The sequence below is a fragment of the Paranoxybacillus vitaminiphilus genome (assembly GCF_003259935.1).
GTDB lineage: Bacteria > Bacillota > Bacilli > Bacillales > Anoxybacillaceae > Paranoxybacillus > Paranoxybacillus vitaminiphilus.
On sequence record NZ_QLMH01000008.1, the window covers coordinates 57,672 to 115,342 of the forward strand.

The 57,671-nt window shown below is 39.8% G+C and carries 63 protein-coding genes and 1 pseudogene (1 of these 64 only partly in view); 13 read left to right on the forward strand and 51 right to left on the reverse strand.

Annotation, left to right across the window (positions count from 1 at the left end; translation table 11 throughout):
* The first annotated feature begins 449 nt into the window (after window positions 1-449).
* The gene (locus B0I26_RS10585) at window positions 450-1,067 is read left to right on the forward strand and encodes a DUF2238 domain-containing protein (RefSeq protein WP_111645411.1); all 618 of its coding nucleotides are present in this window, start codon (window positions 450-452) and stop codon (window positions 1,065-1,067) included.
* Window positions 1,068-1,306: 239 nt separating this feature from the next.
* Here the strand turns inward: B0I26_RS10585 and B0I26_RS10590 are convergent, their stop codons facing one another.
* Window positions 1,307-2,344 (reverse strand): LLM class flavin-dependent oxidoreductase, encoded by a 1,038-nt coding sequence (locus B0I26_RS10590; protein WP_111645412.1) that lies wholly within the window; start codon window positions 2,342-2,344, stop codon window positions 1,307-1,309.
* Window positions 2,345-2,611: 267 nt separating this feature from the next.
* On the opposite strand from B0I26_RS10590, the gene B0I26_RS10595 reads away from it, so the two are divergent.
* Window positions 2,612-3,229 (forward strand): molybdopterin-dependent oxidoreductase, encoded by a 618-nt coding sequence (locus B0I26_RS10595; protein ID WP_111645413.1) that lies wholly within the window; start codon window positions 2,612-2,614, stop codon window positions 3,227-3,229.
* A gap of 373 nt (window positions 3,230-3,602) precedes the next feature.
* On the opposite strand, the gene B0I26_RS10600 is transcribed toward B0I26_RS10595, so the two are convergent.
* Entirely contained in the window at window positions 3,603-4,028 is a 426-nt protein-coding gene (locus B0I26_RS10600; protein WP_111645414.1) for an OsmC family protein, read from the reverse strand.
* Between the two features lie 334 nt (window positions 4,029-4,362).
* On the opposite strand from B0I26_RS10600, the gene plsY reads away from it, so the two are divergent.
* Both plsY and B0I26_RS10610 read left to right on the forward strand, forming a co-directional pair.
* Complete coding sequence (gene plsY, locus B0I26_RS10605) at window positions 4,363-4,947, forward strand: glycerol-3-phosphate 1-O-acyltransferase PlsY (protein ID WP_111645415.1); 585 nt, start codon at window positions 4,363-4,365, stop codon at window positions 4,945-4,947.
* A gap of 42 nt (window positions 4,948-4,989) precedes the next feature.
* Entirely contained in the window at window positions 4,990-6,360 is a 1,371-nt protein-coding gene (locus B0I26_RS10610) for an RsmF rRNA methyltransferase first C-terminal domain-containing protein (RefSeq protein WP_111645416.1), read from the forward strand.
* Window positions 6,361-6,570: 210 nt separating this feature from the next.
* Here B0I26_RS10610 and B0I26_RS10615 read toward each other — a convergent pair whose 3' ends face one another.
* The 5 genes from B0I26_RS10615 to B0I26_RS10635 all read right to left on the reverse strand — a co-directional run bounded on the left by B0I26_RS10615 (window position 6,571) and on the right by B0I26_RS10635 (window position 10,154).
* Entirely contained in the window at window positions 6,571-7,161 is a 591-nt protein-coding gene (locus B0I26_RS10615) for a YpmS family protein (RefSeq protein ID WP_111645417.1), read from the reverse strand.
* On the reverse strand, window positions 7,143-7,937 hold the full coding sequence (locus B0I26_RS10620; RefSeq protein ID WP_111645418.1) for an SGNH/GDSL hydrolase family protein: 795 nt from the start codon (window positions 7,935-7,937) through the stop codon (window positions 7,143-7,145). The genes B0I26_RS10615 and B0I26_RS10620 overlap by 19 nt, the downstream gene beginning before the upstream one ends.
* 222 nt (window positions 7,938-8,159) lie before the next feature.
* Entirely contained in the window at window positions 8,160-8,729 is a 570-nt protein-coding gene (locus tag B0I26_RS10625) for an SCO family protein (protein ID WP_111645419.1), read from the reverse strand.
* 135 nt (window positions 8,730-8,864) lie between these two features.
* On the reverse strand, window positions 8,865-9,707 hold the full coding sequence (locus B0I26_RS10630) for a DegV family protein (protein ID WP_111645420.1): 843 nt from the start codon (window positions 9,705-9,707) through the stop codon (window positions 8,865-8,867).
* A gap of 195 nt (window positions 9,708-9,902) precedes the next feature.
* The gene (locus B0I26_RS10635) at window positions 9,903-10,154 is read right to left on the reverse strand and encodes a DUF2535 family protein (protein ID WP_111645421.1); all 252 of its coding nucleotides are present in this window, start codon (window positions 10,152-10,154) and stop codon (window positions 9,903-9,905) included.
* A gap of 243 nt (window positions 10,155-10,397) precedes the next feature.
* Here B0I26_RS10635 and B0I26_RS18275 point away from each other — a divergent pair, with 243 nt between their 5' ends.
* Entirely contained in the window at window positions 10,398-10,559 is a 162-nt protein-coding gene (locus B0I26_RS18275) for a hypothetical protein (protein WP_181502841.1), read from the forward strand.
* 62 nt (window positions 10,560-10,621) lie between these two features.
* On the opposite strand, the gene ilvA is transcribed toward B0I26_RS18275, so the two are convergent.
* The 13 genes and pseudogenes from ilvA to B0I26_RS10695 form a co-directional block, all read right to left on the reverse strand.
* On the reverse strand, window positions 10,622-11,893 hold the full coding sequence (gene ilvA, locus B0I26_RS10640) for a threonine ammonia-lyase IlvA (protein ID WP_111645422.1): 1,272 nt from the start codon (window positions 11,891-11,893) through the stop codon (window positions 10,622-10,624).
* A gap of 245 nt (window positions 11,894-12,138) precedes the next feature.
* Window positions 12,139-12,624 (reverse strand): dihydrofolate reductase, encoded by a 486-nt coding sequence (locus B0I26_RS10645; RefSeq protein WP_111645423.1) that lies wholly within the window; start codon window positions 12,622-12,624, stop codon window positions 12,139-12,141.
* Window positions 12,625-12,839: 215 nt separating this feature from the next.
* Window positions 12,840-13,634 carry a thymidylate synthase gene (gene thyA / locus B0I26_RS10650; RefSeq protein WP_111645424.1) on the reverse strand — a complete coding sequence of 265 codons (795 nt, stop codon included), beginning with the start codon at window positions 13,632-13,634 and terminating at the stop codon, window positions 12,840-12,842.
* Window positions 13,635-13,713: 79 nt separating this feature from the next.
* On the reverse strand, window positions 13,714-14,406 hold the full coding sequence (locus tag B0I26_RS10655) for an anthrax toxin lethal factor-related metalloendopeptidase (RefSeq protein ID WP_409991427.1): 693 nt from the start codon (window positions 14,404-14,406) through the stop codon (window positions 13,714-13,716).
* Window positions 14,407-14,664: 258 nt separating this feature from the next.
* Window positions 14,665-15,935: pseudogene (locus B0I26_RS10660) on the reverse strand (cation:dicarboxylate symporter family transporter).
* Between the two features lie 550 nt (window positions 15,936-16,485).
* On the reverse strand, window positions 16,486-17,070 hold the full coding sequence (locus B0I26_RS10665; protein WP_111645426.1) for a YpjP family protein: 585 nt from the start codon (window positions 17,068-17,070) through the stop codon (window positions 16,486-16,488).
* 25 nt (window positions 17,071-17,095) lie between these two features.
* On the reverse strand, window positions 17,096-18,268 hold the full coding sequence (locus tag B0I26_RS10670; protein WP_111645427.1) for an LL-diaminopimelate aminotransferase: 1,173 nt from the start codon (window positions 18,266-18,268) through the stop codon (window positions 17,096-17,098).
* A gap of 378 nt (window positions 18,269-18,646) precedes the next feature.
* Window positions 18,647-18,778 (reverse strand): YuzL family protein, encoded by a 132-nt coding sequence (locus B0I26_RS10675; RefSeq protein ID WP_111645428.1) that lies wholly within the window; start codon window positions 18,776-18,778, stop codon window positions 18,647-18,649.
* Between the two features lie 47 nt (window positions 18,779-18,825).
* Window positions 18,826-18,966, reverse strand: a complete 141-nt coding sequence (locus B0I26_RS18280; protein ID WP_181502843.1) for a hypothetical protein — start codon at window positions 18,964-18,966, stop codon at window positions 18,826-18,828.
* Window positions 18,959-19,750: a class I SAM-dependent methyltransferase gene (locus B0I26_RS10680; protein ID WP_111645487.1), complete on the reverse strand. Its 792-nt coding sequence runs from the start codon at window positions 19,748-19,750 to the stop codon at window positions 18,959-18,961. Before B0I26_RS10680 ends, B0I26_RS18280 begins: the two co-directional genes overlap by 8 nt.
* Window positions 19,751-19,810: 60 nt before the next feature.
* Entirely contained in the window at window positions 19,811-20,245 is a 435-nt protein-coding gene (locus tag B0I26_RS10685; protein WP_111645429.1) for a BrxA/BrxB family bacilliredoxin, read from the reverse strand.
* A gap of 204 nt (window positions 20,246-20,449) precedes the next feature.
* Window positions 20,450-22,159, reverse strand: coding sequence for a dihydroxy-acid dehydratase (gene ilvD, locus B0I26_RS10690; RefSeq protein WP_111645430.1), 1,710 nt, complete (start codon window positions 22,157-22,159; stop codon window positions 20,450-20,452).
* A 232-nt stretch (window positions 22,160-22,391) separates the two neighbouring features.
* Window positions 22,392-22,775, reverse strand: a complete 384-nt coding sequence (locus B0I26_RS10695) for a DUF4183 domain-containing protein (protein ID WP_111645431.1) — start codon at window positions 22,773-22,775, stop codon at window positions 22,392-22,394.
* Between the two features lie 591 nt (window positions 22,776-23,366).
* Here B0I26_RS10695 and B0I26_RS10700 point away from each other — a divergent pair.
* Window positions 23,367-23,750 (forward strand): DUF4183 domain-containing protein, encoded by a 384-nt coding sequence (locus B0I26_RS10700; protein WP_111645432.1) that lies wholly within the window; start codon window positions 23,367-23,369, stop codon window positions 23,748-23,750.
* Window positions 23,751-23,856: 106 nt separating this feature from the next.
* On the opposite strand, the gene B0I26_RS10705 is transcribed toward B0I26_RS10700, so the two are convergent.
* From B0I26_RS10705 to B0I26_RS10745, 9 genes are all read right to left on the reverse strand, one after another.
* Complete coding sequence (locus B0I26_RS10705) at window positions 23,857-24,117, reverse strand: DUF1450 domain-containing protein (RefSeq protein ID WP_111645433.1); 261 nt, start codon at window positions 24,115-24,117, stop codon at window positions 23,857-23,859.
* 184 nt (window positions 24,118-24,301) lie between these two features.
* On the reverse strand, window positions 24,302-24,505 hold the full coding sequence (locus B0I26_RS10710; protein ID WP_111645434.1) for a hypothetical protein: 204 nt from the start codon (window positions 24,503-24,505) through the stop codon (window positions 24,302-24,304).
* A complete protein-coding gene (locus tag B0I26_RS10715) occupies window positions 24,498-25,637 on the reverse strand; it encodes a conserved virulence factor C family protein (protein WP_111645435.1) in 1,140 nt (379 codons plus the stop codon). Before B0I26_RS10715 ends, B0I26_RS10710 begins: the two co-directional genes overlap by 8 nt.
* 17 nt (window positions 25,638-25,654) lie before the next feature.
* Window positions 25,655-27,553, reverse strand: a complete 1,899-nt coding sequence (locus B0I26_RS10720) for an ABC-F family ATP-binding cassette domain-containing protein (protein ID WP_111645436.1) — start codon at window positions 27,551-27,553, stop codon at window positions 25,655-25,657.
* On the reverse strand, window positions 27,534-28,196 hold the full coding sequence (locus tag B0I26_RS10725; protein WP_111645437.1) for an HD domain-containing protein: 663 nt from the start codon (window positions 28,194-28,196) through the stop codon (window positions 27,534-27,536). The genes B0I26_RS10720 and B0I26_RS10725 overlap by 20 nt, the downstream gene beginning before the upstream one ends.
* A 107-nt stretch (window positions 28,197-28,303) precedes the next feature.
* Complete coding sequence (locus tag B0I26_RS10730; protein ID WP_111645438.1) at window positions 28,304-28,786, reverse strand: glutathione peroxidase; 483 nt, start codon at window positions 28,784-28,786, stop codon at window positions 28,304-28,306.
* A 137-nt stretch (window positions 28,787-28,923) separates the two neighbouring features.
* Entirely contained in the window at window positions 28,924-30,159 is a 1,236-nt protein-coding gene (locus tag B0I26_RS10735) for an HAD-IIA family hydrolase (RefSeq protein ID WP_111645439.1), read from the reverse strand.
* Between the two features lie 431 nt (window positions 30,160-30,590).
* Window positions 30,591-31,118, reverse strand: a complete 528-nt coding sequence (locus B0I26_RS10740; RefSeq protein ID WP_111645440.1) for a hypothetical protein — start codon at window positions 31,116-31,118, stop codon at window positions 30,591-30,593.
* 15 nt (window positions 31,119-31,133) lie between these two features.
* Window positions 31,134-32,822 carry a formate--tetrahydrofolate ligase gene (locus B0I26_RS10745; protein ID WP_111645441.1) on the reverse strand — a complete coding sequence of 563 codons (1,689 nt, stop codon included), beginning with the start codon at window positions 32,820-32,822 and terminating at the stop codon, window positions 31,134-31,136.
* A 179-nt stretch (window positions 32,823-33,001) separates the two neighbouring features.
* Here B0I26_RS10745 and metA point away from each other — a divergent pair, with 179 nt between their 5' ends.
* Entirely contained in the window at window positions 33,002-33,910 is a 909-nt protein-coding gene (metA, locus tag B0I26_RS10750; RefSeq protein ID WP_111645442.1) for a homoserine O-acetyltransferase MetA, read from the forward strand.
* 73 nt (window positions 33,911-33,983) lie between these two features.
* Here metA and B0I26_RS10755 read toward each other — a convergent pair whose 3' ends face one another.
* Window positions 33,984-34,229, reverse strand: a complete 246-nt coding sequence (locus tag B0I26_RS10755; protein ID WP_111645443.1) for a transporter suffix domain-containing protein — start codon at window positions 34,227-34,229, stop codon at window positions 33,984-33,986.
* A 236-nt stretch (window positions 34,230-34,465) separates the two neighbouring features.
* Between B0I26_RS10755 and B0I26_RS18860 the strand changes: the two genes are divergently transcribed.
* On the forward strand, window positions 34,466-34,594 hold the full coding sequence (locus tag B0I26_RS18860; RefSeq protein ID WP_281268702.1) for a hypothetical protein: 129 nt from the start codon (window positions 34,466-34,468) through the stop codon (window positions 34,592-34,594).
* A 293-nt stretch (window positions 34,595-34,887) separates the two neighbouring features.
* On the opposite strand, the gene B0I26_RS10760 is transcribed toward B0I26_RS18860, so the two are convergent.
* Complete coding sequence (locus B0I26_RS10760; RefSeq protein WP_111645444.1) at window positions 34,888-35,568, reverse strand: class I SAM-dependent methyltransferase; 681 nt, start codon at window positions 35,566-35,568, stop codon at window positions 34,888-34,890.
* A gap of 75 nt (window positions 35,569-35,643) precedes the next feature.
* Here B0I26_RS10760 and B0I26_RS18285 point away from each other — a divergent pair, with 75 nt between their 5' ends.
* On the forward strand, window positions 35,644-35,793 hold the full coding sequence (locus B0I26_RS18285) for a hypothetical protein (RefSeq protein ID WP_181502845.1): 150 nt from the start codon (window positions 35,644-35,646) through the stop codon (window positions 35,791-35,793).
* A 44-nt stretch (window positions 35,794-35,837) separates the two neighbouring features.
* On the opposite strand, the gene B0I26_RS18290 is transcribed toward B0I26_RS18285, so the two are convergent.
* Both B0I26_RS18290 and rraA read right to left on the reverse strand, forming a co-directional pair.
* Complete coding sequence (locus B0I26_RS18290) at window positions 35,838-36,005, reverse strand: hypothetical protein (RefSeq protein ID WP_181502847.1); 168 nt, start codon at window positions 36,003-36,005, stop codon at window positions 35,838-35,840.
* 59 nt (window positions 36,006-36,064) lie between these two features.
* A complete protein-coding gene (rraA, locus tag B0I26_RS10765; protein WP_111645445.1) occupies window positions 36,065-36,535 on the reverse strand; it encodes a ribonuclease E activity regulator RraA in 471 nt (156 codons plus the stop codon).
* A 297-nt stretch (window positions 36,536-36,832) separates the two neighbouring features.
* Between rraA and B0I26_RS10770 the strand changes: the two genes are divergently transcribed.
* A complete protein-coding gene (locus B0I26_RS10770) occupies window positions 36,833-38,035 on the forward strand; it encodes a M20 family metallopeptidase (RefSeq protein ID WP_111645446.1) in 1,203 nt (400 codons plus the stop codon).
* Between the two features lie 564 nt (window positions 38,036-38,599).
* A complete protein-coding gene (locus B0I26_RS10775) occupies window positions 38,600-39,025 on the forward strand; it encodes a GNAT family N-acetyltransferase (protein ID WP_111645488.1) in 426 nt (141 codons plus the stop codon).
* A gap of 377 nt (window positions 39,026-39,402) precedes the next feature.
* Here B0I26_RS10775 and B0I26_RS10785 read toward each other — a convergent pair whose 3' ends face one another.
* The 4 genes from B0I26_RS10785 to B0I26_RS10800 form a co-directional block, all read right to left on the reverse strand.
* The gene (locus B0I26_RS10785) at window positions 39,403-41,559 is read right to left on the reverse strand and encodes a DNA topoisomerase III (protein ID WP_111645448.1); all 2,157 of its coding nucleotides are present in this window, start codon (window positions 41,557-41,559) and stop codon (window positions 39,403-39,405) included.
* 77 nt (window positions 41,560-41,636) lie between these two features.
* Window positions 41,637-42,425: an SDR family NAD(P)-dependent oxidoreductase gene (locus tag B0I26_RS10790; RefSeq protein ID WP_111645449.1), complete on the reverse strand. Its 789-nt coding sequence runs from the start codon at window positions 42,423-42,425 to the stop codon at window positions 41,637-41,639.
* Window positions 42,426-42,493: 68 nt separating this feature from the next.
* A complete protein-coding gene (locus B0I26_RS10795) occupies window positions 42,494-42,796 on the reverse strand; it encodes an ArsR/SmtB family transcription factor (protein ID WP_111645450.1) in 303 nt (100 codons plus the stop codon).
* Between the two features lie 258 nt (window positions 42,797-43,054).
* The gene (locus B0I26_RS10800) at window positions 43,055-43,957 is read right to left on the reverse strand and encodes an aldo/keto reductase (RefSeq protein WP_111645451.1); all 903 of its coding nucleotides are present in this window, start codon (window positions 43,955-43,957) and stop codon (window positions 43,055-43,057) included.
* Between the two features lie 394 nt (window positions 43,958-44,351).
* On the opposite strand from B0I26_RS10800, the gene pepF reads away from it, so the two are divergent.
* Window positions 44,352-46,259: an oligoendopeptidase F gene (gene pepF / locus B0I26_RS10805; RefSeq protein WP_245934761.1), complete on the forward strand. Its 1,908-nt coding sequence runs from the start codon at window positions 44,352-44,354 to the stop codon at window positions 46,257-46,259.
* Between the two features lie 76 nt (window positions 46,260-46,335).
* On the opposite strand, the gene yidC is transcribed toward pepF, so the two are convergent.
* The 5 genes from yidC to B0I26_RS10830 all read right to left on the reverse strand — a co-directional run bounded on the left by yidC (window position 46,336) and on the right by B0I26_RS10830 (window position 49,371).
* On the reverse strand, window positions 46,336-47,097 hold the full coding sequence (yidC, locus tag B0I26_RS10810; RefSeq protein ID WP_111645452.1) for a membrane protein insertase YidC: 762 nt from the start codon (window positions 47,095-47,097) through the stop codon (window positions 46,336-46,338).
* A gap of 27 nt (window positions 47,098-47,124) precedes the next feature.
* Window positions 47,125-47,391: a hypothetical protein gene (locus tag B0I26_RS10815; protein WP_111645453.1), complete on the reverse strand. Its 267-nt coding sequence runs from the start codon at window positions 47,389-47,391 to the stop codon at window positions 47,125-47,127.
* A gap of 154 nt (window positions 47,392-47,545) precedes the next feature.
* Window positions 47,546-48,067, reverse strand: a complete 522-nt coding sequence (locus B0I26_RS10820; protein WP_111645454.1) for a metal-dependent hydrolase — start codon at window positions 48,065-48,067, stop codon at window positions 47,546-47,548.
* A 151-nt stretch (window positions 48,068-48,218) separates the two neighbouring features.
* Window positions 48,219-49,037, reverse strand: a complete 819-nt coding sequence (locus B0I26_RS10825) for a uroporphyrinogen-III synthase (protein ID WP_111645455.1) — start codon at window positions 49,035-49,037, stop codon at window positions 48,219-48,221.
* Between the two features lie 88 nt (window positions 49,038-49,125).
* Window positions 49,126-49,371 (reverse strand): hypothetical protein, encoded by a 246-nt coding sequence (locus B0I26_RS10830; protein ID WP_111645490.1) that lies wholly within the window; start codon window positions 49,369-49,371, stop codon window positions 49,126-49,128.
* Window positions 49,372-49,799: 428 nt separating this feature from the next.
* Here B0I26_RS10830 and B0I26_RS10835 point away from each other — a divergent pair, with 428 nt between their 5' ends.
* Complete coding sequence (locus tag B0I26_RS10835; protein WP_111645456.1) at window positions 49,800-51,101, forward strand: ATP-binding protein; 1,302 nt, start codon at window positions 49,800-49,802, stop codon at window positions 51,099-51,101.
* A 308-nt stretch (window positions 51,102-51,409) separates the two neighbouring features.
* On the opposite strand, the gene fabG is transcribed toward B0I26_RS10835, so the two are convergent.
* From fabG to B0I26_RS10880, 9 genes are all read right to left on the reverse strand, one after another.
* The gene (gene fabG / locus B0I26_RS10845) at window positions 51,410-52,150 is read right to left on the reverse strand and encodes a 3-oxoacyl-ACP reductase FabG (protein WP_111645457.1); all 741 of its coding nucleotides are present in this window, start codon (window positions 52,148-52,150) and stop codon (window positions 51,410-51,412) included.
* A gap of 137 nt (window positions 52,151-52,287) precedes the next feature.
* Complete coding sequence (locus tag B0I26_RS10850; RefSeq protein WP_111645491.1) at window positions 52,288-52,686, reverse strand: DUF350 domain-containing protein; 399 nt, start codon at window positions 52,684-52,686, stop codon at window positions 52,288-52,290.
* Between the two features lie 5 nt (window positions 52,687-52,691).
* Window positions 52,692-53,975, reverse strand: coding sequence for a glutathionylspermidine synthase family protein (locus B0I26_RS10855; protein WP_111645458.1), 1,284 nt, complete (start codon window positions 53,973-53,975; stop codon window positions 52,692-52,694).
* Window positions 53,976-53,977: 2 nt separating this feature from the next.
* Window positions 53,978-54,310: a hypothetical protein gene (locus B0I26_RS10860; RefSeq protein ID WP_111645459.1), complete on the reverse strand. Its 333-nt coding sequence runs from the start codon at window positions 54,308-54,310 to the stop codon at window positions 53,978-53,980.
* Complete coding sequence (locus B0I26_RS10865; RefSeq protein WP_111645460.1) at window positions 54,307-54,768, reverse strand: hypothetical protein; 462 nt, start codon at window positions 54,766-54,768, stop codon at window positions 54,307-54,309. The genes B0I26_RS10860 and B0I26_RS10865 overlap by 4 nt, the downstream gene beginning before the upstream one ends.
* 314 nt (window positions 54,769-55,082) lie before the next feature.
* Window positions 55,083-55,925 carry a TIGR03943 family putative permease subunit gene (locus tag B0I26_RS10870; RefSeq protein ID WP_111645461.1) on the reverse strand — a complete coding sequence of 281 codons (843 nt, stop codon included), beginning with the start codon at window positions 55,923-55,925 and terminating at the stop codon, window positions 55,083-55,085.
* 12 nt (window positions 55,926-55,937) lie between these two features.
* The gene (locus tag B0I26_RS10875; protein ID WP_245934762.1) at window positions 55,938-56,669 is read right to left on the reverse strand and encodes a permease; all 732 of its coding nucleotides are present in this window, start codon (window positions 56,667-56,669) and stop codon (window positions 55,938-55,940) included.
* Complete coding sequence (locus tag B0I26_RS18995; RefSeq protein ID WP_409991426.1) at window positions 56,670-56,804, reverse strand: hypothetical protein; 135 nt, start codon at window positions 56,802-56,804, stop codon at window positions 56,670-56,672.
* A gap of 267 nt (window positions 56,805-57,071) precedes the next feature.
* On the reverse strand, window positions 57,072-57,671 hold the 3' portion of the coding sequence (locus tag B0I26_RS10880; protein ID WP_111645462.1) for a PTS fructose transporter subunit IIABC. Its footprint extends 1,272 nt past the window's final position; the window shows 600 of its 1,872 coding nt (coding positions 1,273-1,872); its start codon lies off the right edge, out of view — the gene reads right to left on this strand; its stop codon occupies window positions 57,072-57,074.

The window sequence follows — 57,671 nt, forward strand, 5'->3', positions numbered from 1 at the left end:
GAATTAACATATTTTTGAGGAGTGTCTACACAAAAAATCCTATATTTTCGCCGTCCGAATTCTTAGTCGGCATATTTTGGCGAAAAATAAAGTGTATTTTATGATGAGGGGTAAATAAACTGAAAATTTTTACAATCCTTAAGATAACGGGGTGCGTAGTTCAAAATCAAAAAATGATAGACGGAATAATAAATAATTGATTAACAAAATAAATTCAAACACATATTGTTCCGCTTTTTTGTTACAGAGGGCATTTGATGGTTAAAAAATAGTCTTTCTCTCTTTTCGGGAATACCTTTTCCGAGTCATTATTTTAATAAGTTTACATAATATTCATTATGTTTCTTTAACACCAACTTTTCAACACGACCATTATTCAATCCCCTGTATGAAAACAGATTTTTTTCAAATACTGTAAATAAAACCGTTCTTCCAAAGGAGCGAATAAAATGAAAAGAATTCATCTACTTCTACTATTGGTCGTTACTGCCGTTTTTATTTGGTCAGCGATCAAACCAGCCAGTTACCTGACTTGGCTGTTGGAGGTCAGCCCTGCCGTTGTCGGTTTGATCATCGTCATCGCCGCATACAATCAATTCCGTTTCACGACTCTCTCTTATGTCATTATTTCGATTCTAGCCATCATTATGTTCGTCGGCGGGCATTATATTTATTCAAAAGTCCCTCTTTTTAATTGGATAAAGGATATTTGGAACTTAGAGAGAAATCATTACGATCGATTTGGGCATTTGCTTAAAGGATTATTTGCGATTGTTCTGAGAGAAATGTTACTGCGGAAAACTCCATTAACAAAAGGAGCTTGGTTATTTACCATTGTTTTAAGTATGTCGCTGGCCATCGCTGCATTGTACGAGATTATCGAATGGTTAGCTTCTAAAATAGCAAAGGATGGAAAAGCCATTAAAGACTTTTTAGGAACCCAAGGCGATATTTGGGATACACAATGGGATATGTTATGTAGCTTGGTCGGTTCGATTGTTGCATTGCTTATTTTTTCTAAACTGCATAACAGACTGTTACAAAAAGAAAGGATAAAAGAAGAATAAAACGGCGACTCCCCTTATCTGAGTCGTTTCGACGGAAATAAGGAAAGTCGCTTCGATAAAATCAACCGGACAGAAAACGACTTTCGGTTGATTCGATTGGAAATTCTATTGAATAAAACAATCAACAAAAATACATTCCGCTCCGCACTAAAGCACGAGCCGCCTGTTTCCTTCGTTTGTGAAGCAGCCTCATTCCTCGATGGACTCTATGCATCCCCAGCAAAACAGCTGGAGACCGTTTATTTCCCCAAGACAACTTCGGCGAGAATCTCGTAGGAGCGTAAACGCGCCTCATGGTCAAAAATTTGCGTATGGATGATGAACTCATCAGCCTGAGTAACATCTAAAAATGCCTGCAATTTCTCCTTGACGGTTTCTGGGCTGCCGGTGATCATGTAGCGCAGCTGCTGTCTGACAGCTGCCTTTTCGTGATCATTCCATATTTCATCGATATTCTCTACCGGCGGTTGCAACGGAGTTGGCTGACCGCGTATTAAATTTAAAAATTGCAGCTCCTGCGAGGTTGCCAACCATCGTGCTTTTTCATCCGTATCGGCAGCAATCACATTAATGCCGACCATCACATATGGCTGATCAAGCGCTTCTGAAGGCCGGAAACTGCTGCGGTATATTTCTAGAGCTGGAAGAGTATAATCCGGAGAAAAATGACTGGCAAAAGCAAAAGGTAATCCGAGTTCACCGGCCAATCGGGCGCTAAACCCGCTCGAACCTAATAACCAAATCGGGATATTGAGACCTTCGCCAGGAATCGCCCGCACGCGCAGACTGCTAGATGAATCCGGGTTAAAATAAGAGCGCAATTCGGCCAACAGTTCCGGAAAATCATCGCCAGTTCTTTGAAAATCGCGCCTTAATGCTCGGGCTGTGAGCTGATCTGTACCCGGAGCACGACCTACCCCAAGATCGATCCGGCCGGGATACATCGACTCTAGAGTACCGAACTGCTCAGCAATCACCAAAGGAGCATGATTCGGAAGCATAATGCCGCCGGAGCCTACACGAATGTTGGAAGTCCCGGATGCTATATAACCTATTACAACTGATGTTGCTGAACTGGCGACACCAGGCATTCCGTGATGTTCGGCCAGCCAGTAACGGTGAAATCCCCATTTTTCTACATGCTGAGCAAGCTCGAGACTATTTCGGAAAGAGTCGGCCGCTGTACCTCCCTCGACAATCGGTACGAGATCGAGAACCGACAACGGAATATCACGAAGCTGTTTTATTTTCTGATTCGTACTCTTTTCTTTGGACATATTCTTTCATCCTCTTTCTCTTGTAATAAAACTTAGACATTTCAATTGCTGTAGACAAAATTTGCTCCGGAGGATAACAATCCTTTATCTGTTAGAATATAACGTTCCTCCACAACGATGCAACAAAATTGAACTGAACTTCAGCGAACACCAAAAATGCCCGTCATATCCATTACATATGGGCCCCTCTTTTCTATCCTTGCATAACGATGAGCAAAGCAGTATCATTATTTTTAAAATAATTGCCGCAAGAAAGGATGAAAAGAGATGGAAAAACAACTGCCTCCTGGCCAATTTGAAACAGAAAAGTGGCCTGTTCTCCACGAAGGGGATGTATACGAATTTCAAGAAGACACATGGAATTTTCGACTGTTTGGCGACGTCAAAAAAGAAATTACTTTATCCTATAAAGAAGTCATGGATTTACCAAAAACAATCGCAACCATTGATATGCATTGTGTGACGACATGGTCCAAATTTGATACGACATTTGAAGGCATTGCCTTTCGTGAATTTTTAAACTTAGTAGAAATCGAACGAGACGTAAAATACGTTAAAATTTATGGATATTTAAACGGTGATCGCTTCGGATATTCGGCTAATTTGCCTCTTGAAGCTTTGCTGGGAGATGACGCCTTGTTTGTGTACCGATGGAAAGACAAAAACCACGACTGGCAGGACATTTCTCCTAAACACGGCTATCCTCTTCGATTTATCCCTCCGGCTTCCTTTTATTTATGGAAAGGAGCAAAATGGGCATCGGGAATTCGCTTTATGAAAGAGGATGAAGCGGGATACTGGGAGAAAAGAGGTTATTCAATGACAGCGAATCCTTTCAAAGAGGAGCGCTTCGCTGATGCAAATTTTGATTTTGGAGAATTTTAAAACAAAGCAATAACCAGAGTTTTCGTATCACGATAGAAAATTTTGTCCTTTAAGTAAAAGCTCAAGGATAAAAAACGTTCCACTTGTCCGCATGTTTATCATGCCCCACAGTTTTAGAGGCTGATCCATAAAGTCTAACCTCACGTGTATTTTCTGTGGGGTCTGACATTTTACTTTTGGATCAGCCTCTGTACGTTATCTTTGTCTAATTCGATTTCCGTTTTATCCCAGCCGCCTTAGGTAGCGGAAATCGCAGTTCTTCCTTTCATTCCTGTGATTCACTCGTTTTTATTTTTGGATTAACACAGTTATGTATGGAAACATGACTGTATAAAGCTAAAATTCCTTGAATTGTCAATATCGTGCTGCCTGTTTATATATTTTCCTTTCCGGCAACACCGTTGATGGAATAGCTCGCTGTAATCTCAGCATTTAGTGAATGAGCAACAGAACAATACTTCTCTTTCGACAACCGAATGGCGCGAATTACTTTATCTTCAGGCAGCTCTCCTTCTAATGCATAATGAATGTGAATATGTGTAAATCGTCTCGGATGGTCTTCAGCGCGTGTGCCTTCGACTTCCATATGAAAAGCGACAGGATTTAAACGCATTTTTCGCAAAATCGAAATAATGTCAATTCCTGTACAGCCTGCAACTGCATGTAAAAGCAATTCCGTAGGTCTTGCTCCATGATTTTGTCCGCCTACTTCTTCTGCTGCATCCATTTTGATTTCATGTCCTGATGGAGTGATACCAGAGAAAGCCATTTGCCCTGTCCATGTTACCGTTGTTTTCATTGACTTCACCTTCCATTTGTTATTTTCCGTTATCATAAAATTGCGTGCTTAACTCTGTCTTTCATACAGAATTGTGGTCAACACCTAATGTTTCCGATACCATTATTCATTTTCATACAAAATTTATTTAATACAAAGTTTACTTATTCTGAAAAAATAATGCAAGTAAAAGAATTGTAACTAGGCATCTATCACTTTTTGTTTATTTTATTCAAGAAGATACGTTTACTCGTTGCACAAATCCATGTTATATTTCTTATCTAGCGTTTTTTATTATGCATGGTAAAATAAAATCATGTGAGAATTCGATGGAGTAAAGGGTGTATGTAGATTGATGACAAAAGCATTGATACTTATATTAGCTTACCTTCTCGGATCGATTCCGTTTGCGCTTGTTGTCGGGAAAGTTGGATACGGAATCGACATTCGCGAACATGGAAGCGGAAATTTAGGGGGAACGAATACGTTTCGCGTTCTTGGTGTAAAAGCAGGACTTATCGTAACTATTGCCGATATTTTAAAAGGGACGCTCGCTGCAAGTCTTCCTGTTTTATTTTCCGTTGATGTCCATCCGTTGTTGGCGGGATTGTTTGCCGTTATTGGGCATATGTACCCTATCTTTGCCGGTTTTCGTGGAGGAAAAGCGGTGGCGACATCAGCCGGGGTGTTGCTCTTTTATTCTCCGTTTCTATTTGTAACGCTCGTCGCCGTATTTTTTATCGTTCTTTATATTTCGAAATATGTTTCATTATCCTCGATGTTAGCGGGAGTATATGCCATTATTTATACAGTTTTCTTTACTGACGATATCCCATTAATGGTGATCGTTTCCTTGCAGGCAGCCTTTATCTTTTACCGCCATCGCGCCAATATTCGGAGAATCATAAATAAAACCGAACCAAAGGTGAAATGGCTCTAATGCAAAATTTCACTATACAAAAGTGACAGAGAGGAGTTTTGGATGTTGAATTTACCAGGCGATTTTGTCGCGAAAATGAAAACTCTTTTACAAGATGAAGCTGAGCCGTTTTTTGCTACATATAACGAAGAAAAAGCAAACGGGCTGCGTCTTAATCCTTTGAAAACCAGTGAAGAACGGTTTCTTTCTGTTTTTCCCATTCCGTTAGAACGCGTGCCATTTTGTTCTAACGGATTTTACTATCCTGCCGAAAGTCAGCCGGGAAAACACCCATACCATATGGCCGGACTTTATTATATTCAAGAACCGAGCGCCATGTTTGTAGCCGAAGTATTAAACCCCGAGCCGGGTGAAAAAGTATTGGACTTATGTGCTGCACCGGGTGGAAAATCAACGCAAATCGCCGGCATGATGAACAATACTGGATTTTTGTTAGCGAATGAAATTCATCCGAAACGTGTAAAGGCATTATCAGAAAACATTGAACGTCTAGGTATCACCAATACGCTTGTTACGAACGAAACTCCAGAAAGACTTGCAGAACGTTTTCAAGGATATTTTGATAAAATTCTTGTCGATGCCCCGTGCTCCGGGGAAGGAATGTTCCGGAAAGACCCTGAAGCTATGCAGTATTGGAGTTGTGACCATGTGCAAAAATGTGCTAACGGGCAGCAGCACATATTGGAAGCAGCGTATGCGATGCTGAAAGAAGGCGGTATTCTTGTTTATTCTACTTGCACGTTTTCACCGGAAGAAAACGAACAAACCGTCGAGCAGTTTCTGCAAAACCATCCGGATATGGTATTGCTTCCAATTGAAAAGCATCACGGTATTCAGCCCGGAAAAGCGGAATGGACAAAAACAAATCTTCAAGAAATTTCTTATACTGCCCGCCTGTGGCCGCATTATGTAAAAGGTGAAGGACATTTTGTTGCCAAAATGAAAAAAATAGGTCCGGCGCATGAATGGAAAGGGAAAATCGCAGCATCCAATGTAACGAAGCAGCAATTACGTGAATATCAAACGTTTGAAAAGGAGTTTCTCCATTGGAAATGCGATAAAACAATTTATGCGTTCGAGCAGCATTTGTTTGCCCTGCCTGATGAATGTCCAAATTTTGACGGATTAAAGGTCGTTCGTCCCGGTCTCCATTTAGGCGAAGTAAAGAAAAACCGCTTCGAACCGAACCATGCTTTAGCGCTTTCTTTAACACGAAACGATGTCAAAGCATCGATCGGCCTTCATGTAAACGAGCCTGACTATATAAAATATTTACGGGGCGAAACATTGCCAACAGGCAATGATAACGGATGGGTTCTTGTCACTGTTGACGGATATTCGCTTGGATGGGGAAAAGAAGTGAAAGGAACGTTGAAAAACTATTACCCAAAAGGATTGCGTATTCTTTCATAGCATTTCCTTTTTTGAACTGCTTCCGCTTTTTACTTTTGTTAGAAGCAAAAGTCTTCCCGTTTGTTTATGATAAACAAAAAAGAGGCTGCCTTAAAAGCTAAAGGTCAGACCCCATAACACAATATATAGTACATAATATTGGATCAATGAGCTGTATATTGTTAAATGCACGTGAGGTCAGACCCTTATAAGTATAAGACAGCCTCTTTTTTACTTAGACTGAATTGGAACAAGCAATGTTAATACAATCTCGTCGTTCGCTAAATCGAACTTTTTGGCTTGAATGCGGTACCCGTTGTTTAAGTTGATTTCGTTTAAGTGAATGTAAATGAAGCTTTCGTCTGGATGAATAACGACTTCTTCTGGCAATGATGCATTTTTTTGCAAGTACTTCAGTATATAATGAACAGGCAAGCGCAGCTCACCAAGCATCATCTCCGGATGGACTAACTTAAGATCGCCGTTATCTACCACTTGCGGCTCAAATGTCACAAGAAAATCAACTTCTCTTCCGAATAGAGGAATTTTACTTTTTAAATGTACACGATCCGTTAATTGAACATCATATTGCAACGGATGGTCTTTCGTTTTTTTCTTAATATAATCGTTAATGATTAAATTTAACTGCTCTTTAGACGAATGCACGGTCAGCTCTGCGGCATTCGCATTCGGCAATGCTTTCATCTTCTTTATTTCATCAGCCGGTTGAAGCATGAAAAACAGCATAATACTAATAATAACAATATTTCCTCCTAATAACGCAAAAAAGAGCATCTTCCATTTCATTGTTCTCTTATCCATAAAACAAGCGTCTCCTCTGTTTCCAATCTTTCATAAACTCTCTCGGCCATTAATTGGTAACCTACATCATTCGGATGAAACTGATCACTGTAAAGAACATCATCACGGTTAGCAAATAAATCAGCCACTTCTACAAACACCGTATTTTCATATTTATCCATAATTTCTTTGCTTCCTTCATTCCAAAGCTGGATCACTTGTTCAATTTCCGGGATCGCCTGTAGAGAGCCAAACGGATTATACAAACCAAATAAAACGATAGGTGCATCTTCATTAATCGAACGGAGCGTTTTAAGCAGCTTCTCCAATTTTACCGCAAATTGCTTTTGCTCTTTTGCAAACAAAGAGTAAGAAAGATCGAAAAAATGAGAACGGACAACTTTCATCATATCGTTTCCGCCGATCGTAATCATAATCATATCCGCTTGCTGTAAAACATCTTTGTTTTTGTTAACCACTTTATCTAATTGAGAAATTCTTAATCCTCTTTTCCCTAAGTTTGTTACAGCAACGCTTTTAATCGCCTTATGTACAAGTAATTTTTGCTCTAAATAAGCAAGGTACCCTCCGCTTTTCGTGCGATCTCCCACTCCTTCCGTCAAGGAGTCACCGAGCGCTACAATGTTCATATCCCTTGGAAAAAAGTCTTCTGCAATCGTTAACGGCTCCGTTAAACCAAACTCTCTCATTGGTATTTCCTCTTGAACGCTTGCCGAGCGTGCTGAACAACTGGCCATCATCAATAATACAATAAAAGATATACCCCATTTTTTCACTTACCATCACACCTATTAAGACAAATCATTGAAACTATTGTCATCTTAACACATTTGTATGAACGATAGAAAGATGAACCTAATGCTGAAAAGCGAAAAGAGGCTGAGCCATAAGTGTCTGACCTCACGAAAAATCCATAATATATAGCATTCTCATCTAATGTTATGTACTATATATTACATTGTGATTGCCGGGTCTGACACTTTGCTTTATCAGCCTCTTCATTGTAAAGCTTTTATATGCTTAAGGATCTCCTCATAAGGAGTGTCTTTTACACCGCTATAATATTTCACAATTTTCCCCTCTTTATCGACGAGATAAAAATCTGTCCCATGAATGACTTGGTCGTCTTGCTGCGGTTTTTTTACAATCGTTTTAAAGTTTTCCTGCGCAAATGTTTCGATTTCTTCCTGGCTGTAACCAGTCAGCAAATGCCAGTTTGATAGGTCCGCATCAAATTTCTTGACATATTGTTTTAATATTTCCGGTTTATCATTTTCCGGATCAACACTAAAAGACACAAATTCGACATCAAGTCCTTCCTCTTCCGCCATGTCCTGCAGCTTTGCCATATGCGCTGTCATCGGCGGACAAACCGTTTCACAGTTCGTAAAAATAAAATCAGCGACCCACACCTTTCCTTTTAAATCTGACAAGCCAAACGGCTGACCATTTTGGTCCGTAAATGTAAAATCAGCAATCGGCCAATTTTTTGCATCAGGAATTTTGTTGCCGCATGCGGATAACAAAAGAAACGAGAAGATCAATAACATAATTCCCCATTTTTTCATACTCCGTCCACCTCTTAAAGATCATTACTGTTTTATTTTAACAAAATTTAAAAACTCTTTTAATGCATCTTGCTTATGTTCAAAAAACTTTCAATAAAAATCCCCTTCGGCGTGAAGGGAGATTTTTATCACATATCATTCTGCATAATACATAAAACCAATCGCTCCCGGACCGGTATGCGTAGCGATAATGGGAGTTGTATAAATCACCTCGATATCGGTAATCCCTGTCTCTTTGGCAATCGATTCTTTAAGGCGATTCGCCAAATCGAACGAATCGGCGTGCGCAATCCCTGCCGCTTTCACTGTTTTTCCCTTAGTGTCTTCGATAAATTGCTTTGTCAAATACTTCACAATCTGTGCATGGCTTCGCACCTTCGTTATTGGAGTATATACACCATCAGCAAGCGAAGCAATCGGCTTAATGTTTAACAGCGAGCCAATTAACGCTTTTCCGCGTCCGATCCTTCCGCCTTTTACCAAGTTTTCGAGCGTATCTACCGTTACATATAAATACGTATTCGCCTGAATTTCATCAAGCCGCCTCGTAATTTCGGCAATACTTTTTCCTTCCTGTGCCATCTTTGCCGCTTCAATGACTTGAAAGCCAAGGGCCACAGAAATAAAGCGGGAGTCGATAACCGTCACATTGGCTTCAGCCAACATGGCGGCACTTTCAGCCGAGCGTACGGTCCCGCTCATTTCTCCTGTCATATGGATCGAAATAACATCGAAACCTTCTTTACTAAGGCGGTTATATACTTCAACAAATTGTCCAACAGCAGGCTGAGAACTTTTCGGAAGCTCACTTGACTGCTTCATTTTTTCCATAAACTCATCCGGAGTAATATCGACGCGATCGACATACATCTTGTCGTCGATTGTAAATGTCAGCGGAACAACTTCAATTTGCAGCTTCTCAATGATGTCATTCGATAAATCAACGGTTGAATCTGTCACTACTCTTACTTTCTTCATACTTTCACTTCCTAAAATTAAGCCTTGATGTCTATTATACAATTAATCGAAATGAATTTATATAAAAAATTCATAAAGAGATTGACAATTTTATAAACAAAAAAGCTGACCAACAAAATAAAGTGTCTGATCTCACGCATCATCTAAAAATCGTGTATGACATGCGGGATCTGACACTTCACGTTTGGTTAGCTTCTATGCATTATTTTTAAGTATATCTTCTTTAAATATTTGTTCATATACAGGCCATTTTAACACTTTTTTTAAATAATCACGAAACGAAAAAACGGTTTTTGTGTTGTACGAATAATACACCTTATTGATAAACGCTTCAAGACGCAGCTGAATCATAAATCGATATGTGCTATCTTCCTCCAATACAGGAATTTCGATAATTTTAACCTTCTGTCCATACACATTTTTGAACTCCAGGCTTTTGAATAACAAAATATCAATCCTCTTTTTTCACCGATTTACTTTTATTATACACTAAATCTTTGTTGAAGTATGTCAAATCGTGTGAAGGATGAACAAATTTTTTAAAAAATTTTTTACAAAATTACTTTGATGTTGTAAAGAGATGAACCTCTCCCATCTACACTCTGTTTAAAGGCGGGAGTTTCTTACCAACTCCATCGAAGAAGATTCAATGCGGAAGAATGCTGTCTTCTCCTACTCGTTAAAATCATTGTGAAGGAAACATATAAACTTTATCAAGCAAACGAACAAAATCATGAACTGATTCATCAAGCCACTGCCTTTCAAACGTTCATCAACGCTCATTTTAACGGTGAATCATTGATTGAACGAATGAAAAACGGAAATAAATCGTTTATAAAACAAAGAGGCTGACCCTAAAGTGCCAAACCTCACAGCATGAGGTTAGACACTTAATAGAGCAGCCTCTTTTTCATTTATATAAGTAAATTAAACAAATTGCTGTCTTTATTCACTTCTTGAAACGGGAAGCCTTTTTTCTTCATTCGCTCAATAAGCGGTGCATAGTCTTCCCGCCGTTTTAATTCAATACCAACGAGCGCAGGACCGTTTTCTTTATTGTTCTTCTTCGTATATTCAAATCGGGTAATATCATCTGTCGGTCCAAGCACCTCATCTAAAAATTCGCGCAGCGCTCCGGCACGCTGTGGGAAATTGACGATAAAGTAATGCTGCAAGCCTTCGTAGATCATCGAACGTTCTTTAATTTCCTGCATCCGTCCGATGTCATTATTGCCGCCGCTAATCACGCAGACGACGGTTTTTCCGCGGATTTGTTCTTTGTAAAAATCCAAAGCGGCAATCGGCAACGCTCCTGCCGGTTCAACGACAATGGCATTTTCATTGTACAACTCTAAAATCGTTGTACACACTTTCCCTTCAGGCACCACGACAATGTCATCAATGATGTCTTTTGTCAAAGCAAACGTTTTTTCCCCCACCGTTTTTACTGCAGCTCCATCGACGAATTTATCAATCTCATCCAAAGTAACGACTTTTCCGTTCTCCAGCGATGCCTTCATGGACGGTGCTCCTTCAGGCTCCACACCAATCAGCTTTGTCGATGCGGAAATGCTCTTTATATATGTCCCTAAGCCGGAAATGAGTCCGCCGCCGCCGATGCTGGCAAAAACAAAATCAATCGTTTCTTCACAATCGTTAAGTATTTCAACGCCAACCGTTCCTTGTCCGGCAATCACATATTCATCATCAAACGGATGAATAAACGTTCTCCCTTCTCGCTCGGCACATTGAACCGCTTGATTAAACGAGTCATCAAACGTATCACCGACTAAAATGATTTCGATCATATCTTTTCCAAAAAACTGTACTTGCGACACTTTTTGCCGAGGTGTCGTTGCTGGCATATAAATCTTGCCGTGAACACCTAATACGCGGCACGAATACGCCACTCCTTGCGCATGATTTCCCGCACTGGCACACACAATGCCGTTTTTTCGCTCCTCTTTTGTCAAATGCTTCATTCGGTTATAGGCACCGCGTATTTTAAACGAGCGGACGACTTGTAAATCTTCGCGCTTTAAATAAATATTGCATTGATATCGTTCCGATAACAGCGGGTTTTTTTGCAGTGGCGTATGGTATACAACATCTTTTAACGTATGGTGAGCAATTAAAATGTCTTCAACATAAACCGTTCCACGTTGTCGTTTAAGCTGTTGTTCCATCTTCCCTTTTCCTTTCTATGTAGAATTTGTATGATAAAAAGTACTGTAATGATTTGTAGATTATATCACAAATTACAAAAAAGAAAAGGGAATTTTCTAAAAATTTTATTAAAATTTTATTTTTAACGTCCTTACATAAGAAGTATCCCAAGCAAATAAAGTAACAGGCAGTCCATTGCACTCGTACCTGCCTCCAAATTAATAAATGACAAAACGAGTCTATCCTAAAAAGGAAAGCCTCCTTATCATTTTCTTTCATATACGAGAAAGTAGTAATCATATGGATTTTTCTCATTTTTCGGACCTTTTTCACATGAAATAAGCTGCCACTGGCTTTCATCGAAAGGCGGGAAAAACGTATCTCCTGGAAACTCTGCTTCAATTTTCGTTATATAAAGCCGGTCAGCAAACGGAAGAGCTTCTTTAAAAATTTCCGCTCCGCCGATAATAAAAACTTCTTTATTCTTCTCTGCGGCAAACTGCTTTATTTCTTCTACCGAATGGATGATGATGCAATTTTCCTTCGTAAATGATGGATTGCGTGTTACAATGACATTTTCCCGTCCAGGAAGCACCCGGCCGATCGATTCAAACGTTTTGCGCCCCATGATGATCGTGTGCCCCATCGTCACCTTTTTAAAATAAGCAAGATCGGCAGGAAGATGCCACGGAAGCTGATTGTTTTTGCCGATGACGCGGTTGCGGTCCATCGCCACTAATAGTGAAATCATTTTTTCACCCCCTTAACGGATGATTTGATACTAAGTGTGTTGATGAACCAATAAAATCCGGATAAAGGAAGTTTATTTAAATAGCTTTTCTGCCGAAGAACAGAGAACGCTTTGCGGACAACGTATGTTCTTTGTCCGCCAGTGTTCTCTGTTCGGGTGTCACAGTAGAAAAGCGTGAATTACCAAGAAAATAGTTATAAAAACAATCATGGATTTTATACTGCTACAGGGGCTTTAATATGCGGATGCGGATCATAACCGACAATCTCAAAATCCTCAAATTTGTAGTCAAAAATCGAATCCGGCTTCCGTTTGATAACAAGTTTTGGCAACGGTCGCGGCTCTCTTGTTAATTGAAGTTTTGCCTGTTCAATATGGTTAAGGTATAAGTGTACATCTCCGCCAGTAAAAATGAGTTCTCCCACTTCCAAGTCGCATTGCTGCGCAATCATATGCGTTAAAAGAGCATAGCTGGCAATATTAAACGGCAAGCCTAAAAACGTGTCAACTGAACGCTGCTGCCACATGCATGAAAGCTTTCCGCCAGCGACATAAAATTGAAAGGCGTAATGGCAAGGCGGCAGTTTCATTTTATCAATTTCCGCGACGTTCCACGCGCTAACGAGCAAGCGCCGCGAATTCGGATTGGTTTTAATTTGCTCAATCACTTCACTAATTTGGTCAATCGTTTGGCCGTCTGCCCCTTTCCAAGAACGCCATTGCGCACCATAAATAGGGCCTAAATCACCGTTTTCATCTGCCCATTCATCCCAAATCGTCACACCGTTTTCTTGTAAATATTTAACATTTGTATCACCGTTTAAAAACCACAATAATTCATAAATAATCGAGCGAATATGTAATTTTTTTGTTGTTAATAATGGAAACCCTTTTTGAAGATCAAAGCGAAGTTGTCTTCCGAAAACGGAAAGAGTACCTGTTCCTGTTCTGTCATCTTTTTTTACTCCGTTTTCTAAAATATCATTGAGCAAATCTAAGTACTGTTTCATATGATCACCTCTATGTACGTTCTAAACTTCATTCTTTTTCATGATAAACGAAAAAGGACTCGATTGTCGATGGCGAGTCCTACTTTTCGAGATTTTTTATATATTGATACGTCAAAGGGGCTGTCTTTTTTAACTGCTGCCTCGTTTTTTCACTATAGTAATACATCGCGAAACTTTCCGCAAAATATTCTTCCGGATAGTTAAGAAAATAGGAATTTCCCGGAAACAGCTGATAGGCTTCCTTTCTCCATATCGTTAAAAAGCGCGGTTGAAAGCGAATGCCGTTAAAGACAATGCGGTCAACCGAATGAGCCAATTCATGAAGCTCAAGATTAATCGACCCGTGGCCTTTGCCCCGCTCGCTATGGCCGATTTTCACTAAAACAACGTGGGTACCGCCCATACCAGGAACGTCATTCCAAGTAACATCAGCCAGCAAGTAACCGCGTGGCTGTTCGCCATGCAAATGCGAGGCTGTTCTTTCATCGGTTATTTTTCCTGTAAAAAGCTTAACATATATACGTTTAGCAGCTATTTTACGTAAAATAGACGGATGAACCTGCTCGATCGTCTGAATGATTTTTAATGCCTCGGTTTGCTGAAATTTTTGTTCTGGTAAAACAATTATCTTTTGGATTGGAGCATCGGAAGGAAAAAAAGAACGAAGCTCACTATCTTCTAATAAGATTCCCTGTGATGGAAAAGGATGAGAAAAAGAAGTTAACGGAATGATAAGCAATATACAAAGAAGCAGATTGATATAGCGCATGATGAATATCCCCTGTCTTATGTTGTCGGCGTATACTGGATTGGAAAATATAAAGTTTAAAAAGAGAACGATTTCGATACTTTACTAGAATTATAACATAATAAAGAAATCAGAGAATCGGCAAAAAATAAAAGTAAATAATGGATCTGTATACATGATTCAACTTTTCCCGCCTGAATGATGATAACGTGATAATAAATAATAAATCTTTTATAAACAAAAATATCACGAGATTTTTCTCGTGATATTTTTTTGTTTCGTTTATGCACTTTTTAGTGTTTCTTCAATATACTCTTTAGCTTTTCCACCATTAAATTGACCTTCCCACTTAGACATAACAATCGCCGCTAAGCTAAAGCGTTACCGACTACGTTAACAGCCGTACGCGCCATGTCTAAAATTCGGTCAATTCCAGCAATAAACGCCAATCCTTCTACAGGAATACCTACCGTACCTAATGTCGCAAGCAGTACAACGAAAGACACCCCAGGTACGCCAGCAATTCCTTTTGACGTTACCATCAATACTAATACAAGAGAAATTTGCTCAGAAAGAGACAAATCAATGCCATATAATTGGGCAATAAAAATCGCTGCCAATGCTTGATACAATGTAGAACCATCTAAGTTAAACGAGTATCCTGTCGGAATGACAAAAGAAGTAATTGCCTTTGGACATCCTAATTTCTCCATTTTCTCCATAACCTTTGGCAATACCGTTTCTGAACTTGCTGTACTGTAAGCTAGCACTAGTTCATCCTTTAAAATTTTAATAAGGTGCATCAAATTTACTCCAACGAATTTGGCAACGATTCCAAGTACAACAAACACGAAGAAAATCATCGTTGCATATACAAGAATCACTAATTTGCTTAACGGAATAAGCGATTGTACACCGAATTTAGAAACCGTTACACCGATTAACGCGAAAACACCAAACGGAGCAAATTTCATAATTTGATTTGTCACATAAAACATCGCTTCTGCAGTTCCTTGGAAAAACTGTAACACCGGTTTTCCTTTTTCACCAATCGCCGCGATTCCTAAACCAAAAATGACAGAGAAGAAAATAATCGCCAGCATGTTGCCATTTGTTAATGCTTCAAAAATATTTTTTGGAACAATATTGACAAAAGTGTCCATCATGGAGTGGCTTTGCACTTCGTTTGTTGTATCTACATAGCTTTGAATATCGGTTTTTTCTAATGTTTTCATATTGACGCCTGCACCAGGCTGAAAAATGTTGGCCGCTAACAAACCAACTATAATCGCAATGGTCGTAATAATTTCAAAATAAATAATCGTTTTGCCACCCAGTTTTCCTAGTTTCTTTATATCTCCAACACCGGCGACACCAACAACTAGGCTGGAAATAACAATCGGAATGACAATCATCTTAATGAGACGAAGAAAAATGTCTCCAATTGGCTGCAAATAAGTTTGAACAGCTGGATTTCCGTAAAAAATTGCCCCAACAATGATACCAGCCATTAAGCCAATAAAAATTTGCCATGCTAAACCAATTCTTTTCATTGATTTACCCCCTTTAGTCTAAACAATGATAGATTATATTGATGAGAGGCTGACCAAAAAGTAAAGTGTCAGCACAACACAATATACAGGACATAACATTGGATATATGGTAAATATACGTGAGGTCAGACACTTATCGGTCAGCCCCATAAAAATTTAAGTTCTCGTTAATAATTCAGTCGATCGCCTATTAAAAATAATATGTTGATAGACTTTGCAAAGATTAAAGATTATCGTTTAAGATAAATCAATAAATATGTTAATAAAACTTTAGAAAATTGTAAATAAACTTTTTTAAAAAATCGTTGAAATATGTCGAAAAAAGTAAAGAAAGCGATTACTTTTATAATTAATCCTTATAATTTTACTTAAAATAAAGTTTGTTATTAATATTATGAAAATTTATTCGTTTTATTTTTAAAATAAAAAACACTTTTCATGATAAAAATATATCATGAAAAGTATTTTTTTAAGAAAGTTTTTTGAAAAATAGATTTTTTCCAAAAATATAACTCTATAAAACTTTTCCCCTTTTTTAGCCAACCGCTCCTTAACTCATCCATTTCGGCGGTGTATTTTTTGCCCAATAAATCCGCCCTAATTCATAATGTGTTTGGAACGAATCATGATAAGTATGGTAATGGAAATTAAACCAATAACCGTCTTGCGGTGGATGGTCACGTCTTACATGAAATCTTACAATATCCTTCCCGCTCGTTTTATCATATATATGGAAAATTTTTTCCCCGATGCCGCCAGAAGGCTTTTCTGTAATCACTAAATTCACTAACTTTTCTTCTGGATATTGCTCTGCCAAAGATATTAACACTTCTTCAATGCGCGGCAAAATGACTTCATGAAATTCGTCTTCAATGACAGGCAAAATTTTTTCGCCGAATTTTTCGTAAGATTGTTCAACCGCTTTTTCCATCGTTTGCTGAACAAACTCCTCCCGTGTAAGTACACGGACCTCTTCTGCTTTTTCGTTCCTGTTTGACACAACCGTTGCATCGACTGAAGAATCATCTGCTTTTGCTTCATCCACTAATAATGAAGCAGGCGGTGTTACTAATCCAAACGTTAACGTCGTAATTAAGACAACAAGCGATTTACGGAGCCATCTTGGAAGATGCATATAAATTCACTCCTTTCTTATTTATTTAGCGTTCAAAAATGCCGCTCTTTGCTAAATTGGCAATGGCTTGGCGAATTTTTTCTTCATCTTGTACAAGGGCAATGCGCACAAACCCTTCTCCATGCGGGCCAAAGGCTTGTCCAGGTGTAACAACAACATTGGCCTTATCTATAAGTGCGTATGTAAAATCAGTAGATGTCCATCCCTTTGGAATTTCCGCCCAAACAAACATGCTTGCTTTTGGGCTGTCGATTTTCCAGCCGATGGATGCAAGCCCTTCTACTAATCTATCTCTACGGGATTGATAAATTTGTCGGTTTTGTTCGCAAAAAGCAGCCCCCTTTCTTAAAGCGGCCGCTGCTGCGTTTTGAATTGGCCAAAATACGCCGTAATCAAGATTCGATTTGAAATTGGCTAGCGCTTGAACGATTTGCTTATTGCCGCATAAGTATCCGATGCGGCATCCTGCCATATTGAAGCTTTTCGAAAGCGAGTTCATTTCTACACCGACTTCTTTGGCTCCATCAATCGACAAAAAGCTAATCGGTTTATGACCATCGTAATACAATTCGGAATAGGCAAAATCATGAAGAACGATAATATTATATTTTTGCGCAAACGCAACCACTTCTTTAAAAAATGCTTCCGTTGCCAAGGCTGGAACAGGATTTCCCGGAAAGTTTAAAATCATGATTTTTGCCCGCTCCGCTACATGAGCCGGTATGCTCGAAAGATCCGGCAAAAACTTATTTTCTTTTCGAAGCGGCATAAAATACGGAACAGCTCCTGCCATCGCAATTCCTGTTGCATAAGCCGTATATCCCGGATCAGGCACAAGAATGATATCGCCTGGATCGGCAAAAACCATTGGAAAATGAACAAGACCATCCTGTGATCCCATTAAACATAGCACTTCTGTTTCTTTGTTTAGTTTTACATTGTAGGTAGTATTGTAATAATCGGCAACGGCTTCATGAAATTCCTCCGTACCGGAAAGAGGATAACCATACTGTTTTCCTTCTTTTACAAGCGTTGCCAATGTATCCATTACAAATGCCGGTGGCGGTAAATCCGGACTGCCGATGCTTAAATCAATCATTTCACAGCCTTGAGAAATTTTTGATTGTTTATATGCGGCTAATTCGCTGAAAATGGACGTACCAAATGCTTTCATTCGCTCAGAAAGTGTAATTCTCATCATTTCTCCCCCTGATATAAACTGACTCTGAATTTTACTATGTATCATTCTTCGATTTGACACATACTACGATTATAAGCAACAGAAAGTTTCATTACCCTAATATTTTCAGTTTACCATATTTTCTGTAAATTTCATGTGAAGAAAAGGGGAAAAAGATGAATACTATTTTTATATTCCTCAGCTTTATTACGCTCGTGTACAATATTGCAAACTGTTTCATTGACTCATAAAAAAGAGGATGACCTAAAGCAAAGTGTCAGCCCCGCAATATACCGCTGTTTAGCGAGTAGAAGCTGTCTCAAAATCCCAGGGTCAGCCCCTTATGAGACAGCCTCTTTGTGCATGGTCAAACACTTTATCGGTCATCCTCCGCTTTTAACTTTGTTTTGTTTTTTTCCGGGCTGAATCCTGCTTATACGTCCCTGTTTCGGTTGTTGTCGTTCCTTGCCCTTGAACTTCTGGTGAACTCAATCCCGTCTTCGATGGGTCTTTACGGTGTTTTGGCATCTTCATCACCTCCACACCTTAAATTCCCCTAAAATTTTCTCTTCATACTAGTCAGCGAGCGCCTTCCATATTTTCAATGTAAACCGTATTAAGGAAGGAAATAGCTCAGCAACGATATTACCGACGAATTCAACGAACAAATCATGAATCATGCTTCGGCTGTTCCGCTTCTTGTCATCTTTATTCATCCTTCTCTCTCCCCAGCTCGATCGTTGCAAAATGAAATTTCGCTGTTTTGCGTACATAAACGGAAAAACCAAATCGCGCAAATCGTTCACTTTTCCAATGATCTTTTAAGACGACCCGCTTTCTTGCCACCCGCTTTGCTTCGACAATGACCTCTTCGTTCAGTTCTGTATATAAGGCAAATGGTTTTATTCCTTTAATTCCGTCTGACTCTAAAATCGATTCTTCAAACATCGGGTCAAAATAAACGACATCAAAAGAGCGGTCAGGCAACGATGCTAAAAAGAGGCGATAATCGTTCTGTATGACTTCAATCCGACGCATCGCTTCATTCATTTTTTCTAGTCCGGAATCCCAATGTTGAAGCCCATTCTTTACTAAATAAGCAATGTAGCAATTTCCTTCAATTCCTGTCACCTTCCCGCTTTCGCCAACAACGATACTGGCTACGATACTGTCGGAGGCAAGTCCGAGCGTGCAATCAAGAAAGGACATTCCCTTTGTTAGTTTTGTCGCTTGCAAAAACGGTTCGCTCTCTCCCCGTAAAATCCGCTTCACACGAAACATCGCTGAATTCGGGTGAAAGAATAGCGGTTCATCTCCATTCATCGGCCGAATTTCTAAACGGTTTTTTCCGACAACAAGAACATCATCATGCCATTGCCGCTGAATGGCCTCAACGGATGATTTGTGCCTTGTTACATATCGTATACGTAATTCATTAGCAATTTGTTTCGCTTTTTCAATCATTTCTTTATTTGTTCGCCCTGCTGTTGTAACAATCATCTTTTCACGTTCCTTTTCGTCTGCATAGAAAAAGGATGCCAAAAAAGCATCCTCTTAGCCTTAGCAATGTTTTTCAAATGCGGCGATAATGTTATCCATAATATTTTCTATTGAATTTGCCTCAATATCATGACGCGGAATAAAATGAACAACTTCTTTTCCTTTTAAAAGTGCCATCGACGGGGACGATGGTTCAATGCCGACGAAATATTCACGCATTTTCGCTGTTGCTTCTTTATCCTGTCCTGCGAACACCGTTACTAAATGATCCGGTTTTTTGCCGCTGCGAAGCACTGCTTGCGTCGCTGCCGGCCGTGCCAATCCCGCTGCGCATCCGCATACAGAATTTACGACAACAAAAGTTGTTCCTTCAACATTTTCCATAAATTCTTCTACTTCCTCGCTTGTTCGCAGCTCTTTAAATCCGGCGCGAACTAGCTCATCACGCATCGGCTGAACAAGCTGGCGCATATATTCTTCGTATGCCATTGACATAGACGTATCCCTCCAAACTGTTCTCAATGCTAAAAGGATACTATATTTACATACAAAAAATCAACGAAAATGAAAGAAGCTGTCTCATAAGGGTCTGACCTCACGCGTATTTCACAATATATAGCTCATTTATCCAGCATGATGTCCTATATATTGTGTTTTGGGGTCTGATCCTTAGCCTTTGAGACAGCCTCCTGCTTATTATTATTTTACTTTTTCAGCCTGTTTCTCTTCCTCGAACAGATCCGTAACCGCTCCTTTAGATGCACAAGACACTAGCCGCGCATATTTCGCGAGAACTCCTTTTGCCTTCAGCGGCGGTGCTGTCCACTCGGCGCGGCGGCGTTCGAGTTCTTCATCGGATACATGAACGGTCAATTGCTGTGTCTCGCTGTCAACCGTAACTAAATCTCCTGTTTTTAATAATGCGATTGGTCCGCCAACCTGCGCTTCCGGTGCGATATGACCGACGACTAAACCGTGCGTTCCGCCTGAGAAACGACCGTCGGTTAAGAGGGCGACGCTTTCTCCTAATCCTTTTCCGACTAAAATTGCAGAAATGGAAAGCATTTCCGGCATTCCCGGACCGCCTTTAGGACCCTCATAGCGAATCACAAGAACATCGCCCGGCTGTATTTCATTGTTTAAAACAGCGGCTGTTGCCTCTTCTTCCGAGTCAAATACTTTTGCCGGTCCTGTTAAACGTTTCACTTTTAAACCGGAAACTTTTGCGACTGCTCCATTTGGTGCGAGATTTCCTTTTAAAATGACAAGCGGACCTGTTTGTCTGAGCGGTCGGTCAAGCGGATAAATCACCTTTTGTCCCTCTTTTAAATCCGGCCATTCCGCTAAGTTTTCCGCAACTGTCTTACCGGTTACTGTTAGGCAGTCACCATGAAGCAATCCTTCTTTTAACAACAGCTTCATCACAGCAGGAACACCTCCTGCTTCATGCAAATCCTGCATAACATAGCGGCCGCTCGGCTTTAAGTCAGCAATATGCGGAACCCTCTTTTGAATGCGATCAAAATCATCGATTGTCAAATCGACATCTACCGCATGGGCGATCGCCAACAAGTGAAGAATCGCATTTGTTGAACCCCCAAGCGCCATGACAACCGTAATCGCGTTTTCAAACGCTTTTTTCGTCATAATATCCTTTGGATAAATGCCCTTTTCCAGCAAGTTGTAAACCGCCTGCCCTGCCTTATAGCAATCTTCTAATTTCAATTCTGTTTCCGCCGGGTTAGAAGAGCTTCCTGGAAGGCTCATTCCGAGCGCTTCAATCGCTGATGCCATCGTGTTTGCTGTGTACATTCCGCCGCAGGAACCGGCTCCCGGACAAGCATTACATTCGATCTGATGCAATTCATCACGGCTAATATCACCTTTATTATATTGGCCAACTCCTTCAAATGCAGAAACAATGTCAATATCTTTTCCATGAAGTTTTCCCGGTTTAATCGTACCGCCGTAAACAAACACAGCAGGCACTTCGGAACGGCCAATGGCAATCATACAGCCAGGCATGTTTTTATCACAGCCGCCAATCGCGACAAATGCATCCAAACGTTCCGCACCAACAACGGTTTCAATCGAGTCGGCAATAACGTCACGGCTCGGAAGTGAATAGCGCATTCCTTCTGTACCCATGGAAATACCGTCGGAAACGGTAATCGTATTAAACACTAATGGCGCTCCCCCGGCGTCTTTAATCCCTTGTTTCGCTTTGAGGGCAAGTTGATCAATATGTATATTGCACGGCGTCACTTCGCTCCATGTACTGGCAACGCCAATCATCGGCTTTTTAAAATCTTCATCTGTAAAGCCGACCGCACGAAGCATCGCTCGGTTTGGCGCTCTCTTTACATCATCGCTGATTACTTTACTTCGATGTCGTAAATCTTTTTCCATTTTTATTCCTCCTAGCAATCTATTTTCTAACAAATATAGTACGTTTCACACTATTTTTCAATAAGTTTATAAAATTTTGATAATTAATTATAAAATTTTTCTTCAAAATGAAGCTTTACAGCAAATATAAAGCAAGATTTGCATTCTACAAAAATAAATAAATCCTTTCTAGGTATATGACAAAAATTTGTCTATCTGCTAGAAAGGAAAGTATGAAAAGAGAATATATCATTTAAATGCCTGCCTTTATCGTAATAAATTGAAGAATGATCGGAGCACCCGCTATTGGAGTGTCAACAGACTTTAAAGTCAGCATTCCTTCTTGAACTTCATATAGGTTTTTAGGTTGTAACACTCCATTGATAAATAAATTAATAAACGATACCTTCGTCGGGTCTAATATTCCTCGATTTCCATATTCAATCAATTCATCCGCATTCGTATAAACTGTTTTTATTCCGTCTGATATAGCATTATATTGGTAAGTATCCACTTTTAAAACTTGAGGGGGAATTTTAATAGTAAAGCAAATTTGAACGGTTGATGTGGTGTTTATCCAATCATAAACTTTTGGAACAGCAATGATATGTTTCTGATATTTATTATCTCGTTTCATTGATACCACCCAAATTGAAAATTTAGTAAATACACCCTATTTGAAATAAAAGGCGATAAATTAGGGTGAAACACTCGTTTCTTCCCGCAATAAAAGATTTCAAAACACACTTTCCCCATATGCGACATCTTTTTAAGAATGGAATTGTGCAAATGAATTTATACATTATATGCAAAATGAATAAATAAAGTGAACATGAAGCTAGATTAAATATAATAAACGGTTCATTTCATATTTTTCAATCACTGGCACAGATTCATCATTTTTTGCATTTTATTTTTACTTTTTACGAACTATATATAATTTTCCAACATATTTAAAAAGCGAGCCGAACCCTGGTTGATTTTCATGTTTAATTCATATGTTCAAAGTTTAAGTTGGATTTATATATGACAAACGGCTAAAGCAATTCATGTAAATAAGTCATATTATAAATTGAAAATGTTTTTGATAATAAACAAATGTAGACAACATCTATACACGTCAAACAACTAATCGATTTTTCTGCTATATCAGATGTCATCTTACATTTGATTTTTATTATCTTAAACATTCAAATCAATCAATTTTTCAAAGAAAGGGGATACACATATGGCTCTTCAACTCATGAAACTTTTCGTTTCTGCTTCCACTACAACGAATGCAGTACCAACCGACACAAGATTTTTCTATGTTACAACAGCAGAAACAGCTGCGGGCTCGACATTAACAATCGATGCAGCAGATTTTTTTCAAGATGATGGAACAGCAGCTACAACTCTACCAACTTTAGCAGCCAATAATAGTTACTATAATGTTTATATTAACGGTGTTTTACAAATGGACGATATCTCGACATATACACCAGGTGCCACAACTGTCGGCTCGCTTGCTATTGCTGTACCTGCCGGCGGTGATCCAATACCTGCTGATACACCTATCGTGTTAGAAATTGTTCAATTTGCTCCATCTTCGACAACAACCGTTACAACATAATAGCTATCAAATTCCCATGAACCTCTCCCGCCTGCACGTTATTTTTTAGAGGCGGGAGACTTTCCCGGTGAATATGTTAAAAATACAAACACTTCCTATTGTTATCTTATTTCCTGCTGCATCTGTTGCCTCGAAATTTCCACCATTCTTCTGATATACGATGATTCACTTCATAATAAAGTTCATCGACTGTTGTACCTTTGACAACTTCACCATCTATTAATACAAAAGGACAGTTTTTACAAATTTTGCACTTACCGAGACAATCTTTCCGTTTGATTTTTATCTCTTTATAAATTGATTTTAAAAACTTATATAGCTTTTTCGTCTCAAACCCATTTTCGCGACAAAAATAAATTTTCTCCATATTTTAACGAAACACCTCTTTTTTAATGAAAACTATTATCATTCTCATTGTTTTTTTAATGATAACAAAAATTCGTTGCTACGTCACAACAAATGATGAAAGGAGACAAAAAATAAAAAAATTGAGCGCGAAAACGCCCAATTCGTTTAACAATTTTTTTGCACGCTTTTATTGAGATGGTTTATTAGCCATCCATCCAAAAAATGAGCACTACAGATTTTGCTTCCACCATGAGAACTAAACACGAAAAGCGATACCACTGATGAACATCTTCCGCCTGCATTTCGTTTAGAGGCAAGAGATGAATCAGAAAAAATGTTAAAACGGCAGCAATTTCGCTGCCGTTTTTTGGTGATACCGCAATAACTATTTTTTCTTTATCATTCACTGCTGTTTCCTTTTCTTCTGCTTTCTGTCATCTGCTTCCACACGGATCCTTTTGCTTCGTCGCCGCCTTCAATGCGTTCAATCGCCATTTTTATTTGCATGCTTACTTCAAACTCCGGATCATTTTCTGCCGCTTTTAAAGCAGGAAGAGCTGATTCATCGCCTACTTCGTATAAAAACATCGCCGCGCGCCAGCGGACTAATTTGCTTGGATCTTTTAACGCCTCCATCATGACTGGCATCGCTTCAGGATCGCCAATATCAGATAGGCAGTCTCCCGCTGTGCGGCGCACGGAGACGGCTTTATCCTTCAGCGCTTCATAAAGATACGGGAGCACTTTTTTGCCGCCAATCATTCCTAAATATGCGGTGGCAAGGCGGCGAATCGCCACTTTTTCGTCTTTTAATGCCTTTGCCAATACCGGCAAATCTTCTTCGGTTGGCTCTGCCATTTGTTCTAAAGCCGCATAGCGTTTTGTCCAATCTGGGTCGTCAAGCATTTCTTCCGTTACTTTGTAGCTTACTCGTTTTTGCGTTTTCGCTTGCTCGCCGCTTTTAAACATTTGTACCATCCGCTCTAACCGTTCCGGCGGATAGGCAGCGGACAGTTCTTCAACTACTTCTGCACCGATTTCCTCGAACGTGCCGTAGCGCACGCCTTTTTCGACCCACTTTCGTTCAAGGACAATATTTCCGGCATGTTTCTGCGCTTCTAAAACCGCATCCATAAACGGCTGCGGCAAACCGAATCGTCTTTCTTCCTGACCGTCGGTTAACTTCACCTGCATTGGCAATCCATAAAGCATTTGCACATAGACTTTCACTTCGCCAAAATGCTCGTTACGTACTTGTTTATCGTCTTGTGTGCTTTCAATCTCTTCACCAAATACTTCACGCACTTTTGTTAAAATCTCTTTCCAATCATACTTCGGATTTCGTTCAATCGCTAAAAAATCGGCAACATGGTAAATGCCTTTAACTCCTTCAATTTTCATTAATTCTTGAATAATAACTGGTGCATTCCCGACATTATCCGGCTTATAATTATGGCTTGTGCCAAATGGAAGCTCTTCATCTAACAGCACTTTCATTGTATTTGGGCTTGGTGTTGGTTCAATCGATTTAATGTTCATTCCTGTTTATTCCCCTTTCACTTCGATTGTAATGCTTCCACAAGTTCAGACAATTCCGCCCAGCGCTCAAGCAGCGCATCGAGCTCTGCACTTAATTGTTCATGTTCGGATGCTAATCTTTGCACTTTTTCATAGTCGCTCGCCGCTTGTTCCATTTCCAGCGTAATTTCTTGCAATTTCGTCTCCAATGCCGCGATTTTGTCCTCGATTTCTTCCCATTCTTTCTGTTCTTTATAACTTAATCTGCGCTTGGCCGGCTTTGCAGGCTGAACTTGTTCTTTCATTATTGGCTGCTTAAGTTCTGCCTGCTCTCCTTTTTTCTTTAGCTGCTCCTCTAAATAATCGGAGTAATCACCAAAATAATGCGCAATTTTCCCATTTCCTTCAAAAATAAGTAATTGTTCTGCCACTTTGTCTAAAAAATAACGGTCATGTGAAACCGTAATCACAACCCCCGGGAAGGTTTCTAAATAATCTTCAAGTACCGTCAATGTCTGCGTATCCAAATCGTTCGTCGGCTCGTCAAGAAGGATCACGTTCGGTTCTGTCATTAAAATGCGCAACAAATACAGCCGCCGTTTCTCTCCGCCTGACAATTTGTGAATGGGTGTTCCGTGCGTATTCATTGGAAATAAGAAACGCTCCAGCATTTGCGCGGCGGAAATTGTTTTTCCATCGGTTGTATGAATGACTTCCCCTGCTTCGCGAATGTATTCAATCATTCGTTTATTTTCATCCATATCAACATTTTCTTGCGTGTAATACGCGATTTTCACCGTTTGCCCGATTTCGATTTCTCCCTCATCAGGCTGGACTCGGCCGGCAAGCAAATTCAACAGCGTCGATTTACCGCTTCCGTTCGCCCCGACAATGCCGATGCGGTCTCCCGGTTTGACTAGGAAGCTAAACTTATCTAAAATCACTTGGCTGCCGAACGCTTTGCTCACACGTTTTAACTCTAGCACTTTTTTGCCAAGACGGCTGCCGCTTAACGAAATATCGAGACTGCTCTTTTGTTCCATTCCAAGTGATTGCTCCAGCTGTTCGAATCGCTGGATGCGCGCCTTTTGTTTCGTTGTCCGCGCTTTTGCTCCTCTTCTGATCCAAGCCAATTCGCGGCGATATAAGTTTTGCCGTTTCGCTTCAGCGGCAAGCTCCTGCTCCTCTCTCAGCGCTTTTCCTTCTAAAAATGCTGCGTAATTTCCTGTATAACTGTATAGTTTTCCATTATCCAACTCTAAAATGCGGTTGGTCACACGATCTAAAAAGTAACGATCGTGCGTCACAAGCAAAACGGCCCCGCTGTAACGCGCCAAATACTCTTCCAACCAGCGGATCGTTTCGTAGTCAAGATGGTTCGTCGGCTCGTCTAAAATCAACAAATCAGGTGTTTCAATAAGCGCCTGCGCCAAAGCGACGCGGCGCTTTTGACCACCGGAAAGCTCTCCCATTGTTTTTGTCATGTCATCAATGCCTAATTTCGTAAGAATCGCTTTTGCGTTGGAGCTTGCTTCCCATGCGTTCATTGCGTCCATTTGCTGCTGGCAGCGGAAAAGACGTTCCTGCAGCTTATCATCAAGGGGATTTTTCTCAAGCTCGGCTAAAACTGTTTCATAGTCACGCAATAAACGAATCAGCGGTGTATCCCCGTGAAACACTTGTTCCAATACTGTTAAGTTTTCTTGAAAATCGGGCTGTTGCGGCAAATAACCGATTGAATAGTCTTTCGAATGCGTAATTTGTCCCGCGTCCGCAAGCTCAACACCGGCAATGATTTTCAGTAACGTTGACTTGCCTGTCCCATTCACGCCAATGATGCCGATTCGTTCCTGTTCTTTAATCGTAAACGAAATATCGCGAAATAACGTTTTTTCCGCATAGCTTTTAGATAAATGTTCAACCGTTAACATTTTCATATTGCTCATCCCACTCTTGATAAAATTGATGTAAAAAACGCTCCATAAATTGATGGCGTTTGAGCGCGATTTGTTTCGCGCTTTCTGTATTCATCCATTCTTTTAGTTTTAATAATTTTTCATAAAAATGATTAATCGCCGTACTGCGACCATGACGGTATTCTTCCTTCGTTATCTTCTCCCGGTAAGGAAGGAACGGATCATGCATAAGATGCCCGCGGCTTCCCGCATACATAAACGTGCGGGCAATGCCGATCGCACCGATGGCATCGAGGCGGTCCGCATCTTGTACAACCATCCCCTCAATGGTGTGTGGCTTTTTCCCGTGTCCTCCTTTAAACGAGACCGAAGAGATAATGTCAATGATATGCTCTTTATCGTCATTGGACAGCGGCATTTGTTCGAGCCAAGAGGTTACAGCAGATAAGCCCTTCTCTTCGTTTCCTGCGATTTTTTCATCGGCTACGTCATGAAGAAGCGCAGCCATTTCGACAATAAATTCGTCAGCGCCTTCCTTCTTCGCAAGAGTTATGCCCATACGCCGAACACGGTCGATGTGCCACCAGTCATGTCCGCTTGCATCATTCTCTAGCAATGAACGCACATATTGTTCTGTTTTTTGAATGGTTTCCCGTTTATCCATATCAGCCCTCAACATTCGATGGTTTTGTCGTTAACTATTGTAGCAAAGGGACGTTTTGTTTGCCTAACAAAAAACTGTCTCTCCCATCGGAAAGACAGCTTTTGCATTTACACATTTAATAGCTTTTCAATCTCCTGCTTTAACTCGCTTGGTTTTGTTTGCGGGGCAAAGCGGCCGACAACGTTTCCGTTTTTATCAACTAAAAATTTGGTGAAATTCCATTTAATCGCCTTTGTCCCTAAAATTCCCGGCGCTTTTTCCGTTAAGTACACAAAGAGCGGATGGGCATTCGCACCGTTTACATCCACTTTCGCAAACAGCGGAAACGTCACACCGTAGTTTAATTGACAAAAGCGTTCAATTTCGCTTTCTGATCCTGGCTCCTGCTGGCCGAATTGATTGCAGGGAAACGCTAACACTTCAAATCCTTTGTCTTTATACTCGTCGTAAAGCTCTTGCAGCTCTTTATATTGCGGAGTAAAGCCGCACTTGCTTGCTGTGTTGACAATTAACAGTACTTTTCCTTTATAATCAGCCATCGACTTTTCTTCGCCGCGAATCGTCTTTACCGTAAAATCATAGACGCTCATGGTTATACCTCCTTGGTGAAGCTCAACATACCTCACCTTGCTTTTTTCTCCTAGTATATCAAATTCAGCAAAGAATAAGAATTCAGGATGTATCCATTGATCATGTAGTATCAAATGATTTCTTAACTACAGCCCCATTAACGAATATAAGATGATGTTTGTTGTTCCAAAGCATCTGCAAGCCATTTTGGATGCATAGGTAAAAGGTTTTCAGGCAATTGATGAATATCAAAAAACTGAATATCTAATGTTTCCCAATGGTTTTTATTAAGACTCCCGCCAATCACTTGACACTCGAAGCAGTTGGTTATAAAATGGGCGATTTCTCCATTAGGATAAGAAAAAATTTGCGAAACAGGATCAGAATATACCCCGATAAGCCGTTTAACTTGTACCTCAAGCCCGGTTTCTTCCCTTATTTCACGAATAATCGCCTGCTCTACCGTTTCAGCAGGTTCTACATGTCCGGAAGGTATTCCCCATAATCCATTGTCAGCCCGTTTCATAAGAAGTACACGGCCATATTCATCGAAGACAATACCAGCAACTCCGGGCTTTATTGATTCAGGCCATGGGTAATTTGGACGAACCCATTTTTTAATCTGGATGTCCGGATCAAAAAGGCCTAATAAATCGCGAATATTTGCATCAGCATTTCGAAAATCGTTTTTTGCAGGATATGTATTTGATTCTCCAACTAAAACAGCTTGCAGACCGGCTTGATGAGCACCCAATATATCAGTCATAGGATTATCTCCTATCATGACGATGCGGGATGAAGGATCTAAATTTTTTATTGCTTCGTGAAACATAGAAGGAAAAGGTTTACCTACAATCACCGGTCTTTTTCCTGTAGAAACCCGAATCGCTTCTACTATCGCACCGACTGCAGGTAAAGGTCCTTCTGGAGCAGGAAAGGTTTTATCCGCGTTTGTCGCGGCAAACACAGCACCTTGAGCAATATATTTTGCAGCTCTTTGAATGTCATAAAAAGTTACCGTGTTATCCCATCCTACAACAACCGCATCACAGGAAGAGCCGTTTGTTATTTCTATACCAGCTTGCCGTAATTCCCATTTTAAATCGTTATTTCCTAAAACGAAAGCCATTTTCAAGTTTGTGCTTTTCAAATATTGTGCGGTTGCCCATCCCGAAGTAATGACTTCTTCTTCATGTGCTTCTATATTCATACGATTTAAACGATTGACTATTTTAGACCGTGTTGTACAAGGATCATTTGTTAGAAACCGTATTATTTTCTTTTTTTCACGAAGCCGGGCCAAACTCTCAACAGCACCAGATAACGGTTCATCTCCTATATAAACAACTCCGTCCAAATCAAATAAGAAAACATCAAATTGTTCTGAAATCATCGTCTTCAATCCCCCTCAGTAACAACAGTCATTATCCAAATTCATAACTTCTTTAGCTCTCGAGTCAATAAATGCTTATATATCTCCGTCATTTAAAAATTCTCTTGCTTGGTGAGCTATGAAAATCACAAATCCATAGTTTTGAAAATGGATTAGGATAAAATCCCGAGATGCAAAATAAACATAGAAGCAATACTCAATAAAATCGTTCCATTAAAACTATTTGTAACATCTTAACATAATTTGGATTAAACAATCTATAAAACTGCAAAATATTCACAAAATAAAAGAACTTGTTAAGAGTAAGGAATTCATATCAAAAAATTCAGGCGGAATTAATAGCACACAAAGGATTTGAGGTACCCCTGCAAGAATTAGAAGTACAGAATATAAAGCTAAGCTTTTGTTACAGCAAAAAACGGGATGTATAGCTACATCCCGTAAAATGGTTGTAATTGCCGCAGCGATTCGATAACATACGGAATCATCGCTTGTAAATCATCAACATTTCCTTCATCAATTAACCGATCAAATTCGATGGTAATCTGATTGTCGTATTCTTTTCTTTCTCCTTGATATTCGTGTGTCAACGTTTGACGAATGATACGGTTGCTGCCCCAAATGTTGGCCAAAGCTTCTTTAATATGGAAACATGTTGTTTCGCTTTGCTTAACCGGCATGTGAAAGGCAATTTCCAGGATGCATCCCGGCTTAAGATAGTTTTGCCCGAGCAATTCCCCAGCGATATGCTCGAGTTTTGTTTGTAATGCAATTGTACATGTTACGCCGGCCGCGTGATATTCCCGCAGTTGAAATGTAATTTTATACGTTCGAGAAAAGTGGGCAAGATCAACCAGATCGTTACGGTTTATGACGAGGATGACTCCCTCTAAATCAAGGTCATAAACAGCTCCTTCCAGCACCGTTTTTAAATTATCAAAAACCGTTGGGTCAAACATTTTCGCATGCTCCTTTTAGAAAAGTCCGACCGCGTTTCCGTTTTCATCAACGTCCATATTTAACGCCGCCGGCTTTTTCGGCAAGCCCGGCATTGTCATGATATCGCCGGTTAACGCGACAAGGAACCCGGCACCAAGCGATGGTTTAAATTCGCGCACGGTAATTGTAAAGTCTGTCGGCCTGCCAAGCTTGTTCGGATCATCGGACAATGAGTATGGCGTTTTCGCCATACAAATCGGCAAGTTACTCCAACCAAACGTCTCAAATTGCTCGATTTGTTTCTTTGCTTTTACTGAAAACTCTACATCTTTCGCTCCATATACTACTTGAGCGATTTTACGAATTTTATCGGGAATAGATTCATTTACGTCATACAAAGGAGCATACGAGTTATGGCCGCTTTCAATCGCATCCAATACTTTGCGGGCTAAGTCAATTCCGCCTTCTCCGCCTTTTTCCCATACTTCTGCTAACGCAACCGGATAACCGTGCTCTTCACAAAACGCTTTGAATGTATCGATTTCCTTTTCTGTATCTGTTATAAAGCGGTTAATCGCCACAACAAACGGCAAGCCAAATGCTTGAATCGTTTCAACGTGCTTCTGTAAATTACTCAAACCTGCACGCAGCGCCGCGACATTTTCCATATGTAATTCTTGCTCCGAAACACCGCCGTGCATTTTTAACGCGCGAATTGTTGCAACGATGACAACGGCCTCTGGCTTAATTCCGGCAATGCGGGCTTTCATATTCAAAAACTTTTCCGCTCCTAAATCAGCGCCAAATCCTGCTTCTGTCACGACGTAATCACCAAGCTTTTGCGCCATTTTTGTCGCAATGACGCTATTGCAGCCGTGGGCAATATTCGCAAACGGACCGCCATGAATGAGTGCTGGAGTATGCTCAATCGTTTGTACTAAATTCGGTTTTAACGCATCTTTCAACAGAAGCGTTAACGCTCCTTCAACGCCAAGATCAGCCACAGTAACCGGCTGCTTATCAACGTTATACGCAACAACAATTTTCGCAAGGCGCTTCTTTAAATCTTGCAAATCCGTCGCCAAGCAGAAAATCGCCATCATTTCAGAAGCAACGGTAATGTCAAAACCGTCCTCGCGCGGCACCCCTTGAACCGGTCCGCCTAAGCCGACAACAACTTTTCTTAAAGCGCGGTCGTTTAAGTCAACAACCCGTTTCCAAACAATTCGCCGCGTATCAATCCGTAGCTCATTGCCGTGATGAATGTGATTATCGATTAACGCCGCTAATGCGTTATTTGCTGCTGTGATTGCGTGTAAATCCCCGGTAAAATGAAGATTTATATCCTCCATCGGCAGCACTTGTGAATACCCGCCGCCTGTCGCTCCGCCTTTTATCCCCATTGTAGGTCCCAAAGACGGTTCCCGCATCGCAATAATCGCTTTCTTTCCCAATTTATTTAATGCTTGCCCAAGCCCAACCGTTACCGTTGATTTTCCTTCTCCGGCAGGAGTTGGATTAATCGCTGTTACTAAAATGACTTTTCCGTCAGGTTTTGCGGCAAGGCGTTTCATGATATTAAGAGAAAGTTTTGCCTTATAATGACCATATGGCTCTAATTCTTCTTCTAAAATATTGAGTGTTTTTGCGATTTCTTGAATGCGTTTTAACTCCGCCTCTTGAGCGATTTCAATATCCGATTTCATCTTTGTTGTCAAGGTCATTTTTTCTTCCTCCAGCGTCAAAAAATTCAAAATTTCGCAAGCCACGATTTATTTTATCATAACCAGTTCTTTCTCACCCAATGAAAAAATAAGTTGATTCGAAAAAAAATGAATTGAAGAAATGTTTAAATATTTTTATAATTAACTTATTTAAATAAAGAGCAGGAGGTTGATGATCTTTGCCAATTAACATTCCACGGAATCTACCGGCAAAAGAAATATTAGAACAGGAAAATATTTTCGTCATGGATGAAGACCGGGCGTACTCTCAAGATATTCGTCCATTAAATATTATCATTCTCAACTTAATGCCGCAAAAAGAAAAAGCGGAAACACAGCTTCTCCGCCTTTTAGGAAATTCGCCGCTGCAAGTCAATATTACATTTTTGCGGCCGGAAACGCACGAAGCGAAAACGACAAAAAAACATCACCTTGACCAATTTTATACGACGTTTCCGAAAATCCGCCACCGCAAATATGACGGCATGATTATTACAGGCGCACCTGTTGAACATTTGCCGTTCGAAAAAGTTACATATTGGGAAGAACTGAAAGAAATTATGAAGTGGACAACAACAAACGTGACATCGACATTGCACATTTGCTGGGGGGCACAAGCAGGTCTTTACTATCACTACGGCATTCCAAAATATATGCTGCCGCAAAAATGTTTCGGTATCTTTGAACACTATCTTGAAAAGAAAAATGTCAAGCTGTTGCGCGGCTTCGATGATGTATATCGCGTCCCTCATTCCCGTCACACGGATGTGTTGCGCGAAGATATTGAAAAAGTGCCTGATTTAATGATTTTATCTTCATCGGAAAAAGCAGGTGTTTGTCTTGTTGCATCAAACGACGGCAAACAAATTTTCTTAACGGGTCATCCAGAATATGATGCGACAACTTTAAAGGAAGAATATGAACGCGATCTCGCCAAAGGGTTGCCGATTCAAATTCCAGAATCCTATTTTCCTGACGATGACCCGTCGAAAGAGCCGCTCAATACTTGGCGTTCACATGCCAACTTGTTGTTTGTGAACTGGCTGAATTATTATGTATATCAGGAAACTCCTTATGAATGGGAGTAGTCCGTTTCTGTCTATACTAACTAAACACTAAAAATGAGGTTGTCTCAGACCCTTTATGAGACAACCTCATTTTTTATGGCTGGTCGCTTTCTTTCTCTCTTTTCCTCCATCTGAACAGAGATTTGCGGTATTTTTCCACAACGTCTTTCCCGATAATGACCGCACCAAGCCAAAACAGCACTTCCGCTGAGACAACAGCAGCACCGCCAACAGCGGCTTTTATTGCTGTTGAAACCGGCAAAAAAGGGGATATAAAAGGAACAATCCATAATAACGTTGAAACAATGATCAATATCCATCCTGCTCTCCTGCGCCACATCATTGAGTCTCCTTATTTTATGACATAACTAACTCTTTTTATATCATAATCATCAAAAAAGTCCATCGTTAACTGATGGATTTTTGCTTTCACAGACGAAGAACTCTCGTCATATTCCCCAAAAACTTCATACAGATCGACAATAATAGTCAAAGGGTTCGGCAAACAAATTCACGAATAGTATAGTTATTGTGTGATAAAATAGACAACTCACAACATAGAAAGGATGATTTATTGTGCGCGCAGAAAGACGAAAACAATGGAAAACTCATTGGAAAAAATATAAGCATCTTTATAAAGGGCCGCGAATGGAGAGAAGAAATAAATGGCGGCATAAATGGGAAGAAAAATATGCCGCCAGCTAACATGTAGAGAGGCTGGCTCAAAATGTGACAGCCTCTCCTTATTTTCTGAGGTTCGTTCTCTATTTTTTGAAATTACCTTTGTCCATTCCCTTTCAATCACTTATTTAACATGTTCACCGAGAAGTCTCCCACCTCTAAGCGAAGTGTAGGTGGGAGAGGTTCATTCAAGATGTTTATACGATGAATTATATAGAGGTGAATATTTGATGAGTGATTCCGGAAACCATTTTGTTCATTAATGATTGTCTATTGTGCATGTCATCCCCTTTTATAAAGGGCACACTGTCTTTTTTCTACACTTTGCGCAACATAAACAACCACATAAACGTCAACGCTTGTTTCAGTTCATCCGGAAGCTGTGCGACCATTTCCTGAGTAACCCCTCTTTTGTAAACACCTTGGCCGTCAACAAGCTCCCAGCCGTTTTCTTGCGCCAATTTTTCAAACTCCCACGGCATCATCGTGTTGCAAATAACCGGCTCCCCATAAAGCCGCCGATAGCTGTTCATTCTTGGGGCAGCAGTTGGACCAAGCAGCCCGACACAAAGGAGATGTCCGCTTTTTAACACCCTTCTCATTTCATTAAGAGCTTCAAGCGGCCTTTCTGTCCACTCAATCGAGTTAATCGCCATCGCCCCAGAAAACGTTTCATCAGGAAACGGTAATTTCGTTAAATCTCCTTGGAGAAATTGAAGCTGCTCACTCTCGCCTCGCGACTTTGCCTTTTCAATCATCTCGCTCGACAAATCAATGCCAACAACATGATAGCCGGCTTGTGATAATTTCCAAGAACCGTAACCGTCTCCACATCCTAAATCAACGATATAACTTCCTTTTGGTATGTGCTTTGAAATAAGCGGAACAATGGTTTTACGGCTGCCATGCTCCCACATTTCCTCACTGCTCTGATTCCAAAAGTGCGCACGTTCATCCCAACTCTTTTCTGCTTCTTTATGCCAATTAAACGTCTTCACAAGTTTAGCACCTCATTTTTGTATAAAGGTTTCCTTCTTGGACATGATAAAAAGATGAAAAGGAGTGTGTTCATTATGACAAAAAAGTATAATAAAGGCAGCATGAACCAAAATTCACCGCAACAAGATCCAACCATCTTTTCACAAGAAGCGATGAGCGGTGACAACAGTAAAGGCAATAAGCGGAATAAATCGCAAAAAGATAAAAGCGACTTACATGATTAAAGGGTGAAAAGTCGACACTCTATACGAATGTCGACTTTTTGTCTTTATTTTGAAATCTTAATGGCTGGAGTGTTGTTGTTTATATAGGTTGGCAGTGCATCTGAATGTGTGTCATTCGCATAGAATACTGCGTTTATACTAAATTCCGCCATTGCTGTTTCAGCTTCTGTAACTTCGTTTTTTTCGATGCTTTTGTCCTTTTGTTTTTCCATATAACCCTATCCCTCCTTCATGGATAGGATGTGATCATTCGCTTTATCTCATGTATTCGTTATAACTTGGAATCAGAAACGACAATCCCGTCACTGTCCGCATAAACATAAGCACCAGGCTTCCAGCGGACTTCCCCAAATTCAAGAACAATATCCCGTTTCCCTGTTCCTTCTTTTTTGCTTTTTACCGGACAAGTTCCAACCGCCATCACACCGAGCGGCATCGTTGCTATTTCCGCCGAATCACGAATACATCCGTTGATAATCACTCCAGCTAATTCACGCTCGCAGGCAATTTGTGCAAGACGATCTCCTAAAAGCGCGCAATTTCGTGAACCTTTTCCATCAACGACAAGAACAGAGCCCTTCGGAACCGTTTCGAGTGCTTCACGAACAAGCACGTTATCCTCAAATACCTCTACTGTCGCAATCGGTCCTGAAAATTCTTTTTTCCCCCCATAAGAATGGAACGATAATTTACAAACTTGCAGCTGCTCCAAAAATTGATCGCATAAATCAGCTGTTTTCACGATGCATTCCCCTTCCCCACTATGATTTATACATAAGTATATTTAGACAACCGTGAAGCAAATTCCTTTAAAAAAATAAAAAAAGCAAAGCTTCGGAGGATTATTCTCTATCCATATATTTTTTTGTTGTTTTTTATATAGATATTAAAATTTAGAATTATTATAATACTCACTAAAATAACTTTTTTAACATTCATGTTGAGTTCACGTACTTTATATACAGTTCTATAATTTTTACGCTGAAGAAGAAAGTGTGCTCTCAACATAACGATTAACTGGATAAGGAGTGGATTCATCATGAAGCAATTATGGAAGCGTCTTGAAAAATTGTTTCCAGAAATGGTGGACTTACGTCGATATTTTCACCAATATCCTGAACTATCATTCCAAGAGGAACAGACACCGAAAAAAATCGCTGAATATTTAAAAAATATGGGAATTGAGGTAAAAACGGGTGTCGGAGGCAGAGGGGTCGTCGGCATCATTTACGGTGAAAAACGAGGAAAAACGGTTGCGCTGCGGGCTGATTTTGATGCACTGCCTATTCAAGATGAAAAAACGGTAGAATACCGTTCAAAAATTCCGGGTGTTATGCATGCTTGCGGACATGATGCGCACACAGCCACTTTACTGGCGGTTGCCAAAGTATTACAAGAACATCGCCACTTATTAAAAGGAAAGGTCGTACTCATTCATCAATTTGCTGAAGAAGTAGCGCCCGGCGGAGCGATCGCGATGATTGAAGACGGTTGTTTAGACGATGTGGATGTTATTTTTGGTACTCACTTATGGTCTACTCTTCCAATTGGAACGGTCGGCTATCGAAAAGGGGCGATCATGGCTGCCGCCGATAAATTTACTGTTACCATTCACGGAAAAGGCGGTCATGGTGCGGCCCCGCATGAAACAATCGACTCGATTGTGATAGGAACAACGTATGTTCAATGGCTGCAACACATTGTTAGCCGAAGATTGAATCCTTTAACACCGGCTGTTGTGACTGTCGGCTCGTTTCATGCCGGCGGGGCCTTTAATGTCATTGCCGATCAAGCCTCAATCGTCGGGACAGTAAGAACGTTTGATAGCTCAACACAAGATTTTATCATTCACGAAATGGAAAATTATTTAAAAGCTCTCTGTCAAAGTGTCGGCGCTTCCTATCGATTCGATTATGAAAAGGGATATCCAGTCGTTTACAACCATGAAAAAGAAACCGAATTTCTCGTTCAATGCGCTAAACAAGTAGTTGGTGAAGAAAATGTGTTGGAAATGGAGCCAGTGATGGGCGGTGAAGATTTCGCTTATTATTTACAAAAAGTTCCCGGTGTATTCTTCTTTACTGGAGCTGGCAACCCTGAAGTCGGTGCCCATTATCCGCATCATCATCCGAAATTTGATATTGACGAGCGGGCCATGCTTTACGCGGCAAAAATTTTAATTTCTGCTACTGTTTCTTATTTGAATCATCATTTTGATATGGAATCTTTGGCGTCGGTTTAAGGAAATTTCCCACAACATTTTGAACGAAGAGAGATTAGGAGCTGACCAGCGTGAAGGAACCTTTAAGCTACCGACAGACAGTTACCATCGCTCATTTATGTATCAAACGTGATGAACCTCTCCCACCTACACTTCTCTTAGAGGTGGGAGACTTCTCGGTGAACATGTTAAACTTCAGTGGGGGCTGATTTCGACGACATAAATATACGCATTATTGATAAGCCAGGTGTTTTTCAACGATTGGTAAAATAGCTGACTATTGTGCTTAATCGATTAGCTCACCTCACAGATTTCTATTATCCATTTTCCATAAACGAAGAAAAACTTTTTTCATTTTATAATGTATTGCAAAACATATAATCCATACATAACCGATTTTGTTAAGATAAGTTAACATAATATTTTTATCGTATATTTTTGTTAAAAATAGTATTTTGAAAATCATTTTTAATACGGTTTATAGTGTAATATAAAATCTTCATATCCAAAATTTTTTATTGCCTATCTTTTGATGAATTGGATATAATTTTCAAAAAAAGAGAAAGAGTGATTCTTTTGTTTCAAATGAAAGAATATACAAAAGAAACGTTTACTGTTTCAACCGATCGCAGCAAAATCGATTTGAACAAGGTTTGTGATTTTTTAGCCCGTTCATACTGGGCAAACAAGCGAAAGCGGGAAACGATTATGAAATCGATTGAACATTCTCTTTGTTTTTCTCTGTTTGATGGGAATGAACAAATTGGCTTTGCCCGCGTCATCACCGATGGGGCTACATTTGCCTATTTATGCGATGTGTTTATCGATGAAAATGATCGTGGAAAAAAACTTGGCACATGGTTATTACAATGTATATTAGAGCATCCTGATGTCGCTGGAGTTCGCCGTTTCTGTTTAGTGACAAAAGATGCGCATGCGTTTTATAAGCCGTTCGGATTTACCTCACTTCAAGAACCGGAGAAATATATGGAGAAAATGAATAATGAATAAACGGACAAAAATGTTCACCTATTTGAAAATATATCTTCTCTATACCGGTCTTGGTATCATTTTTTTCATAGCTATGATTTCTGAATTCACAACAAATTCAACGACTCTACTCAAAAGTTTAAGTGTGATTGGCTTTATCTCGTATCTTATTATGACCTTTTTGGTTATTAGATATACGAAAAATACAAATAGATAGAGTCCTTTATTCCAATCAATCTCAAAGGTGGTTTCATAACCATTTGAATATCCATGAAAAAGTAGCCTCCGTTCAAGATTTTAAGATAGAATTTATCCTCCTGTTAAAAAATAATTCCTCTAAAATACATAAATCCTGCTTCCTTCAAACAAAGAAGCAGGATTTACACTTTACCATTCTCCTATTCATTTTTGAAAGAGAAAGAGAGTTTCTTCTGCTTTTCGTCCCATACTAAAAACGCATCAAACGTTTTTTCACCTTTTTTGAATCCTTTAATGAGATCGGTTTTTCCGTTTTGCAGCAATTTTTTAGCGTTTGTTTGCGAAATCTTTTTTCCAAGTATCATCTTCGAAATCGTGAAAGAACATTTCGTTTTCGCATAATTAGAACAGCCGTAAAAATCTCCTTTGTCGATCACCGATCCATCACATAGTTTACATTTGCCGACCGTTTTTCCAAGCGTCGCTTTCGATTTTGTTCGTTGAATAGAATCGGTATCAAGGCCGGCGAAGTTCCATGTTTCCGACATTTCAATCGCATCTTGAATAATTTTCGCTGACAGTTTCTTCACTTGTTCCATAAAGTTTGCCGCTGATGCTTTTCCTTCACCGATTTCGCTTAAGCGCTGCTCCCATTTTGCCGTCATTTCCGGCGAGGCTAAAATTTTATCCCCTATCGCCTCGATCAACACTTTTCCTTTGTCTGTCGCATACACTTGATTTTTCTTTACCTCAATATATTTTCGTTCCTTCAGCATCGTAATAATGCCGGCACGTGTCGCTTCCGTCCCGAGACCTTCTGTTTTCATTAACACTTTTTCCAGCTCTTCATTGTCAAGAAACTTCCCCGCTGTTTTCATAAGGGTAATGAGTTGACCTTCTGTATATCGTTTTGGCGGCTGCGTTTTTCCTTCTTTCACTTTGACGTGTACTACGCGACCCTTTTCCCCCTCTTGAACTTCTGGAAGCAGCACCGCATCTTCCTCATCGTCACGATGAAAAATGACTTTCCGCCAGCCTTCTTGTATTTGCTGTTTTCCTTTGGAAACAAATTCCGCTCTCTTATCGACGAGAGTGATCATCGTTGTATAGTCAAAAATGGCCTGTTCGTAATGGGCAGCGATAAGACGGCGCACGACTAAATCGTAAATTTTCCGTTCGTCGTTGGATAGCTTATTCGGATCGGTCACTTGTTCCGTTGGAATAATCGCATAGTGATCCGTCACCTTTTTTTCATTGACATACCGTTTGTTATGAATAATCGAAGGATTCGGAAGCGGAAAAAGCTCTTTATATTCTGGTAATCTGCATACTTTCTGCAAAATGTCCGGAAATGTTTCCGCCTCCCCTCTCGTCACATAGTTCGAATCAGAGCGAGGGTACGAAACAATTCCTTTTTGATATAAGCTTTGCAGAACATCGAGTGTTTTTTTCGGAGAAAACTGATACAGCTTGTTTGCCGTTGCTTGTAACGATGACAAGTTAAATAAAAGCGGCGGCTGAAACTCTTTTCGCTCCGTTTTCACTTCTTTCACTTCGGCCGCTTTATTCCGACAAAACTCTGCAATCTTCTTTGCTAATTCTTTGTCTTTCAAGCGGGACTCATGATCTTTTATCCACTTTCCCTCATATTGCTTCCCGTCTATATGAAATGTCGCCAGCACTTCCCAAAATGGTTCTGACTTAAAATTTTCAATCTCTTTTTCACGCTTCACGATTAACGCCAGTGTCGGTGTTTGGACACGTCCCGCGGAAAAGACGTCGTTCATCCCTTTCTTTTTCAATAAAATGCTGTAAATTCTTGAAGCATTCATGCCGACTAACCAATCGGCGCATGCTCTTGCATATGCTTCATAATATAAATTTCTTGTTTCACTTTCATCTAACAAGCTCTTAAAACCTTCATAAATCGCTTTCGGTGTCAACGAGGAAATCCAGAGCCGCTTCATCGGCTTTTTCACGCCGCTCATTTTAATAATGTTTCGGATAATTAATTCTCCTTCACGCCCGGCGTCTCCCGCATGAATCATTTCCGTCACTTCCGGTTTTCTTAGCAACTCTTTTATAATCTTAAATTGTTTCGCTTTCGATTTTTCGATTTCATATTGAAACTGTTCAGGAATAATCGGCAATGTTTCGAGCGTCCATTGTTTCCATTCCGGGCGGTAATGCTCGGGCGGAGCAAGCTGAAAAAGATGGCCAACCGCCCATGTCATATACGCCCCTCTCGGAAACAATTCATTCGGCAAAATTTCAAGGTAGCCTTCATGTTTTTTTGTTTGAAATGGCGAGGCGAGCGTGATCCCTTGGTCCGGTTTTTCAGCGATAATGACTTTCATACTTTTTCTTTCTCCTCAGCTTTATAAATCATTTATCTTAAACATAACACACTTCCGAGAAAAACACATCTTTCCGTCTACTTTCCTTCACGCTCTTGCACCTTTCTCACAATGGAGGTAACCACTTTTCGCGGTAAAAATCGTACACCTATTGCCAGTAAACGGTTCTTCAATCCCGGTATAATAATCGTCCCGCCTTTGAATAGACCATCATAACCAACTTCTACTACTTGATGAACGTTCATAACACCAACGCTTTTAAACAATTTCGATTGACCTAAATTGGCACGATCGGAAAACCCTGTTTCTGTCGGTCCCGGACAAAGAGCGGAAACCGTCACGTTCGTTCCTTTTAATTCGTTCTGTAACGCTTCGGTAAATGATAACACATATGCTTTTGTCGCATAGTAGACAGCCATTAGCGGCCCCGGCTGAAACGCCGCGGTAGAAGCAACATTTAAAATTTTTCCTTTATTTCTTTTTACCATGTCAACGACGGCAAGTTTCGTCAAATGAGTGAGCGTTTTTATATTTAAATCAATCATTTTTAATTCTTCGTCTAAATTCGTTTCTATAAACTCTCCGAACAATCCGAATCCCGCGTTGTTAATTAATATATCAATAGTAATGTTTTCTTTTTTGATCTCTTTATATAATGCGGAAACTTCATCTTGATTGGATAAATCCTTTGTGTATATCCACACTTGGATTCCATACTTCGCTTCTAATTCTTGCTTTAACTCCTGTAATTTATTTTCACTTCTCGCAACGGCAACGATATTATATCGCTCCTTCGCAAATCGCTTTGCGAACTCATAACCAATTCCACTTGATGCTCCTGTAATGAATACCGTTTCTCTTTCCATCTCTTAATCCTCCCTAAAAATTTTATATGTTTAAACATTCTGTTCAAATGAAAGACCTTTAGATATACCTAAAGGCATTCGTCTTCAACAGAGTGAATTAACTCCTTTAATAATTGAACCGCTGATTCGATTGAAAGGATATAGTAACGCTGAGTCCCCTTTTGTTCGACTTTCACTAAACCGGCATCGCGCAAAATTTTCAGATGATGTGAAATGGCCGGACGGGATAGCCGTGAATGCTCTGTAATTTCATTGACCGTCAATGCTTCATGTTCAGCCAATAACAAAATAATATCTTGGCGGTGTGGGTCACTTAATGTTTGAAATAAAGGAATGCATGAGCGGAAAATTTCGATAGCTTTTTTCCCCATTCGCTCATCCCCTCTCCCGAATGTTTGAATGTTTAAAAGTTTAAACGTTTAATTTGTGTGTTTATACTACATGTCATTTTTACCGTTTGTCAATTCGTTTTATACAAATATTGTTTCACCTTAGAGCTAAGGGTCAGCCCTACAACACAATATATAGGACCATAATATGGCATAAATGAACAATATATTGTGAAACACATGTAAGGTCAGACCCTTATATGAGACAGCCTCTTACACTTCATGCTTCCCTCATCAAACTTACGGCACTTGATGCCCCATGGAGCTTTGTAAAATTTCAAACCATTGCTCACGGCCCATCGTTACGTTCAGAGCGCGGATGGCACTTTCGATCCGTTCTTTTTTGCCTGAACCGACAATCGGCATAATGCGCGCTGGATGAACCAATAGCCATGCATATAATACTTCATCAATACTTGTTGTACCTACTTCACCTTTGATTTTTTCCAATGTTTGACGGAGACGAATGGCTTTTTCATCGTTAGACGTAAAAATTCTTCCGCCGGCAAGCGGTGACCACGCCATTGGTGGAATTCTCTTTTCTTGGCATAAATCCAGCGTTCCGTCTTCGATATTTTCAAGATGATAGGCAGAAATCTCGATTTGGTTTGTTACTAGCGGAAAATCCAAATACGATTGCAGCATATTAAATTGCGAACGTTTGAAGTTGGAAACCCCGAAATAACGGACTTTTCCTTCTTCTCTTAATCTCGCAAACGCCTCCGCCACTTCCTCTGGATTCATGAATGGATCCGGACGGTGAATCAGTAAGACATCAATATAATCCGTTTGAAAATTTTGTAACGAACGGTTGACCGATTCGATAATATGTTTCTTGCTTGTATCATAATGTTTGATTCGGTGTTCAGGACGATTGTTAGAGACTAACTTTATGCCGCACTTTGTCACAATTTCCATCTTATCTCGTAGTTCCGGCTTAAGCTTAAGGGCATCGCCAAATAATTTTTCGCATGTATAACTGCCATAAATATCGGCATGATCAAATGTCGTAATCCCATTTTCTAAACAAAACTCAATGAGGTTTAATATTTCTTCTTTTGAATAATTCCATTCTGCTAAACGCCATAACCCATGAATAATACGAGAAAACGTCAAATCTTCAGCCAAGCGGATTCGTTCCATTTTTATTCCTCCGTATGTTGTTTTTATGTATAGACAAGTTTTTATTATGTAACAAAATTTACAAATTGTAAATTACGTAAATCATTGCAGTCTTTTAGCGTTATTATTAAGCTGCTTCTTTGACATAACTCGACATTGCCGTTATGTATTCTGTTCCAAGCAATTAGCTGAAATAACGCTATGACCGCTCCAAGTCAACACCTTAAAACTCACGGCTGCATTTACAATCGATACGCACCTTCTCCTTTAGCATTGTGTATGTATTTAATTAGACTGCACGAACACACATACCTTCTTTCGTAGTAAAAATTTTTCTAGCCTATCATCGATTAAGTCTCTTTTTCTGACACATACTACATACACGCGGGAAAATAAAGGAAGGAGATGGAGGACGTTGAACAAAAGGTTATTTTCGTTAAAAATAAGAAAGCTGTGCACCATGTTGCTGGTGATTTCGTTATCAGCCGGCATAGCACTTCCTACAAAAATAAGCGCCGAAGAACAGCAATCGACGGAACAAAACATCGAAAAATATACGTGGAATTTAGCCGACATTTACCCGTCACAAACAGATTTTGATAAAGATTTTGAAGCGGTCTCGAAAATGCTTGCGAAAATCTCCGCTTATCAAGGTAAATTGAGTAAAAAAACAAAATTTGTAGAGTTTTTGCAGCTAAACGAAACCATTTCCCGTAAAATTGAAAAATTATCTTTGTACGCTCACTTAAAGCAAGATTTGAACATTGAAGACAAAAAAGCTGCACACCTTAAGGCAAGAACAGAAAAGCTCGTTTCGGAATACGCTGCAGCCGCTGCTTTTATGGAACCGGAAATTTTAGCCATGCCAAAAAACAAATTAAATGCCCTAAAAAAAAGTCAATATGCCCGTTACATTGAAAGCATCGTGAAAAGAAAACGGCATACTCTATCGAAAAAGGAAGAAGCCTTGCTTGCCAAACTCGCCCCGATGATGAATGACCCAGAAAACATTTATAACAACGCCTCACGCGGCGACTACACTCCGGCAGTTATAAAGAAGGCAAACGGTAAAAGCATCAAATTAACAGGCGGAAACTATCTGGCCGAGCTAGAACATACGAACCGGGAGTATAGAAAACGCGTCTTTAAAGCGTTTTTTACGAGTTATCAAGTCATCAAAAACACATCCGCTGCGACATTGTATGCTTCTGTTAAAGCAGACGAACTGTATGCGAAAGCGCGGCGGTACAAATCCAGCCTCCATGCCGCTTTATCAGCTGATGATGTACCGGAGCACGTTTTTACGAACCTTTTATCGTCCGTCAATGACAATCTTCATTATTTGCATCGTTATATCGAGCTGCGCAAAAATGTCCTTCATATAGACAAAGTGCACGGATATGATATGTACGTCCCGCTTGTCAACGAGGCGGTTGCGAAAAAAATGAAATTCCCAATTGAACAGGCGCAAACAGTTATTCTTGAAGGACTAAAACCGCTTGGAAAAGAATATGTGACAAACGTCAAATATGCGTTTGAACATCGCTGGCTCGACGTTTTTCCGCGCGATAAAAAATATACAGGCGGTTATAATACGTCAGCATATGATACTCACCCTTTTATTTTGCTTAATTATGACAACTCGCTTGATGAAATGCTGACGATCGCTCATGAAATCGGCCACGCCATGAACTCTCTTTATACAAACAAAAAGCAGCCTTATTATCACTCTGGCCAATCGATTTTTACGGCGGAAGTGGCCTCGACAGCGAACGAATTACTGATGATGAACTATCTTCTCGGCAAAGCAAAAACAGATGAAGAAAAGCTTTACTTATTGAACAAACAAATTGATCAAATAAAGGGAACGGTTTACACACAAGTCATGTACTCGGAGTTTGAAAAAGCGATACACGACAAAGTGCGCCGTGGAGAAAGCTTAACAGCAGAGGAATTAAACGATTTATGGCTCAAACTGCTGGGAAAATATCATGGAAATGCTTATCAAACCGATGAGGAAGCGGCACTGGGCTGGCTTCGCATCCCACACTTTTATGACCAGTTTTATGTATATAAATACGCAACCGCCATCGCTGCAGCATATGAACTTGTAAAACAGATGAATGAAGATGAGACAGGAGGGGCAACAAAACGTTATCTTCAGTTTTTGAGTGCCGGCACGTCCGCTGAGCCGCTTTCATTATTAAAAAAAGCAGGAGTGGACATGACTTCCCCAGAGCCGATTACAAATCTTTTACATTATTTTGGCTCCCTTGTTGAAGAAATGGAGCAAATTTTACGAAAACAAGGAAAAATAAAGTAAAGAAGCGAATTCATAAAGGGCTGACCCTCAAGCAAAATGTCAGCCCCTTTTTATTATGGAGTTCGCTTTATGATTTTTATGACGTCTGGCTATCTTGTTTCACTGTTGACGATTTTAGCTGCATTCGGAAAATGAGCGATTGAATGATGGAAAAACATCCGCTAACGACCCAATAAAGCGACAAAGCAGATGGAACAGAGCTTGCGCCAACGAAAATCATTACCGGCATGATGTATGACATCATCACCAGCTGCTTTGATGTTTCTTCGGTAACAGATGGTGAAAGACGCATGGAAATAAACGTCGTTAAACCAGCAAGAATCGGTAAAATGAAATATGGATCTTGGTGTCCAAGCTGCACCCATAAAAATGAATGAAGCTTAATTTCTTGCGTCCGCGAAATCGCGTAATAAAGCGCCATAAAAATCGGCATTTGAATGAGCGCTGGGAGACAGCCGCTCATCGGATTCACGCCGTGCTTTTGATACAGCTGCATCATTTCTTGCTGCATTTGTTGCTGTTTTTGTAAATCAGCGCCTTTATATTTTTCTTGAAGGCGTTGAATTTCCGGACGAAGCTTTTGCATCGCTAAAGTCGTTTGAAATTGCTTTAACATGAGCGGCAATAACAAGAAACGGACAATCAACGTCAATGTAATGATGGCTAGTCCATAATTATCGCCAAAAAAAGCACCTAACGTCAAAAGAATTTTCGACATCGGATAGACAAAATAATGATTCCAAATTCCTTGGCTGTTTTCGGTAATCGGTGCATTTGTACCGCAGCCGCTTAAAACGGTTACTACTAACAAAAAAAGAAGAAATAATTTTCCTTTCATATGGTTTCCTCCTTGTTTTTCATGGCGTTATGGAAAAACAAGGAGCCTGCTTCCTTCATCATCAGTTCGCGATGGATCACTGTGAGGAATTTTTCTCTGCTGCAACACAAAAAAATTTCGAAAAGGATAGATGGTTAAACAATATCGACAAATTTTTTCACTCTCCATATCATCTAGACGAATATGATGAATAAACCATTTATTTCCTTTTTGGTAAATAAAATAATACTTCATCGTCGTAAAAAACGCGCTAAAAAGAAATACATATATAAGTAATTCCAACGGTGCTTCCATATGACCACCTCTTTTGCAAAACGAAACCGTTTGCGTCTACATGCCGTATATACGATAAACGACTCGGAAAAGTTTCATTCTTCTATTATCCTGCATTAATCCTTCTACTATGGAAAACTAAAAAATAAACACAAATGCTTCTCAGAACTTCATTTTACAATAATCGTCGCAAAAAGGTAATAAGCGACTGAAATAATTCAGAAAATAGATGATGATTCACACCTATATAGATAAACAGCGCAAACGAAAGATAAAAAATGACCATTTCTAAAAAACCGGCAGTCCGATACGTAATAAAAAATTTATAACGCTTTGTCTGAAACGGCCAAAAAAGCGGAATGCCCTGAACCGAAAAAAAGTCTTCGATAATATGAAGTAAATAACCGATGATGAAGCCAAAAGAAAATAAAGAATGGGACTCTGAAAGCAGCACAGCAGCCATAATGGCCCAAATAATAAGGGAATGAGTCATTCCGCGATGGCCAAATGCCTGCTTTACTTTATTGGACATTCCCAGTGACCGCCTGCCTACATAAGAATTCGGCTCATCAATATCCGGAAGCAAGCTGCCGATGATAATTCCCGCAGCATAGCTAATCGTAAACGATAAGGAAGTTTGCGAGGCAATGCCTGCACCAATCGCCAATGATGTTACAACATGAGTATGATAACGCAAGAAAACCACCTGACTCTTTCTAAACTAAACAATCATGTAGCCTTTATTATAACACAAAACAAGAAAATTTGTTCGCATAAAAAAAGCGAGCTGTTCGGTTCTTTTCAGAACAAACAAACTCGCTGAAACATGTTTCTAGAAAAAGAAGACTTTAGACATTATATCCTTCTTTTAGCTCCTTTTTAAAAAAGTTAGACAGCTCAATAATCATCGCTCCCATTCGTTCCAATTGCGGTGCAATGACGCGCTCAACCCCTTCTTCATAGAGAGATTCAGCAGTTACTTTTCCAACCGCTACGGCGACGACATGATGACCAAATGCCCGCTGAAGCGATGCAACATCCTTATATTCTTTTGCAAACTCAAATAAAAATCTCACTTGCATCGCTGCGGTAAAGCAAACCGCATCGACTTCGCCGCTTGTAATCTCGTTATAAAGCTGTTCAAGAATTTCACGATCCGGAGCAACATGCCGATACGGCAATAGTTCTGAATATTTTGCTCCTCTTTGGGCAAAAAACTGCTTTAATGCCGGTGCAGTATCTCCGTATAATTGAATAACAACGCTTTTTCCATTAAACTCAAACTCTTTCAGCGCATTGATTAATCCCTTCGTCGTCCCATCATCACTATAAACATGCGGCGTAATTCCTATCTTTTTTAAGGCCGCTAATGTTTTATAGCCGCGAATCGCTACATGTGCCCCCTGAATTCGCCCGACAAGCTCCTCTTTTAATCCAAACTTCTCAGCCGCTGAAAAAATCGCTTCCGCACCGATCCCCGTTGTAAATACAAACCAATCTGCTTCTGTTTCAATAAGTGTACGAAGATCGTCCTTCAACTCTTCCTCTCTGGCAAATACAGTGCCTTGTGCAGGCCTTAACAGCGGTATTCCTCCCTGCTTTTTTATTAATGTACTCATTTCCTCCAATTTCCTCGATGCACATAAAACAATGCGTTTACCTTCCAATTGTCTCTCCCCCTGAAATGGTATTGATTAAACTTAACTATACAATAATTCATCAATAAAAAAAACTCCCTCTTAAAAAATGAGAGAGTTACCAGATTGCTTTTACGAGACGATTTTGCACATAAAACGAACCGTAAATTCGAACTGGCTGGATAGAAATAATATCATCTAATGCGATTTTTGTTAACTTCGCCTGCCGATCATAGGCAAATAATTTTTTAGCATCCTCATATAATTTTACGATGAGAAAAGTTGTTTCCCCTTGCGTTGTTTTAATCGTGACCGGTTGTTTTTGCTGAATCCAGCGCGTCAATTGTTTGCAGGAAACTTTCATCATTGAACATCACTCCCCCATCATTTTGCTCATTACTCACTTATATTAAAAATTATAAAAAATTATTCCATGAATAATAAATAGAAAAAAATCAGCAAATTGTGTACTAAAGAGTATGAAATGATTACAAAAACAAACATTAAACGACAAAAAGAAAGTGCGCGGACTGGTTTCGCACTTGTTCAATTAAGAACCGTTACCATTGAACAGCCGGAATTTGAATCATCCCCATTATGAACTTATTTTCACAATCTATGATTGCTGCAAATGTTGAATCATGAAGATTTGTGTTATAAAAACTCGAAAGATTCAGTCTTAACATCTTAGCTAAATTTCATTTACAATGTAAAACGTAAGTCATTTTTGTTGAAAAAGTGACTAAATTGTAAATAATAACAAATTTCATATATGTTAAAGGACGGACACCAATGCTTGAGATTATTAAAGATTTTCTATTAAACTTATTTTTTATTTTATTACCGATTTTTGTTATTACGTTGTGGATAGAAGAAAAGAATGTCTCAGAAAAAATAAAACGTCATATTTTAACTGCTTCTGCAGCGATTGCCATCATCTTCTGTATTACCTTTCCTGTCAGTTTTGATAAAGAATATATGTTCGATTTACGACAAATTCCTTTTTGGTTAGGCGGACTATATGGCGGACCGCTTGCGAGCATATTCTTATGTATGATTACAATTGGCTATCGTTCCCTTTTTGGTGGAAAGGGATTGATTGTCACTATCATTTCCGCCGTTTTTCAAACATTGATTTGTCTATTATTATCCAAAAAGTTTATAACCTTATCCTCAAAGCAAAAAATTTTACTTAGCTTTGTGTTATCTGCCTTTTCAGGAATGCTAATGATTATCATGGTTCGGCTTTTATACGACGTTTCCGATTTCTTCTGGACGATGTGGCTCGTTTATTTGCCGATTCAACCGCTCAGCATGCTGCTAACTTGTTATTTAAGAGAGGCTTTGCAAGCAAATATTGAAGTTCGCAAACGAATTATTCGCGCAGAAAAGATGGAAGTAGTCAGCCATCTAGCTGCCTCGATTTCTCATGAAGTGCGCAATCCATTAACCGCATCACGCGGATTTATGCAATTACTAGAGCAACATCATCTCCCTTTAGAAAAACGAAAGGAATATATTAGAATCGCCGTTGAAGAACTTGATAGAGCAGAAGCGATTATTACAGACTACCTGACGTTTGCCAAGCCGGCTCCTGAATGTGTGGAAAAACTCAACATAAAGACGGAAATTGAACGAGTGATTGATATTTTACGACCATTAGCCAACATGAGCAGTGTGGAAATTCAAACGTCTCTCATCCCTCTTCACGTGAAAGGTGAGCGGGACAAGTTCCAACAGTGTTTGCTTAATATCATAAAAAACGCAATTGAAGCGATGCCAAACGGGGGATTATTAGATATTTATGTATCGCTCGATAAAAATAACGTGCTGATTCGAATTTCTGATACCGGCGTTGGAATGACAGGAGAACAAATTGAACGCCTCGGTGAGCCTTATTTCACAACAAAAGGCACAAAAGGAACCGGGCTCGGCATGATGGTTGTCTACCGCATTATCGAATCGATGAACGGAACCATTAAGATTACAAGCGAAGTAAACAAAGGAACACAAGTATGTGTCTATCTTCCGCTCATTCAATCTTTGCCGCGCACTTCTTCTTCAACGCGGAAAGAAAAAATACTAGCTTATTAATGAATAAAAAAAGCTGACTTAAGGTATAAATTTTCAAGTTCAATCACCTTGTCAGCTTTTTTCATCTATTATATAACGCAATAAAATCGAAACGGTCACCAGCGGTAGGATACTTCCTTTGTCTTCCCCGTTGCTATTTTTAATAACGGATAAAGAATGAAATGCCATTCCGTCAGCAATACTGTAAGTAAAAGGAATCATGACGATAATGACAAACACCGGAAACCATTCGGAAAAATCATTGAGTTCACTGCTGCATTAATGAAATTGGCGCAACTGCACTGATTCATTGGGCTTTTTCATGTTCATCACATCATAATTCCGCCATCGACATGTAATACGGTACCGTTTACATAGTTGGATTCATCAGACGCTAAATATAAATAAGCATAAGCAATATCTGAAGGTTTACCGAGCCTCTGTAACGGTATCATTGTCACAATCTGATTCAAAATTTTTTCCGGGACTTTCGCTGTCATGGTCGTTTCCGTAAAGCCAGGTGCGACTGCATTGACGTTAATTCCTTTGCGTCCCAGCTCTTTCGCCCATGTTTTCGTCACTCCGATGACCGCTGCCTTGGCCGCGGCATAGTTTGTTTGTCCTACATTCCCATAAACACCGGAAACGGAAGAAGTGTTAATAATTTTTCCTTTTCCTTTGGCAATCATATATGGAACAACCGCCTGAGTGCAATTAAACACCCCCTTTAAGTTCACATCGAGTACTTGTTGAAATTGTTCTTCAGACATTTTCGTTAACAGCGCATCTCTTGTAATACCAGCATTATTCACTAATATATCAATGGTTTCAAAGTGATTCACAACATCTTCAACCATTTTGTCCACGCTTATGCGCTCAGCCACATCTACTTGAAAAAACGCCGCTTGCAAACCTTGTTTTTTTAACTCCTCTGCTCTTTTTTCACCTGTTGCAGCATCAAAGTCCACGATCGCTACCTTAGCTCCTTCCCTTGCAAAAAGAGCTGCAGCTTCTAAACCAATTCCGTTTGCTCCACCTGTAATAACGGCTGTTTTACCTTGTAAACGCATATAATCATCCCTCATTTGCTTATATCTTCATTTACTATTTAATGCAATAAACTGCCATATCGTGAATGACTACTCAGTCTTTTAATAAAAAATCATCCACTATGCAGTGTAGCCACATAGTGAATGATTTAGAATCGTTAATAGGACATACTTCCAGCCACAATCAAACCGACAATAATGGAAATCGCAAATAAACTGAAACCGACAGCGAGATTACCTTCCTCGACCTTTTTTGCCAAGTTCGTCTTTGGCGTAAAAATATACTCAAGAGCCAGGTAGGCAAGAATTTGCGTAATAATCCCGATCGTTCCCCACATGACTGCATCGAACAGGCTGACACTGTTGCTCCAAGCGGCATAAATGACAATCGCTAATCCAATCCCTTTCCCCCATAACTTTAACGCTACTGCCATATTTCCTTCACGAATTAATTTCCGTTCGGAAAACTTCGTTGTCAGGCTGAATAAACCAATCCCAACTCCCATCAACACGAAACCCAACAATGTATAAATAAAAAAGTTGATTATATACGACATCACTTTCATCCTTTCTCTTCTATCATCACCGGCAAATAATAAGATAAATTATTTGTAATCATTCCGCCTGCGCGCAAGCCGATTCCCATCGCTTCTCCGTTAATTAAAAAACAAGTAGGCAAAAGTCTTACAGTTTCATATCCTTTTACCGTCTTTACTATCGCTTCCGGCAAGGAAACATATTGCTGATAAACAGGAATTTCATCGACATACGTTTGCTGAAGGTCTGCAAAAATCGGATTTCCTTCTTCATTCTTAATGACGACCGTATCCCCTTCACGCCCAAACGCAGGTTTTTGTACATATGTCTGTTTTTTCGACAAGAAATATTCTTCATCTAAATAAGTAGGCAAAAAGTGTTGTGAAATCCAGCCATGTTCTTCTTCTGTAAAAAACCGGTTTCCTTCTTCATGCAACCCCCATATTAATGCTTGAACCGCTTTCGATTGCAACAAAAACGCAGATGGCGGGTTGATCAGGGCCACTTCTCCTTCGTTCCATAGCTGCAGCAATAATTTTCCTACTTCTTCACCATCGGGAGAGCGGTCTTCAAGCAAATGCTCAAGCGGATATGTTTGCCGATACAATACATCAATTCGGTTTCCTTTGCTGTCATATAGACCGCGTTTTAAAATGCTTCCATCATTTAAACGAACATCTTCTGCAATCACGCGCAGTTCATGAAGGGGAACATAGGCTGCTGTAACCCCGCTTAAACGTTGGAGGTAGCGCACTGTTTCTTTATCCTCTATATGGTCCTCATGTGAGGTAAAGACGACATATGGGTTCCCATTTCCGCGTATAGCATAAAATGACCGTTCAATCGCACTTTTTAAAGCGAGCGCTAATCTGTCCGCTGCACCGGCATTAGGAGATTGTGAATGAAACTCACTAGCAATGTGCTCATTAATATCAAAAGTTTCGCGAATAAATGTCGGAGTATCGGCATTCAGTTCAATTAACTTAAACTCTTGATCGACATAGGCTAAATCTGCTCTGGCAATAACCGTTTCTTCCGGAAGCACCGATATGCGCAAATATGGAATGACTTCAGCACGAAAGCCCAGTAGCTGTAATGTTTCTTCCGGCAGTCTCCGAAGCAGCCGTGCTGTTTTTCGATAAATGTGCCCAATTCGGTTTGTCGCGTTCATGATTGCTTCCACTTCATTTTTCGTTAAAGCATAATAATCAAACAACGCATATTCCGCATTGTATAAATCCGGCCAAAATCCTTCCATCCGTTTATAAAATTGCTCCCTGCGCTCCCTATGTTCCTTTAAAGAGTACATCATTATCCTCCAAATGAACCGCCTTTTGTCCCTGAACCGATTCCCGATTTCGCCCGGTTTTGAAATTCTTGAGTCGTTTGATAGCTTTTGTATGACGATGATTTCTCTAAACTGCGTTTGGAAGGATAATATCTTCCGCCATAATAATAATGGCGGTAATACGCGCTGTCGTCATCATCGCACACATATGTACTTGTAGACGGATCCCATTCCCAATCATCGCAATCTTGATCATTTGGAGGCGGCAAACTTTCGTCGGTATTATTACAAGCAACTAACGAACCAGCCATTAATGTCGTTAAAACCCCCATCATCATTCTTTTTGTCTTATTCATATTCCGTTCCCCTCTTGCTCCAATATTAAACCGGTCGGTGTCACATACAGAACGTACAATCTTCTGTCTTCATTGATTTCCGCAGAGTCGCGAAGCCATTCCTTTCCATGAAAATAAGTAAAGGAACTGCCGATATAGCTCATGACCTCAAGATGAGTATAAAGCTTTAACGTTGTAATAAGCGGGTAGTTCTCGTTAGCGTTTAGCTCGCGAACTTCAAGCAAAAGCCCGTTATCATCAACTTCATCTTCTTTTATGCCATCACCATATTTTTCTACATAAATGATAAATGTTCCTTTTTCCAAAGCAGACGAAAGCTGCTTATACGTTACCCCTTCTTTCACAAAAAATTCGCATTCGCGCCGAGCAATGATTTGTTCCAAGTCAATATTCCCGTAAAAATAAAGCAGCTCATATTTTTCATGATCCAATAAGAGCCGATACTCCAATCTTGCCACTGTCTTCACCTTCCTTATGAAAAAATCAACATCGACGTACTCCTATTACGTTTATAATGGGAAATAAGTTTCGGCTATCCAGCAAGAAAAAAATCTGAACGGCCAAAATCTGTTCAAGCTTCCTTATAGCGTGAACTACCTCCACTTCGTTGACTGACACAAATTTAAAGTGGGAGACTTCTTTTGGGATTAGACTAAATTGTTCAACCGCTCGGAACAAATTTGCGCCTTATTATGCAAAGCTTCGACAAGTTGCTGGTTGACAGAAATCATATTTCGTATGCTGTACATGACGGCATATGAACAAAAAATAATTAGTCATAACCACGAAACACATATGGTTCTTTTGGCTCCTTTATCTTCTTCCATTCTTCGACTTTGACATATGGAATTGTGATGTTAAAAGGCTGGTAGTAAACAGTCGATAGTTTCCCCTTTACATGAATCCATTCATCATTTTGCAAGTGCGGTTTTTTTGGAAATTCTGTCAATAGCCCAAACACTCCTGAATCAGCTACACAGTGAATAATCCCAAAACGCAATACAAACAGCTGCTTATCCGCCGCTGTTCCGTCATGATAAACAAATCCATCCAATTCAATTTGTTTATCGCTGAATTGTCCCGGAAATTGATAAATCGTTTCCAACGCTTTTAAATAGTTATGATCCTTAAGGATTAGCGGATCTTGATTAGAAAACATTTCTAATTCTTTTTGCATGATGTCATGATAACCTTCTTTTCCATAATAGATGCTTGTATCAGGCCGAAGAATTTGCCGCTGAACAAACGGATCTTCACTTTTCGTTTCAAATCCGGGAATACGAAACCCTTTCGCTTTCACAAGTTCCGAATCCAATGTTGCAATCGGCAATAAAAGCGCTGAAGCAATTGGAAAAATAAAAACACAATAATTAAACGCCTTTTTCCATTTAGGTACATGAGCATCATGGTGGCAGCATGTTTCATCATAACATGGATGAGTGAGTTCTTTTCGGTTCGCAATTTTGAATTGTACAACAGTAAGGAAAGCAAAAATAAAAATGGCGCTAAACGATAAATACCAATACCGCATATTAATGTACTTGCTTATATTTCCTGTTGCATGTAAATGGAAAAACAAAAAAGTAAAACCAAGTAAAATATATGTCCGAAGCATCCATTTCACCTCCTAAATCAGTAATGAACCGACAAATACAAAAACAGTGATATAAGCAATTAACAGTACAACAAAACGCGTTTTGAACGACTGTAAAAGCATCAATGTATTTTTAATGTCAATCATCGGACCGTAAACTAAAAAAGCCGTCAAAGCGCTAAATGAAAACGTAGATTGGAAGGAAGAAGCAATAAAAGCATCAGCTTCTGAACAAAGCGATAATACGAACGCAAGCGCCATCATGATCAATGAAGAAGACACTTTCCCTTGTCCCAGCTGCATTAAGGTCGACGTTTTGACAAAAGTTTGCATCGCTGAAGCGACAAACGCACCGATGATTAAATATTTTCCTGACGAGAAAAACTCATCAATGCTATGCTCAAGCGTTCCCATCCATTTCTCCTTCAATGTTTTAGACATGGAAGATGAAATGACTTCTTTTTTCCGCAATTGGTCATCTTTATATTGTACCGCCAGCACCCATCCGATTAATATCGCCACAGCAAGCGCAAAACCGGAACGGTAAAGCACCATTTTTAAACTGCTTCCGAAAGCGATAAAAGTAGAAAATAAGACAACCGGGTTAATGATTGGCCCCGTTAGCATAAACGGAATCGCGGCATAAAGCGGTACCCCTTTGGCAACTAAGCGCCGCGCAATCGGGACAATCCCGCACTCGCACGCAGGAAACAGAGCGCCAATCAACGTCGCATACAACACCGCTAATACTTTGTTTTTCGGCACCTATTTTTCAATCATCTCTTCAGTCGCAAACATTTGAATAATTCCGGCAATAAATACGCCAATTAACACAAATGGCAATGACTCTATTAAAATACTAATAAAAATCGTATTTAACTGGAGAAATGACTTTATCATGGTTCTCATGCTCCTTTAAACATTCCATTCATACAAACTACAACCTTATTATTCTAGCACTAAGCCGATGAAAAATTAATGGGAATATTATCAGCCTTTTAGGAAATTATACTTGTTCAGGAAACAAAAGGGTATTTTCAAAAAACACCGTTTCACTCGTTAAAATATTAAGGGATGATAACAAAACTGTTTCATCCCTTCTACCGCTTATAAATGTTTCGCCTAAAAATAAGGCGCGAAGTATTTCTTATCGCGCCTTTTCTTCTATTATTCTTTTACTTCTTTTTTCCACAAGCCAACCATTACCGCTGTTACAACTGAACCGATGAAAATAGCTAAAATGTATAATAGCGGATTGCCTTTGACGATAGGAATGACAAATGCTCCCCCATGCGGTGCCGGCAATCCTATTCCAAACATCATGGTCAAGGCACCTGCAATGGCAGATCCGACAATAATCGAAGGAATCACGCGCACCGGGTCAGCTGCTGCAAACGGAATTGCTCCTTCTGTAATAAACGATGCGCCCATAATATAGCACGTCTTCCCTGCTTCACGTTCCGCTTTTGTAAATTTATGTTTAAAGAAAGTAGTCGCAAGCGCCAACCCTAACGGCGGCACCATTCCCCCTGCCATAATCGCTGCGTGCGGCGCATAATTTCCTGCATCAATCATTGCGATTCCGAATGTAAACGCTGCTTTGTTTATCGGTCCTCCCATATCGACTGCCATCATTCCGCCTAAAATGAGGCCTAATAACACAAGATTTCCTGTTCCCATATTTTCAAGCCAAACCTTCATGCTATCGTTTAAGGCTTTGACAGGATCAATAACGACATACATCATGACAAGGCCAGTAATCAATAC

Excerpts from the sequence above, each read along its gene's own strand:
- B0I26_RS10585 (WP_111645411.1), top strand. The coding sequence starts at position 450 with ATGAAAAGAATTCATCTACTTCTACTATTGGTCGTTACTGCCGTTTTT.
- B0I26_RS10590 (WP_111645412.1), bottom strand. The coding sequence starts at position 2,344 with ATGTCCAAAGAAAAGAGTACGAATCAGAAAATAAAACAGCTTCGTGAT.
- B0I26_RS10595 (WP_111645413.1), top strand. The coding sequence starts at position 2,612 with ATGGAAAAACAACTGCCTCCTGGCCAATTTGAAACAGAAAAGTGGCCT.
- B0I26_RS10600 (WP_111645414.1), bottom strand. The coding sequence starts at position 4,028 with ATGAAAACAACGGTAACATGGACAGGGCAAATGGCTTTCTCTGGTATC.
- plsY (WP_111645415.1), top strand. The coding sequence starts at position 4,363 with ATGACAAAAGCATTGATACTTATATTAGCTTACCTTCTCGGATCGATT.
- B0I26_RS10610 (WP_111645416.1), top strand. The coding sequence starts at position 4,990 with ATGTTGAATTTACCAGGCGATTTTGTCGCGAAAATGAAAACTCTTTTA.
- B0I26_RS10615 (WP_111645417.1), bottom strand. The coding sequence starts at position 7,161 with ATGGATAAGAGAACAATGAAATGGAAGATGCTCTTTTTTGCGTTATTA.
- B0I26_RS10625 (WP_111645419.1), bottom strand. The coding sequence starts at position 8,729 with ATGAAAAAATGGGGAATTATGTTATTGATCTTCTCGTTTCTTTTGTTA.
- B0I26_RS10630 (WP_111645420.1), bottom strand. The coding sequence starts at position 9,707 with ATGAAGAAAGTAAGAGTAGTGACAGATTCAACCGTTGATTTATCGAAT.
- ilvA (WP_111645422.1), bottom strand. The coding sequence starts at position 11,893 with ATGGAACAACAGCTTAAACGACAACGTGGAACGGTTTATGTTGAAGAC.
- B0I26_RS10645 (WP_111645423.1), bottom strand. The coding sequence starts at position 12,624 with ATGATTTCACTATTAGTGGCGATGGACCGCAACCGCGTCATCGGCAAA.
- thyA (WP_111645424.1), bottom strand. The coding sequence starts at position 13,634 with ATGAAACAGTACTTAGATTTGCTCAATGATATTTTAGAAAACGGAGTA.
- B0I26_RS10665 (WP_111645426.1), bottom strand. The coding sequence starts at position 17,070 with ATGCATCTTCCAAGATGGCTCCGTAAATCGCTTGTTGTCTTAATTACG.
- B0I26_RS10670 (WP_111645427.1), bottom strand. The coding sequence starts at position 18,268 with ATGAGAATTACACTTTCTGAGCGAATGAAAGCATTTGGTACGTCCATT.
- B0I26_RS10675 (WP_111645428.1), bottom strand. The coding sequence starts at position 18,778 with ATGCCAAAACACCGTAAAGACCCATCGAAGACGGGATTGAGTTCACCA.
- B0I26_RS18280 (WP_181502843.1), bottom strand. The coding sequence starts at position 18,966 with ATGAATAAAGATGACAAGAAGCGGAACAGCCGAAGCATGATTCATGAT.
- B0I26_RS10680 (WP_111645487.1), bottom strand. The coding sequence starts at position 19,750 with ATGATTGTTACAACAGCAGGGCGAACAAATAAAGAAATGATTGAAAAA.
- B0I26_RS10685 (WP_111645429.1), bottom strand. The coding sequence starts at position 20,245 with ATGTCAATGGCATACGAAGAATATATGCGCCAGCTTGTTCAGCCGATG.
- ilvD (WP_111645430.1), bottom strand. The coding sequence starts at position 22,159 with ATGGAAAAAGATTTACGACATCGAAGTAAAGTAATCAGCGATGATGTA.
- B0I26_RS10695 (WP_111645431.1), bottom strand. The coding sequence starts at position 22,775 with ATGAAACGAGATAATAAATATCAGAAACATATCATTGCTGTTCCAAAA.
- B0I26_RS10700 (WP_111645432.1), top strand. The coding sequence starts at position 23,367 with ATGGCTCTTCAACTCATGAAACTTTTCGTTTCTGCTTCCACTACAACG.
- B0I26_RS10705 (WP_111645433.1), bottom strand. The coding sequence starts at position 24,117 with ATGGAGAAAATTTATTTTTGTCGCGAAAATGGGTTTGAGACGAAAAAG.
- B0I26_RS10715 (WP_111645435.1), bottom strand. The coding sequence starts at position 25,637 with ATGAACATTAAATCGATTGAACCAACACCAAGCCCAAATACAATGAAA.
- B0I26_RS10720 (WP_111645436.1), bottom strand. The coding sequence starts at position 27,553 with ATGAAAATGTTAACGGTTGAACATTTATCTAAAAGCTATGCGGAAAAA.
- B0I26_RS10725 (WP_111645437.1), bottom strand. The coding sequence starts at position 28,196 with ATGGATAAACGGGAAACCATTCAAAAAACAGAACAATATGTGCGTTCA.
- B0I26_RS10730 (WP_111645438.1), bottom strand. The coding sequence starts at position 28,786 with ATGAGCGTCTATGATTTTACGGTAAAGACGATTCGCGGCGAAGAAAAG.
- B0I26_RS10735 (WP_111645439.1), bottom strand. The coding sequence starts at position 30,159 with ATGATTTCAGAACAATTTGATGTTTTCTTATTTGATTTGGACGGAGTT.
- B0I26_RS10740 (WP_111645440.1), bottom strand. The coding sequence starts at position 31,118 with ATGTTTGACCCAACGGTTTTTGATAATTTAAAAACGGTGCTGGAAGGA.
- B0I26_RS10745 (WP_111645441.1), bottom strand. The coding sequence starts at position 32,822 with ATGACCTTGACAACAAAGATGAAATCGGATATTGAAATCGCTCAAGAG.
- B0I26_RS10755 (WP_111645443.1), bottom strand. The coding sequence starts at position 34,229 with ATGTGGCGCAGGAGAGCAGGATGGATATTGATCATTGTTTCAACGTTA.
- B0I26_RS18285 (WP_181502845.1), top strand. The coding sequence starts at position 35,644 with ATGACAAAAAAGTATAATAAAGGCAGCATGAACCAAAATTCACCGCAA.
- B0I26_RS18290 (WP_181502847.1), bottom strand. The coding sequence starts at position 36,005 with ATGGAAAAACAAAAGGACAAAAGCATCGAAAAAAACGAAGTTACAGAA.
- B0I26_RS10770 (WP_111645446.1), top strand. The coding sequence starts at position 36,833 with ATGAAGCAATTATGGAAGCGTCTTGAAAAATTGTTTCCAGAAATGGTG.
- B0I26_RS10775 (WP_111645488.1), top strand. The coding sequence starts at position 38,600 with ATGAAAGAATATACAAAAGAAACGTTTACTGTTTCAACCGATCGCAGC.
- B0I26_RS10785 (WP_111645448.1), bottom strand. The coding sequence starts at position 41,559 with ATGAAAGTCATTATCGCTGAAAAACCGGACCAAGGGATCACGCTCGCC.
- B0I26_RS10790 (WP_111645449.1), bottom strand. The coding sequence starts at position 42,425 with ATGGAAAGAGAAACGGTATTCATTACAGGAGCATCAAGTGGAATTGGT.
- B0I26_RS10795 (WP_111645450.1), bottom strand. The coding sequence starts at position 42,796 with ATGGGGAAAAAAGCTATCGAAATTTTCCGCTCATGCATTCCTTTATTT.
- B0I26_RS10800 (WP_111645451.1), bottom strand. The coding sequence starts at position 43,957 with ATGGAACGAATCCGCTTGGCTGAAGATTTGACGTTTTCTCGTATTATT.
- yidC (WP_111645452.1), bottom strand. The coding sequence starts at position 47,097 with ATGAAAGGAAAATTATTTCTTCTTTTTTTGTTAGTAGTAACCGTTTTA.
- B0I26_RS10815 (WP_111645453.1), bottom strand. The coding sequence starts at position 47,391 with ATGGAAGCACCGTTGGAATTACTTATATATGTATTTCTTTTTAGCGCG.
- B0I26_RS10830 (WP_111645490.1), bottom strand. The coding sequence starts at position 49,371 with ATGAAAGTTTCCTGCAAACAATTGACGCGCTGGATTCAGCAAAAACAA.
- B0I26_RS10835 (WP_111645456.1), top strand. The coding sequence starts at position 49,800 with ATGCTTGAGATTATTAAAGATTTTCTATTAAACTTATTTTTTATTTTA.
- fabG (WP_111645457.1), bottom strand. The coding sequence starts at position 52,150 with ATGCGTTTACAAGGTAAAACAGCCGTTATTACAGGTGGAGCAAACGGA.
- B0I26_RS10850 (WP_111645491.1), bottom strand. The coding sequence starts at position 52,686 with ATGTCGTATATAATCAACTTTTTTATTTATACATTGTTGGGTTTCGTG.
- B0I26_RS10855 (WP_111645458.1), bottom strand. The coding sequence starts at position 53,975 with ATGTACTCTTTAAAGGAACATAGGGAGCGCAGGGAGCAATTTTATAAA.
- B0I26_RS10860 (WP_111645459.1), bottom strand. The coding sequence starts at position 54,310 with ATGAATAAGACAAAAAGAATGATGATGGGGGTTTTAACGACATTAATG.
- B0I26_RS10870 (WP_111645461.1), bottom strand. The coding sequence starts at position 55,925 with ATGCTTCGGACATATATTTTACTTGGTTTTACTTTTTTGTTTTTCCAT.
- B0I26_RS18995 (WP_409991426.1), bottom strand. The coding sequence starts at position 56,804 with ATGATAAAGTCATTTCTCCAGTTAAATACGATTTTTATTAGTATTTTA.